The sequence below is a fragment of the Vibrio crassostreae 9ZC13 genome (assembly GCF_000272045.2).
Taxonomy (GTDB): Bacteria; Pseudomonadota; Gammaproteobacteria; order Enterobacterales; family Vibrionaceae; genus Vibrio; species Vibrio crassostreae_C.
In genome coordinates this window covers 241,514-299,184 of sequence record NZ_AJYZ02000037.1, presented here as the reverse complement: position 1 = coordinate 299,184, position 57,671 = coordinate 241,514, and the positions used below count along the sequence as shown (strand labels likewise).

Sequence of the window (57,671 nt, the reverse complement as noted above, 5' to 3'; positions counted from 1 at the left end):
TGTAAGCGAGCCTTGGTTGAAACGGGCATGAAACGTATAGTGATTGCTGGCGGTGTAAGTGCCAACAAACAACTGCGTGTTGAGCTTGAAGCTCTTGCTAAGAAAGTCGGTGGTGAGGTGTACTACCCACGCACAGAATTCTGTACAGATAATGGTGCGATGATCGCTTATGCGGGCATGCAGCGCCTAAAGAATGGCGAAACGGCTGATTTGTCTGTTCATGCCACACCGCGTTGGCCTATTGACCAGCTAGAGCCAATTGCGTAATTGACTATAGTGTTTCGATAAACGGTCGCCTTGTGCGGCCGTTTTTATATCCTAGCTTACCGACCGTATGTCGATAAATAATTGCTGATAGAGATTAGGGAAGAAAATGAACAAGTTCACAGTAGACAATCAATCGATGGCGTACCTAGATGAAGGTCAAGGCCCTGTTGTTGTACTCGGCCACAGCTACCTTTGGGATAGTGCAATGTGGAAGCCGCAGATCGAAGCGTTAAAAACTCAGTATCGCTGTATTGTTCCAGAGCTTTGGTCTCACGGTGAGTCTCAAGCTGCACCCGCTTCGATGCGTAACTTGAAAGATTACGCTCAGCACGTTTTGGCTCTGCTTGATCATTTAGAGATCGAAGAATTCTCAGTGGTTGGTTTATCGGTTGGCGGTATGTGGGGAACAGAGTTAGCGGAACTTGCACCTGCACGTATTAAGTCTTTGGTTCTAATGGATACTTTTGTGGGTTTAGAACCAGAGGTTGCTCACGCTAAGTACTTCAGCATGTTAGATACCATCACTCAAACCAAGACGGTTCCTCAGCCAATTGTTGAAGCGGTTGTTCCACTGTTCTTCGCTAATGATGCTCAAACCAACACGCCAACTTTAGTGGAAGGGTTTACTCAGCAGTTATCAGCTCTTGAGGGTGACAACGCTGAAGAAGTGGCACGAATTGGTCGAATGGTGTTTGGACGTCGTGACATGATTGAATCGGTAGAGAACTTTGCTCTGCCTGTTTTGATTGCTGTAGGACAAGAAGATAAACCACGTCCGGTACTTGAGTCATACCTAATGCACGATTGCATTACGGGCAGTGAATTAGTGGTGATTCCTGGCGCTGGTCATATTAGCTCGTTAGAGCAACCAGAGTTTGTGAACACAATGCTGAAGACGTTTTTAGATAAACATCTGCTGTAAGTTCTTAAATACTGAATAGTGTTGTTCGACTTATACTTACGTCGGTTTAAACGCATCTCGGTTTAAAAATAGTTCGGCTTAGACGTGACAGTTTAAGCCGATTTTTTTTGTCCGAGTTTTGGTTCGCTGCCATCGAGTAGGCGGCGGATATTCTGGTGGTGACGTAACACGATCAAACAGCACAGCATGGCTACTGGCAATGTGTATTGAGGTTTGACTAACCAAGCGTAGAAAGGGGCAAGTAGCACAGTAACCAGTGCCGCTAAAGAAGAGTAACGAAACAAAAACGCGACCACTAACCAAGTTGCCATGATCATTCCGGTTAGATCGAATCCTATTGGGGCGATAGCGCCAAGTGCGGTTGCCACGCCTTTACCACCTTTGAAGTGGAAGAAGATCGGATACATATGGCCAAGACACGCCGCAATTGCCACAACCCCAAGAATGATTGGGTCGATCTTGAGGTAGTAGCCAAGCCAGACAGGGATAGTGCCTTTCAGCATGTCACACAAAAGGACGGCAGCTGCTGCGCCTTTACCGCCAACACGCAGGACATTGGTTGCTCCTGGGTTGTTAGAACCTACTGTTCGAGGATCTGGGAGCCTCAAAACTCGGCATATCAAGACCGCACTAGAGATTGAACCTAGTAAGTAGGCAGCAATGATCATGATAAGTGCCAATGGGGTCATGTCTGTCCTTTAACGGTTATACGCCTAACGATGGGAAAATAATGCTCAATCCAAGAGTAATTGATATCATATCTCGAATTACGCAAATAATACGTTTTTTTCCCCAATTTGGGTATCCGACCTCTAAAAGGACAAGTCATGGCACTGGATAAAGTTTTCATTGAGCAGCTAGAAGTAATTACAACGATCGGTGTTTACGATTGGGAGCAAGAGATCAAACAGAAACTGGTGCTTGATATTGAAATGGCTCATGACAACCGCCCAGCAGGCAAGAGTGATGATGTGGTTGATGCTTTGGATTATTCGAAAGTGAGCACTGCAGTACTTGAGCACATTGCAAATGGCCGTTTTCTACTCGTAGAACGTGTTGCTGAAGAAGTCGCAGAGCTTATTATGACTCAGTTCTCTGTGCCGTGGATTAAAATCCGATTGGCTAAACCTGGCGCAGTGCCACAAGCAAAAGCCGTTGGTGTGATCATCGAACGAGGTCAAGCATGACAGTAGCCTATGTTGGTGTTGGCACGAACATAGACCGCGACAAGCATGCAAGGGTGGCATGGACAGAGCTTCAATCGTTAGGGACTAACCTTAAATGCTCTAAAATCTATCACTGTGAGCCCGTCGGTTTTAATAGCCATCCGTTTTATAACTTTGTGATAGAGCTCGACACGTCACTCTCATTGACTGAATTTTCACAGCAGCTGCGTAAAATTGAGTTTAAATGGGGTCGCTCTCAAGATGCGCACAAACTACAAGATCGAAAACTCGATCTTGATATTGTGCTGTTTGGAGAGGAGGTTTCTGAGTGTGAACCAGAATTACCACGCAGTGATATCTACAAATATCCTTTTGTAACACAGCCGCTTTATGATCTTTGTCCTGCGCGAGTGATCCCGCAAGACGGAAGAACCGTCAGTGAAATATGGCAGAAGATGCAGCAATTAGACTCGCTCTCTGTCGTAGATATAAAACTATAATTTTTAAGGTAAGTAATGAGTTATTTTGAAGCGTTTATATTGGCGTTGGTGCAAGGCTTTACAGAGTTTTTACCTATTTCCAGTTCTGCACACCTAATCCTTCCTTCAGCTGTTTTAGGCTGGGAAGATCAAGGTTTGGCTTTTGATGTCGCTGTCCACGTTGGTACTTTGGCAGCTGTTGTTATCTATTTCCGTAAAGAAGTGGTCTCTCTGTTGAGCGCATTCTTTGGTTCAGTGTTTAAAGGCGATCGTAGTAAAGAAGCGAAGTTAGCGTGGATGATCATTCTCGCGACGATTCCTGCGTGTATCTTTGGCTTGTTGATGAAAGATATTGTTGAGCTTTACTTACGCAGTGCGTGGGTGATCGCGACGACAACGATTATCTTTGGTCTATTGTTATGGTGGGTGGACAAGAACTCAAGCCTGCGCGATGACGAATACCAAGCGGGTTGGAAAAAGGCGCTGTTTATTGGTCTTGCTCAAGCAATGGCGATCATTCCGGGCACGTCTCGTTCTGGCGCAACCATTACCGCGGCGCTTTACCTTGGTTTCACACGTGAAGCGGCGGCTCGATTCTCTTTCTTGATGTCTATCCCAATCATCACTCTGGCTGGTGGTTATTTAGGTCTTAAGTTGGTGACAAGCGGTGATCCAATCCATGTTGGCACTTTGCTAACGGGCGTTGCGGTGTCTTTCATCAGTGCTTACATCTGTATCCACTTCTTCTTGAAGCTTATCTCTCGTATGGGCATGACACCGTTCGTTATCTACCGCCTGATTCTAGGTTGTGGTCTGTTTGCTTTCTTAATGATGCAGTAACAGACACAGGCAACGGTCTCGCTGTAAGAATTGAAACAAAAAGCCCGCTTAACTGCGGGCTTTTTATACGTTTTAGGTAGAGCGGCGACGATTAACTGCTAGCGAGTTCTGATAGGGCATTTTCAATTGCGATGGCTCTGCGTTTCTCTTGTTCTTCTCGAATATCTTTGCCTTTAAAACCATCGGTAATGATCGCTTTTACTTCGACTTGAAGCGCCGCTTGGTAGGCGACTTCAAAGCGCGCTTTTTGAGGATAAGGCTGATCTTCTAATCCTTTTCGGCCTGCGTGGTCGGCCTGGCAGCAAAGTAGTATATCGTCGAGCCTATCTGGCTTACGCCAAACATCGAACTTGTTGAGAACCTTGAGAAAGGTGGTTGGTTTGAGCTCGCCTGCGCGGTGGATATTAGAATGTTGCTCGCACACTAACAACGCAAGGTCTCTGAACTCATTGGGCACTCTCACTCGCTCACACAGTTTCTTGATTATCTTAACACCTGTGTGGCAGTGCATTTTATGGCTTGGCCATTCAGCTTGTGGTGTGACGCCTTTACCTAAGTCATGCACTTGAGCTGCAAAGCGTACCGGTAGCGATGGGCTTAATAGTGCGGCTTGCTGAGCAACCATCAGAGTGTGAATACCCGTGTCGATTTCAGGGTGCCATTTTTCAGGTTGAGGGACGCCAAATAGAGCGTCAATCTCAGGTAATACGACTGCCAATGCACCACACTCTTTCAATACAGAGAGGAACACTTCAGGGTGCGGTGTACTAAGAGACTTATGCCACTCTTGCCAAACTCGCTCTGCAGTAAGGTGTGCCAGCTCACCAGATTGGACGATCTCACTCATCATATCCATGGTTTCAGGTGCAACCGTGAAGTTAAGATGGTGAAGCTTGGCGGCGAAGCGAGCCACACGCAGTACACGAAGAGGGTCTTCAACAAAAGCGTCTGAAACGTGTCTTAAGATACGATCCGATAGATCTTTCTGGCCATGATAAGGATCGTGAAGTTGGCCTTTATCATCCTGAGCTATAGCGTTGATGGTCAGATCTCGACGCATCAGGTCTTCTTCCAAACTCACGTCTGGCGCGAAGTAACATTCGAAGCCTGTGTAACCAGAGCCTGATTTTCTCTCAGTGCGAGCCAGTGCGTGCTCTTCTTTGGTTTTTGGGTGCAAGAATACCGGGAAATCTTTTCCCACAGCAGTAAAGCCAAGGTTTTCCATCTCTTGAGGGGTACTCCCTACCACGACCCAATCTCTATCATAACTATCAATATTGAGCAGCTTATCGCGCACTGCTCCACCGACTAGATAGCGTTGTAGCCCGTTGTCTTTTGGTAGGCTATCGTAAATTTGCAACTTATCACCTCGAAATGTTTTATCACTGCTGGACTTTACTGCAAGCAATGGTACTTTCCATTAATCGTAATTATAGGGCAGCACATGTATAAGGAATATTTTGGCTTCGTTGAGATGCCATTTTCGATTGTACCAAATTCTCGCTACTTGTTTTTGAGTCAGCGCCATCAAGAAGCGATGCAGAACCTACAAGCCGGTTTAGGCGAGGGTGGGGGCTTTGCGATGCTTACTGGTGAGGTTGGTACAGGGAAAACAACGGTCGCTAAGGCGATGTTGTCTTCATTGGATAGTCATACTCAGGCTGGCCTTATACTTAACCCTACGTTTTCAAATACGGATTTACTAGAAGCTATCTGCGATGAGTTTGAGGTCGAGTACCCAGAACAAGCATCGTTGAAACAGCTCAGTCAGGCTATTCATTATTTTCTACTTGATAGCCATGCCGAAGGCATTCAAACCCTATTGGTGATCGATGAAGCCCAACACCTCGCTGCCGATGTGTTGGAGCAGTTACGCCTTCTAACAAACTTGGAAACCGACAATCGTAAGCTGTTAAAAGTACTGTTGGTCGGCCAGCCGGAATTACAACAGCACTTACAAACCACGCAGCTACGTCAGCTAGCACAGCGCATTACTGGTCGTTATCACTTACTGCCTCTTAATACCGAAGAAACGGGCAAGTACATCGCGTTTCGTTTGGAGACGGCGGGTGGCGAGCAGATGTTGTTTTCGAACCGTTCTATCAAGCTGATTGCTCAATATACGCATGGTATTCCAAGGCTCATTAACTTGGTGTGTGATAAAGCACTGCAGTTGGCTTTTCATGACGGTGAGCAGCTACCGAGCAATGAAACGGTTAACCGAGCGTGTCAGCAGGTTATGTCCTTTCAGGCCGATGTGTATCACGTCGAGAAAGCTCTAACTTCTCGTGTCGCGCCTAAGTTATTCCAATACGCAGGGATTGCGACGTTAAGCGTTGGTCTTGCAATAGCGACCTTTAACTTCGCTCCAAGCTATATCAATGCTTGGTTGCCTACGGATGCATCAAATGGAGCAAAGACGGAAGTGTTAGCACGTACTCAGCGTTCTTTGGTATCAGATGTTCCTAAGTTGGTTGCTGAGCCAAAACCTGCCAAGTTTGAATTGCCACAACACATTCAACAACATTTGATGCAGGGGACCAATCGTTCTCTCGCTATCAAAGACTTGTATACGTTGTGGGGATATCAATCTTCACTGCGTGATGGATTGTGCTTAAGTGAGCCACAAAGTGTTTTTGTGTGTGAGCAGCAGCAGGCCAGTTTGGATACCTTGTTAGAACTTGGTGTTCCTGTGGTACTTAATCTCGACATAGACCAAAAACCAGTGTTTGCTGTGCTGTATGGCGTGTCTAAGGATTCTGTCGAGTTGCTGGTTAATGAAAAGCTGTTGGTGATGCCGAAGCAATCCTTAGAGCAAATCTGGCAAGGCGATTACGTCGCTATTTGGAAGCAGCCGCTGCGAGAGACCCTTAAAGAGGGCTATCAAGGTGAAGCGGTTGCTTTGCTTGATCTACTGCTTTCTGAAGTATTAGGAGAGGTTGTTTCCGGTAATGATGTATTTGATTATGAGTTAAAAATGAAAATCGAAGCATTTCAAACGTGGCAAGGTATGTCTGTTGATGGCATTGCAGGTAAGCGCACCTTAGCAAGATTGCAGAGATTAGCTCAACTCGATTCGCCTAAGCTGATGTCACTAGAAGGGGGCGAAAGCTAATGTCACGTATTATGCACGAACTTAAACAGCCGTCTCACAAGCCATCTTCTATTAATCAGCACTCTCTTAGCAAACCAAGCTTCAAAGGCTACCAGAATCATCATGTTCCTAATTCTGCAAAAGGGATGAGCAACAAGCGAGGTTCATCGTTAGCGATGGGGCTACTCTTAATCTTGGTTCCTTCTTTGTTGGTGGGTGGCGTCTTGGCTTATCAATCGTATATCCAACAACAAGAAGCCGTGAACCAAGCTGCCAATGTCGCTCTGCCAGAATTTAAAACTGAATCAGACATTGAGCCTGAAATTGCGGATGCTGATATAGCAAGCATGGATGCCGTGTCTGAGGAAGAAGATGCCTTGTTCACCGTTCGCCCTGCACCGGCGAGCCAACCGTTGAAAGCATTGCCACGCCAAGAGATGTATGCACAGATTGATTCTGGCGCTAATCGTGCAAACACCGCTGGTGGCTCAGCAGTGATCTTCGCTAATGCTGATAACAACACTCAAATGACAGCCAGTTCTGAATCGTCATCCGTTCAGCCAGGCGCGAGTGATGAAACGACTGCTCTGCAATCAAGCACTGATCAGCAATCAAATAGTGACTTACAATCGGACAGTGATCTGCTGCAAGGGCTAGACCTCAGTGAGTTGCCACCTGATTTGGCATTGAAGCTTGAATCCATTATGGGGGAGCAACAAAGCACTCCTGAGCCGATGGACTCTAGACCCGCAGGGCAAAGAGGCTCTCAGGTTATTGAGTTGGAAACGCACACCAATAGCTTATCAGGAGTCCTTCCTAAGTTAGACCTACAAACTCATATGTACTCGAGCAGCGAGACCAAACGTTGGGTAAAAGTGAACGGCCAAGAAGTGGCGCAAGGAGATTGGATTGGACAAGACATTCAATTACTAGAGATTAAGCCACAATCAGTGATCATAGAGTTCAATCAACAGAAGATAGAAATCCCGGCTCTGTACGAGTGGAAAGGTTAGCGATTTCTATACGTATTTAGATAACAGACAAATAAAAAGGAGCACCTCGGTGCTCCTTTTTGATATTCGATACTGAATTTACTGTACCTGATACAAGCGTTAAGTCTACGCCCAACCGTTTGGTGATTTTCTGCGACGAGGCATGATGTGTGGCAGAACAAGGCCTAGAAGTAGACCAATACCCGCAACACCACCACCGTACATGAAGTACTTCAATAGTAGGTCGTCTTTTTGAGTGTCTAGCTTAGCGCGCAGTTCACGGTTCTCTGTTTGAGAACTCGTTAGCTGTTGGCTAATTTCACTGTAGTTCTGTTCTAGTTCAGCAATCTGCTTGTTACGAGAATCTAGAGAGCTTGCTAGGCCAGCTTTTTCGCTGTCAGCACTCTGACGAGCATTCGCTAGCTTGCCTTTAACTTCCGTCAGCTCTTTCTCTAGCTTAGGCATACGCAGTGCCATGCTTTCTTGAGTGCTTACAAACTTGCTTTCAACCCAACCTTTACGGCCACGGTTGTCTTGAATTTGGGTGTAACCCGTACTCTTGTTAGTTTGTAGGAATGTAATCTTTTCACCGGCATCAACACTACCGATGATACGGAATGTGTTGTTTGGGCCAGAATGCATATAAGTAAATAGTTTGTCAGCAATATAACGGTCTTGTGCAAAGGCAGCTGGAGCCGCAAGCATTGCGAACAAAACTAAGCTAATCAGTTTTTTCACAGTAAATCCCTTAACGATTCAAATTGGGTAGGCGTATGAGTCAGCCTCAATCAGCAAATAATATTTAGTTTCTTTATGCGGTGCAACAAAGAAGGGAGGCAAAGCCTCCCTTTCTGTGCGTTTGAGTCAATAATGACATGGTATTTACATATCGTTACTGAAGCTCACACTGTTCTGACGCTAGTATTCACTAACGCAGTCGCGATTACATAGTAAACGCAGCTTGAATTCCGTAGAAGAACACAACAGCAAGTAGAGCACCTGCAGGTAGTGTCACAATCCAAGAAGCCACGATATTACGTACAACGCCTAAGTTTAGTGCTGCGATACCACGAGCAAAACCAACACCTAAAACAGCACCAACGAGTGTTTGTGTAGTAGAGATTGGAAGGCCAGTACCTGAAGCTAGTACAACCGTACATGCAGTTGCAAGTTGTGCAGCAAAGCCACGGCTTGGTGTTAGTTCTGTAATACCAGTACCAACGGTTGCCATTACTTTATGACCCATTGTTGCAAGACCAACAACGATACCGAATCCACCTAGAGGAAGAATCCACCATGCGATAGTACTCTTACCTGTGATTTCACCCATGTGCTCAACGGTTGATACAACAGCAGACAGTGGACCAATCGCGTTCGCAACGTCGTTTGAACCGTGTGCAAATGCCATCGCACAAGCTGTGATAACCATGAGTACAGAGAAGATGCCTTCAACACCTGCAAAGCCGTGGTCTTCTTCGCGGTTAGCGAATTTCTTCTGGATGTATAGGTAACCGCCGATCATTACAAGCGCAGAAACGCCAGCAGCCCAAACCCATGCTTCAGTGTTGCTTAGGTGAAGACCAACGTGCTTAAGGCCTTTCTTGATGGTTACAAGTGCAATTACCATTGTTGTAATGAACATGTATACCGGTACAAAGCGTTTCGCGTTAAATAGCGGGTTCTCTGTATCAAAAATCAGTCGTTGAGCACTTACAAATATGACGTAAGCGAAGAAGCCGGAAATAACCGGTGTGATAATCCAACTGCCCACAATGCCTTGAACGCTGTTCCAGTCTACCGCTTCAGTACCTACAGACACACAAGCGAAGCCGATGATTGCACCGATGATTGAGTGAGTCGTAGAAACCGGCCAGCCCATGTAAGAAGCGAGAAGTAGCCATGTACCCGCAGCAAGAAGTGCTGACATCATGCCGTACACAAGTACATCTGGTTGATGAGCGAATAGAGACGTTTCGATAACACCTTTACGGATCGTGTCTGTTACTTCGCCGCCCGCAAGGTAAGCACCTGCGAATTCAAAGATCATTGCGATAATGATCGCTTGTTTAACGGTTAAAGCTTTAGAGCCTACTGAGGTGCCCATTGCGTTCGCAACGTCATTTGCACCAATACCAATAGCCATCAAGAAACCGAAAGCTGCTGCAACAATAATCAGGACAGTGCCGTAGTTAGCAAGGATATCCATCGTAATACCTAGTTGTTTGATAACAAGCGGAACAAATTTAGACGCAAAAAACCGCTCAGCGAGAGGAATACTCAGCGCATAAGTGGTTTGTTCAAAAAATGCTCTTCGTTATATGGTTAACGTATGATTTAAGATCGAGAAAGCATTACTTCAAGACGAGCGCCTACACGCTGTGCTTGATCTGCAATACCACCAACCCATTCAAGAATTTTGTATAAGAACATGATATCAACTGGATTCAGATCGCCTTCAATTGCCATTAGTTGTTGGCGTAGTTCGATCTGCATCGCATCCGTGTCATCTTCAATTACATCTAATTGATGAATCATTTCGGCAACGAGTGTTACTTCACGGCCTTTAAAGCCAGTCTCAAGTAATTCGTCTAATTCATTGATTACGTTTTGTGCTTGGTTCGCTGCATCTAGACAACGTTTAACGTAAGCGATGAAGTTTTCTTGCATAGGAGCAGGAATGACAAGTTGACGACCATATACACGGCCAGCAATGTCTTTCGCTAGGTTTGCGAGTTTGTCTTGTTGAGTTAATAGCTCCAACATATCGGTGCGATCAACTGGCATAAACAAACCACGAGGAAGTTTAAGGCGAATTTCACGTTTTAGTACGTCAGCTTCTTTCTCAAGGTGAGAAATTTGAGCTCGAATTTCTGATGCTTTTTCCCAGTCACCTTTTGAAGAAACTTCAAAGAAATTAACTAGGTGAGAACAACATTCGTTCACGCATACTACGTGACGCTGCAAAGGTTTAATTGGGGACTTTGCAAATAACCCCATAATTGTATTTACTGGCATGGTCATCCAACCTAATAAATAATAACCTTAAAACAACATACACCATATTCATGGTGAAATGTTAAGCGATGGCTACAAAGTCGCGCATGTTAACCTAATCAATCTCTCATTAAAACTGTTTTAGATCATCATAAGGGCGATATTTCTGACTTGCCGACTTTTCAAATTGGCAATATCCTGTTCCTATCTTCACAGAAAGGTATAACTATGGAAACCGAGATAGAACTGAAGTTTTTTGTTTCTCCTGAATTTTCAGAGACTTTACGCAATAAAATTGCTGAAACTAAAGTACTTCAGCACAGTTGTCGTGAGCTAGGTAACATTTACTTTGACACCGCTGACAACTGGCTACGTAAGCACGATACAGGCTTACGCATTCGACGCTTTGATGACGTATTTGTACAAACCGTAAAGACTGCTGGTCGTGTGGTTGCTGGCCTGCATCAAAGGCCTGAATACAATGCAGAACACGACAGCAACGAACCTAAGCTAGCCCTGCACCCAGAGGATATCTGGCCAGCAGGTAAAGACATCGAAACGTTGCAAGCTGAGCTGACTCCTCTGTTCTCTACCAACTTCACGCGTGAGCAGTGGTTGATTGGTATGCCTGATGGTAGCCAAGTCGAGGTCGCATTCGATCAAGGCTTTGTTGAATCAGGCGACCTGCAAGAACCGATTTGCGAAGTCGAATTGGAACTTAAATCCGGTCAAACGGATGCGCTATTTACATTGTCTCGCCAATTCTGCGAACAAGGTGGCATGCGTTTGGGTAACCTAAGTAAAGCAGCTAAGGGTTACCGTCTTGCTCAAGGTTATCAAGGAGATGAAGTCACTCCTTTGACCTTAGTTGATACTGACAAAAGTGATACCGTTGAATCGTGTTTTATTCAATCTTTAGAGCATGCTCTCGCTCATTGGCACTATCACGAGCAGATTTTCACAGAGCGTCAATCGATTGAAGCTTTGCATGAGATCAGTCACTCGCTGAGTTTTATTCGCCAAACTTTCACTATCTATGGCGGCATTGTTCCAAGACGAGCAAGTGCGATTTTACGTCAAGAGTTAAAGTGGCTTGAGCAAGAGCTTGAGTGGCTAAAAAGCTATGACCACTTCGAAGATTTGCTGGAAGATAAAGGCCATGTGCTGCGTAAACTCGATGCGCGTAAGTTCTTAGTCGCTGAGCTGAAAGAGATGCAAGAGCAACTTCCAGATCGTGAAGAGCTGCTTACCTTGCTGAGTTCGGCTCGTTACACAGGTTTATTGCTAGACCTGAGCCGTTGGATCTTGTCTCGTGGCTGGCAACCTTTCTTAGATGAAAAAGCACGTGAGCAAATGGCTAGTGGTATCGAATGGTTTTCGGTGAAGCAGCTTGATCGCACATGGGCGGACTTGATGGAAGCTTTCCCACCTGAACGTGTGATGACTAGCCAAGCGTATATTGATCAGCAATACCGTTTGATGCGCAATCTATACTCTGGTGTGGGTTTTGCGAGCTTGTATGACGATGAAGAGCGTAACAGCTTCCGTTTGCCATGGGCTGACATGGTACAAGGTATTGATGATTTGCTGGCACTTAAAACATTAGAGCCGTTAACTGAGAAGTTAGAAGGCGATGAGAAGGTTCAGCTAGAGCGCTGGTTGGCTCGTCAAGAAGTGTCCATTCTGCATGCGATGGAACAGACACGCCAAATCAGTGTTGAGGTTGAGCCATACTGGCAAGACTAAACTCGATACCTGTATCAATAGAAGTATGAATTTGAAAATAGGGCTCCGGCCCTATTTTTTTGTTTGTTGCTCAAGTTTTTCGAGTCGCTCTAAGATTTTCTGTTGCTGCTCGATGATCTTCTCAAGGTGTTTCTCTTTGTTTTCCGCTCGTAGATTCTCATGATGAGTTGGGGAGGTGATCAAAGAAGTAATCAAGCCTGAAATCATACCAAACACACCGACACCACAGATGATCACCATTGAAGCCACTAACTGACCGGAAGTTGTCACTGGGTAATGGTCGCCATAACCCACAGTACTGATGGTCACAAACGCCCACCATAAAGCATCATGACCTGTAGTGATGTTGGCGTTCGGATCTTTGTGTTCCAATAGCAGGATCGTGCCAGCACCGATAGTCAGTAAGATCACCAAAAGCAGAATGATGGAAGCGAAAGTGGTCTCTTTCCTATTACGAAATAACTCTCTGAAAATACGTTTACTTGAACGCAGAACTAAGATGACTCGCAGAATTTGAAAAATACGGGCGAAACGAAGAGGCTCGATCATTGGGATACTTGCTAAGAAATCGATCCAGTGTACTTTTAGAAATTCTTTTTTGTTTTGTGATCTAAATAGATCAATTGTGAGCTGAAAAAGAAAAACACTACAGATTATAAAATCGAGGCCGATAAGGACTTGTTTCGATTCTTTATCGATCGGTACGAACAATAAGCCTGAGATCACAAATAACGCTAAGAAAGAGAGAATCAGTGACAATAAGCTCATCGGCTTGGTGGCGTCTTTGGTATTATTCAACATTCATACGAGGCTCAAAATAAATCGCGAACTTTGACTGACATAGCCACCTCGCGGATATAGAAGCCATCAATATATAAGAATTAATGGAGAACTGACAATGACTAAACTGTCATTCAAGCCGTGGGAAAGGATAATCTCTGACGTTCGTCTCGTTCCAAAAATGGTCATGCTGATGATATTCAGCACTATCTTGATCATTTCGAAGCAGCTTTGGGACGCAAGTACGTTTTACGATTCATTGCTTGCTGTAACCAACAATGCGCAAGTGGCACAGCAGCATTACGAGACTTACCTAGTTCAAGTGGCTTGGCAAACAGCCTTGATGATCATTGTGTTTGTGGTTCTTCTATTAGCAGCGGCGCGCGTTATGCTTCGCCAAACTCAGTACCTTAATGACGCCATTAAAACCATGGCTGATAAGAATCTATCAGTGCCGATTGAAATGGACTGTAAAGATGAATACGGCGATGTGGCACGCGAACTTGAAAAAACTCGCGTCCAACTGAACGACATGATCAAAACTCAAGTGGCTTCTTCAGACGAGTTATTTGCTCTTACAGAAGTGATGACCATTAGCATGTCAGAGACCAAAGATTCGGCTCAAGAAGAGTTCAACGAGATCGATCAGCTAGCGACAGCTATGAGCGAAATGACTTCGACCGTACAAACTGTCGCTGAGCATGCACAAAGTGCGTCTTCATTGACTGAACAGGCATCAGGCCAAGCATTGACCGGTCAGAAGTTCGTTCAAGGCTCAGTTTCTAAGATGAGTGAGCTATCTTCAGATATCGCAGCATCTGCAGCAGCGGTAAACCAAGTAGAAGAACGCGTTGATTCGATTGGCAGCGTTGTGGGCACTATCCAAGGCATTTCAGAGCAAACTAACCTACTGGCACTGAACGCAGCGATTGAAGCCGCGCGTGCAGGTGAAGCGGGACGTGGTTTTGCGGTTGTTGCCGATGAGGTTCGTAACCTTGCGCAGCGTACTCAACAAGCGACAGTCGAGATTCAAGACATGATCAGTCACCTACAAAGCAGCGCTAACTCTGCGGTAGAACTGATGGAGAAGAGTGTTGTTGAAGCGGCTGAAGGTGTTGATCTGGTGACTAACGCGGGAAGTGAGCTTGACGGCATTGTAAGCCAAGTCAATCAAATCAATGATATGAACTTCCAGATCGCGACCGCTGCAGGCCAACAGAGCAGTGTTGCTGAAGAGATGAGCATCAACCTGACCAATGTACGCGAGCTTGTTGAAGCTTCAGTTGTGGTGGTTGGTGAACTGCTCGAGACCTCTCAGCTTATGGAAAGTAACGCGCAAGAACTCGACGGTAAGATTAAGCAATTTAAGGTTTAGTCCTCAGCACCCAATCTTCATCCGTCAAAGGCTAATTCCCAGAGACTGTTTCTCGGTTGTAAGCTCAACCAGATAAGTTAATCGATAAAACGCCCACATTGCTAATGTGGGCGTTTTTTATTGGCGTAACTTTGGTATAACTTATCTTTAGTTATGAAAACTCGTTATTGAAGAACTGAATCGATAAACCGATTGTTCGGCGCGCAGCTTATACAAGGAAGAAACATGCCATTGCCTTCTCAACTCATCACTCACTCCCAGTCTGCTTTTGAGCAATTATTAGAGCATCAAAGTGAAGCCATCAATACTTGGTCTGAGCCACTGACTGAAGATCTTAAACGTGTACTCGGTTTAAGCTGTTTTATTGGTGATTGCCTGCAGCGTGATACGGTTTTATGTGGTGACTTACCTAATATGTTGGCATGCGAAGAACGCGCTGAAGGATACCGAGAACGCTTGGCTGAATTACTTTCTAGTTGCACCGATGAAATGAGCGGTCAGCGCGTGCTGCGTCAATTCCGAAATCGAGAAATGACCTACATTGCTTGGCGTGATTTTATGGGTTCGTGGGAGCTAGAGCAGAGCCTAAATCATCTATCGATGTTGGCTGAGGCGATGATCTTCGAAACCTACCAATGGCAGTACGATATTTGTTGTAAAGAGTGGGGCACACCTTGTAATGAACAAGGCGAAGCACAGCCGATGTTGATCATTGGTATGGGCAAGCTAGGGGGCGGTGAGCTTAACTTCTCTTCCGATATCGATCTGATCTTCACCTACCCAGAGAATGGTGAAACCCAAGGTGCAAGACGCAGCATTGCCAATGCGCAGTTCTTTACACGTCTCGGGCAACGTATTATTAAGGCGCTTGATCAGCAAACCTTCGATGGATTCTGTTATCGAGTAGACATGCGCCTGCGTCCATTCGGTGAGAGTGGTCCACTGGTCATGAGTTACGCTGCGCTAGAAGATTACTATCAAGAACAAGGTCGCGATTGGGAACGCTACGCTATGGTCAAAGCGCGTGTGATGGGCAGTGAGATGTACCCTGAGTATCAAGAGCTTCGCCAAATGCTACGCCCGTTTGTGTTCCGCCGTTATATTGATTTTAGTGCGATTCAATCTCTGCGCCGAATGAAGTCTATGATCAGCAGCGAAGTGCGTCGTCGTGGTCTCTCTAACAACATCAAGCTTGGCTCTGGTGGTATTCGTGAAGTTGAGTTTATCGCACAAGTCTTCCAATTGATTCGTGGTGGACGCGAGCCTAGCTTACGCGGTCGAGGGTTACTCGAAACCTTAAGTGCGATTGAATCCCTTCATCTGCTAGAGTCTGAAGAGGTGGGGCACCTACGTGAAGCTTATCTGTTTTTGCGTCGCCTTGAGAACCTGTTACAAGCCATGGCTGATAAGCAAACTCAAACCTTACCTGACGGTGAATTCGAACAACTGCAGCTTGCGGTTGCCATGCAATTTTCCGATTGGGATAGCTTGATTGTGGCAACTCGCGCCCATATGGCGAATGTACATACCGTGTTCGAAGACCTAATTGGCGTTGATGAAGATGACGCTAATCCGATCGCGAGCCACTTTAGCGAGTTGTGGGATATGGCCCATAAACCCGATGTAATTGAGCACGTGTTGGAACACGACATTGCGGTCGCGAGCCCGCCTGATGCGGCGAAAACGATCATTCAGTTTAAAGCCGATTTGGCTAAAAAGACTCTTGGCCCTCGTGGGCGGGAAGTCCTCAATCGACTGATGCCGAAAGTGTTTCAAGCGCTGTACACCGCTAAGGATGCCGAGTTTGGTTTGTCGCGAGTACTGCATCTGCTGCATAAAATCGTTACGCGTACCACTTACCTTGAACTACTAGATGAACACCCTGCCGCGTTGACTCAGCTAGTTCGCCTGTGTACGGCAAGCCCGATGATTTCGGAGCAGTTGGGTCGTTATCCAATTCTGTTAGATGAACTTATCGACCCTCAGCAACTCTACAATCCCGTGCCTTTAGAGTCTTACAAGACCGAGTTGCGTGATTATCTAGCCCGTATCCCTGAAGATGATATGGAGCAACAGATGGAAGGTCTGCGTCAGTTTAAGCAGACCTGTATATTGAGAATTGCAGCCGCGGATATTGCGGGTGCTCTACCTGTCATGAAGGTCAGTGATCACCTGACCTACTTAGCAGAAGCCATTGTGGAGGCGGGGGTCAATCAAGCTTGGTTACAAGTATCCGCCAAGTTTGGTGAACCGACCCATGTTAAAGATCGCGAAGGTCGCGGTTTTGCTGTCGTTGGTTATGGCAAAGTCGGTGGTTGGGAGCTTGGTTATAACTCCGATCTTGATATCGTGTTCATGCACGACTGCCCGGTACACATCTATACTGATGGAAAGAAAGAGATCGATGGACGCCAATTCTACTTAAGATTAGCGCAGCGTATTATTCATATTTTCTCGACCAGAACTGCTTCTGGCATTTTGTACGAAGTCGATACTCGCCTACGCCCTTCTGGTGCATCTGGTCTATTGGTGAGTCCAACCGATGCCTTTGACGAGTATCAGCACAATGACGCGTGGACATGGGAGCACCAGGCCCTCACTCGTGCTCGTATGATTTACGGTGATGACTTATTGGTATCTGCGTTTAACAAAACTAGGCATGAGGTTTTGTGCTTGCCACGAGATGAGGCAACACTCAAAAAGTCAGTTGTGGATATGCGTGAAAAAATGCGTGGCCATTTAGGCGGTAAAAAAGCCGATCGATTCATGCTTAAACAAGATGCGGGCGGTATTACTGATATTGAGTTCTTGGCGCAATACTTAGTGCTGAGATACAGCAACGAGAAACCTAAGCTTACTCGTTGGTGTGACAATGTGAGAATCTTTGAAAGCTTGTTGTCGCAAGGGATAATGGACGAGCAACAAGGTATGGCATTGACCAATGCGTACACCACATTAAGGGATGAAATCCACCACCGTAATCTACTTAACCTTGATGCGGATGTGGCGATTGAAAAGTTCGAAATGGAAAGAGAACATGTTGTTCAGGCATGGAAGCAGTGGATGGAAGCATAATTCAGTCATAGCGTAGCGAGTGCTATGTTTATCTTGATAGGCTTTTACTCATTTATCTGTAGTTTAGCCACTGTAATCAGTGTGCTAGACTCTAGCCAGATTCGATTTTTGGAGCTCAACAATGAAACCAATTCTACCTGACTACAGCCAATCAGGTGTTCTTATTGTCGGTGACGTAATGCTTGATCGTTACTGGTATGGCCCAACTGGCCGTATTTCACCTGAAGCACCTGTGCCCGTTGTTAAAGTAGAAAATAACGAAGAGCGTCCTGGTGGTGCTGCCAACGTAGCAATGAATATTGCGTCTCTCGGTGGGCATGCTCATGTTGTTGGTTTAACTGGCAAAGATGAGCCTGCTGAGGTGTTAAAAAATACCTTAGGCGCACTAAAGGTTAAATGTGATTTCGTTGAGTTAGAAGATTACCCAACCATTACTAAATTGCGTGTAATGAGCCGTGGTCAGCAGCTGATCCGTCTTGATTTTGAAGACAAGTTTGAGAATACAGACCCTGAGCTTATTTTGTCTCGCATGGAGCAAGCGCTTCCAAATGTACGTTCGGTCATTCTTTCTGATTACGCGAAAGGTGCGTTAGAGCATGTGCAAAGTTTTATTCAAAAAGCTCGTGCGGCAAAGGTTCCGGTATTTATCGACCCGAAAGGTGCTGATTTAGAACGCTACCGTGGTGCGACTTTGCTTACGCCAAATATGTCTGAGTTCGAGTTGGTTGCAGGTAAGGTTAAATCGGAAGAAGATCTTATCGAGAAAGGCATCGCCTTAATCGAAAAATACGACTTTGAAGCTCTATTGGTGACTCGTAGTGAGCATGGCATGACCTTACTTCGTAAAGGGCAGGCGCCGTTCCATTTGCCGACTCAAGCGAAAGAAGTGTATGACGTGACCGGTGCGGGCGATACGGTTATCTCAGTATTGGCTGCTTCGGTGGCTGCGGGCAAACCTCTAGATGAAGCGTGTGCACTCGCGAATGCGGCGGCTGGTGTGGTAGTTGGCAAACTTGGTACATCGACACTGTCTACAATTGAGTTAGCGGAAGCGATTCACGGAAGCCAAGATACCGATTACGGCGTGATCTCTGAAGCGGCATTAGTTGAAGCGGTGAAACGTGCTCGTGAGAAAGGTGAGAAAGTGGTTATGACTAATGGTTGCTTTGATATTCTGCATGCCGGACATGTTTCTTACATGAACCATGCCGCTGAGTTGGGTGACCGTTTGATCGTTGCCGTTAATACTGATGAGTCAGTGAAACGCTTGAAAGGCCCAGGTCGCCCAGTGAACCCAACCGATCGTCGTATGGCGGTATTGGCTGGTTTAGGTGCGGTTGATTGGGTTGTTCCGTTTTCTGAAGATACGCCTCAACGTTTGATCTCTGAAGTATTGCCAAGCATTTTGGTGAAAGGTGGGGATTATAAACCTGAAGATATTGCTGGCGGTGCGGAAGTGATTGCGGCTGGTGGCGAAGTTAAAGTACTTAACTTTGAAGATGGTTGCTCTACAACTGAAATTATCAAAGCGATTAAAGGTGGTCGAGGTTAACCCTTCGCCTTCGAGTATAAAACCTTTAGCCTCAAGCTCATAGTCAGATTGTAAATCTAACTTTTGATAGATAATAAAAATGCCGCTCAATGAGCGGCATTTTTGTAACGGTAATCTAGTCGCTTTATTAAAGACTTTGATTAGAGTCTTTAACTAGGATTTAAGAATTACTTGCTTGCTACTTTTAGACCTGCGTTTACATCAACGATGTCTTGTTCGCTTAGTGTACCAACCGCTTGACGAAGCTGAAGAACACTTAGGATGTAGTTGTAACGAGCATCTGAAAGGTTTTTGTTCGCATCATATAGACGGCGAGTCGAATCTAGTACGTCAACGATAGTACGAGTACCCACATCAAAACCAGCTTCTGTTGCTTCTAGAGCAGACTGAGCTGAAACAACAGACTGTTCGTAAGCGCGTAGAGCACCAATAGAAGCTGTGATGTTGTTGTTGAAGGCACGTACGTCTTTTACAACGCTACGGTAAGTTGCTTCTAGATCTTCACTTGCTGCAACGTAGTTGTATTCAGCCTGTTTAGTCAAAGAAGTTGTGCTACCACCCGTATATAGAGGTACCACTAAGTTCAAGCCTAGGTTTAGGTTATCTTGATCATAATCAGTTGAGCTGTTTGATTGATCTGTAAGAGCGTAACTACCATCAAGAGTTAGGCTAGGTAGATGACCAGAGCTTGCTAGAGAGATGTTATCTTTTGCTACGTCTTGAGAGATACGAGCAGCAAGTAGACTAAGGTTCTTTTGCTCTGCTTGTTCAACCAGTGCAATCGCAGACTCAGAAGATTTGCTTGCTGAGAAACGGTCAGTGTCTAGGATGCTTAGGTTAGAGTGTTCTTGACCTGTAATCTCACGTAGACCTTCGTAGTTATTAATCAGAGTGTTCTCTGCTAAAACTTCATCAGCTAAAACAGCATCGTATTGAGCTTGCGCATCATGTACATCGGTGATTGCTGAAAGACCTACTTCAAAGCGCTGTTTTGTTTGCTCTAGTTGGCGAGCAACCGCTGCTTTTTCTGCACGAACGAACTCTAGGTTATCTTGAGCACGCAGTACTTCGAAGTATGCTGTTGCTACACGCAGGATCAAAGCTTGTTGCTCTGCTGCATACGCTGAATCAGCCTGACGAGCGGTTTTCTCTGCTGTATCTAACGAGATCCATGAAGAGCGTTGATAAAGTTCTTGAGTGAAGCCGATCGCTGCTCCCCAAGTGTTATTATCAATACTTGAGCTACCTGAACCAGAAGTATCTCTGTCACCACGGTTAATGTCGTAGTTCGCTGTTAGGTTAATTTGTGGTAGCAAATCACTACGGCTTGACGTTACTGCTTCAAAAGCGGCATCGCGCTGCGCTGCTGAACGAAGAAGTTGTGGATCGTTCTGTTTTGCTTGGTCGTAAACTTCAGCTAGCGTATCAGCGAAAGCTGACGAACTCAGGCTGCCAATTGCTGCACTGATAAATAGTGGAAGCAGTTTTTTCATTTTCCTATTCCTGCCTTTAATAGAATTTTCTCTGAAAGAGTTTAACCCAGTTTGATGGTAATTTACTCGAAACTTTGCACTTTTTTACATTTAACTGTCCACTTGTGCAATATTTATTTTTTAAAACTTAACTTTAATTATAAAATTTATACAAAAAGTTGAACCTTATCCTTGGTAGTTAACTCGGACAATGAGTAAACTATAAAGATCACTTAGTGAGGTACCAAATGCAACAGTATGACAATCAACGACATGAGTTTACTCCGCAAGATGTGGAAATAGTCTCAAAAGAGACGCTGTTTCGTGGTTTTTTCAAAATGGTTAAGTACACATTTAAACATAGACTGTTTGAGGGCGGCTGGAGCCAACCAATAGAGCGTGAGATGTTTGAGCGTGGACATGCTGCCGCTTTGCTACCTTATGATCCTGTGCGTGATGAAGTGGTGATCGTCGAACAGATCCGTGTCGGAGCCCTAGAGCATGAGAACCCATGGCAATACGAAATTGTTGCTGGGATCATTGATACGGACGAATCGCCACAAGACGTCGCTCGTCGTGAAGCAATGGAAGAAGCCGGAGTCGAAGTCGGATCTGTATTGCCTATTACTTCGTATTATCCTTCATCTGGTGGTTGCTCTGAAAAGCTCGACGTCTTTGTTGGCTGTGTTGATGCAACGACAGCCAAAGGGGTACACGGATTGGACTACGAAGGTGAAGACATTCGTGTACAAGTGATGAGTCGCGAAGCTGCTTATCAGTTGGTAAAAGATGGTGTATTTGAAAATGGAGCCACGATCATTGCGCTACAGTGGCTACAATTGAACTACCAAGAATTACAGTCAGAGTGGATAGATTAACGTCATGCCAAATATCGCGGTCAAAAAACCGTATCATGTTGATCTTGCTGAATTGATGCGAGTTTACGAGACTAACTATGCCAAACTGAACGCTTTGTTACCGGTTGGGCATGAGGTTGGTGACGTTCGCTGTTACCAAGCCGTTAATATGGTGTATCAATTGACAGTGAATGAGGTCACAAAATACACCACATTAATAGATATATGTCAGAGTGATGCGATGCCAGTGTTTCCTTTGCCAAAAATGTCTGTCAGGCTATATCACGACGCTCGAGTTGCAGAAGTGTGCGCTAGCGGGGATTTTTCGCGAGTCAAAGCGAAATATGACTACCCCAACACTAAGCTTCTGCAAAAGGACGAGAAATTTCAATTGAATAAATTTCTTGGGGAATGGTTAACGTTTTGTTTAAAAACGGGTATCAGCCGAACCCCAATTGCCTTTTAATTGAGCCTATTTATCAACACTTTTAAAGTCTAAACAGTAACGTATCTGGATTTGTTATTTTGGAATTATCACACACTTCAAAATTTGATGAGAGCACTATTAAGCTTGTGCAGCTAACGGACACGCATTTATTTGCGCCGAGCAATGGCAGCTTATTAAGCATCAACACTCAAGATAGCTTTCGTGCTGTAGTCGATGGCATTGTTAGTCAGGGCTTTGACTATCAAGCGATTTTAGCAACCGGTGATATATCTCAAGATCACAGTGCTGAGTCGTACCAGAAATTTGAGTCAGGGATTCAGCCTTTGGAAAAGCCATGCTATTGGCTGCCAGGGAACCATGACTTTAAGCCTAATATGGGCAGTGTTTTACCATCACCACAAATACAGTGTGTTGAGCATGTCTTGCTAGGCGATAACTGGCAGATGGTGATGCTAGACTCGCAGGTGGTTGGTGTGCCTCATGGTCGCCTCAGCGATCAACAGCTTGACCTATTAGAACAGAAGCTGACGGAGTTCCCTGAACGTAATACCTTGGTTCTATTGCACCACCATCCATTGTTGGTTGGCAGCGTATGGTTAGATCAACATAACCTAAAAGACGCCGATCAATTTTGGGATGTGGTTCAACAGCACACCAATGTTAAAGCCGTACTGTGTGGTCACGTTCATCAAGACATGAACCGAGATCATCATGGTGTACAAGTCATGGCAACACCGTCGACTTGTGTGCAATTCAAACCTAACTCAGATGACTTCGCGGTTGATACTTTGTCTCCGGGTTGGAGAGAGATTGAATTACATCAAGATGGCACAGTAAGCACTCAAGTGCGCCGCTTGCCTAATGGGCAGTTCTTACCTGATTTTGAAGCGGGTGGTTATTGATGTTAGTGATTATTGTTGTAGGAGGCTATTAATGTCCGGTTCTAATCAGCAAGTCGCTAAGCCATCGCTGCTTCTCTATATTCACGGATTTAACAGCTCATCACGTTCTCATAAAGCGAATGTGATGGCAGATTACTGTGCGGAGCATCGCGCTGATATTAAAGTCGTAACCCCTCAACTGCCGAGTTTCCCTCAACAAGCGGCACTTCATTTACAGCAGCTGGTGGAGCAATACAAAGAGCAATATCAAATAGCGTTGGTCGGTAGCTCGCTGGGTGGCTATCTTTCAACATGGCTGAATAGCCACTATGGTTTTAAAGCGGTGGTTGTAAACCCAGCAGTGAAGCCGTATGAGCTTCTTGCTGACTATTTAGGTGAACAAGTAAACCCATACACAGATGAACGATATGTACTGGAAACAAAACATATTGATGAACTGAAGGCGTTAGAGGTTTCGGCTATCGCTAAGCCGAGCGACTTCTGGTTACTTCAGCAAACGGAAGACGAAGTTCTGGATTACCGACAAGCGGTAGAGAAGTACCAAGGTGCAACACAGACAGTAGAAGAGGGCGGGGATCATAGCTTTGTTGATTTTGAACGCTACCCACAACAAATCATCACCTTTCTAAATCTTTAATCTGTTCCACCAACCAAGTGATTTTCTCTTGTTTGCCTGTTATTTCATCTATCAATGGTGAAATATCATAGTTTGATGTCTTAGTTTTTGAACTAGCTTGACATCATTACTCAGCTTCCAGACTATATTCCCCAATACTTCGCTCGTTCGCTCTACTATGACGGTTCATAGTAATGATTCTGCTTTAGTGAAACTGGAGCCAGCGAACTGACGCAAACTTTTTGAGTAAACTCCGTATTATGACTGAACAATATAATGCAAAAGACCTCGAGGTACTTGAAGGTCTCGACCCTGTGCGACACCGCCCGGGAATGTATACCGAGACAGAAAGACCTAACCACCTTGCCCAAGAAGTCATTGATAACTCGGTCGATGAAGCACTAGCGGGACACGCTAAGAAGATCAAAGTGGTACTTCATGCAGACCAATCGTTAGAAGTTACCGATGACGGCCGTGGTATGCCTGTCGATATCCACCCTGAAAAAGGGATCTCAGGTGTTGAGCTGATTTTAACTAAGCTCCACTCTGGCGGTAAATTCTCGAATAACAACTATAAGTTCTCTGGTGGTCTGCACGGTGTAGGTATCTCGGTTGTAAACGCGCTGTCAAAACGTGTTGAAGTGACCGTACGCCGAGAAGGTCAGGTTCACGAGATCGCACTTGAAGGCGGTCATGCAGTAACAGAGCTTACTGTGACGGGCACTTGTGGTCATCGTAACAGTGGTACATCAGTACATTTCTGGCCTGATCCTAAGTACTTCGATAGCCCTAAATTCTCGACACTTCGTCTGATTAACAACCTACGTGCAAAAGCAGTGCTTTGCCCAGGTTTAGAAATTACATTTATCGACAAAGTCGGTGGTGAAGAGCATAAATGGTTCTATGAAGATGGTCTAAAAGACTACCTTGCCGAAGGCGTGAAAGGTTACACCTTGCTGCCTGAAGAACCGTATGTTGGCGAATTCGTTGCTGAAACAGAAATGGCAAACTGGGCGATCATCTGGCAGCCAGAAGGCGGCGACATGATCACCGAAAGTTACGTGAACTTAGTACCGACTAAACAAGGTGGTACACACGTAAACGGTCTTCGCCAAGGTCTGCTTGATGCAATGCGTGAGTTCTGTGAATTCCGTAACCTTCTACCGCGTGGCGTTAAGTTAACGGGCGACGATATCTTCGATCGCTGTTCGTACGTACTGTCGGTGAAGATGCAAGATCCGCAGTTTGCTGGTCAAACAAAAGAGCGCTTGTCTTCACGTCAAACTGCTGCGTTTGTGTCTGGTGTGGTAAAAGATGCGTTTAGCCTGTGGTTGAACGAAAAGCCACAACTGGCAGAACAGCTAGCAGAAGCTTGTATTGCGAATGCCCACCGCCGTATGCGCGCAAGCAAAAAGGTTGTGCGTAAGAAAATCGCTTCAGGCCCAGCACTGCCGGGTAAGCTAACTGACTGTTCAGTTCAAGACTTAAGCCGTACCGAAATCTTCTTCGTGGAAGGGGACTCGGCGGGTGGTTCTGCTAAACAAGCACGTGATCGTGAGTTCCAAGCAGTTATGCCACTTCGCGGTAAGATCCTAAATACATGGGAAGTGTCAGCAGACCAAGTATTGGCTTCGCAAGAAGTGCACGACATCTCGGTGGCTCTAGGCATCGACCCGGACAACGATGATTTATCCGGCCTGCGTTACGGTAAGATCTGTATCCTTGCCGATGCGGACTCGGATGGTCTTCATATCGCGACACTGCTGTGTGCTTTGTTTACTCGCCATTTCCATGCATTAGTTGAAGCGGGTCATATCTATGTGGCAATGCCTCCTCTGTATCGTATCGATTGCGGTAAAGAAGTGTTCTACGCACTCGATGACGCAGAGAAAGACGGTGTGCTTGAGCGACTATCGCAGAAGAAAGCCAAGATCAACGTGCAACGATTCAAAGGTCTGGGTGAAATGAACCCACTTCAGTTGCGTGAAACCACCATGGATCCAAACACTCGTCGCCTTGTGCAGTTAACGATTGATGACAGCGAAGCAACCAACGAGATGATGGACATGCTGCTTGGTAAGAAACGTGCAGATGATCGCCGTACATGGCTACAGACTAACGGTGATATGGCCGAGGTATAATGGATGTCTAACGAAATTACATATGATGGCGTTGAACAGCTGCCAATGCGCAAGTTCACCGAAGATGCCTACTTAAATTACTCAATGTACGTGATCATGGATCGTGCATTGCCGTATATCGGTGATGGCTTGAAGCCAGTACAGCGTCGTATTATCTACGCGATGTCTGAGCTAGGCTTATCGGCTGCATCGAAATACAAAAAATCAGCACGTACCGTTGGTGACGTATTAGGTAAGTATCACCCACATGGTGACTCTGCTTGTTACGAAGCGATGGTATTGATGGCGCAGCCTTTCTCTTACCGCTACCCATTGGTAGATGGTCAAGGTAACTGGGGTGCTCCTGATGATCCGAAATCGTTCGCTGCGATGCGTTATACCGAAGCCAAATTATCTAAGTTTGCTGAGGTTCTTCTAGGTGAACTAGGTCAAGGCACTGTTGACTGGCAACCAAACTTTGATGGCACGATGAAAGAGCCTCAAATGTTGCCTGCTCGCCTACCTCACATCCTACTTAACGGTATTACAGGTATCGCGGTAGGTATGGCGACCGATATTCCACCACACAACGTGCGTGAAGTCGCTAATGCAGCCATTCACCTAATTGATACGCCTAAGTCTGAGCTTTCAGACGTGATGGGTTTCATTCAAGGTCCAGATTACCCGACTGAAGCTGAGATTATCTCCCCGAAATCGGACATCGAAAAGATCTACCGTACTGGACGTGGCAGCATCAAGATGCGCGCGGTTTGGCACAAGGAAGGCTCTGATATTGTTATCACGGCTTTACCTCATCAAGTGTCAGGTGCGAAGTTACTTGAGCAAATCGCTAACCAGATGCGCGCTAAGAAGCTGCCAATGGTTGACGACTTGCGAGATGAATCGGATCACGAGAACCCAACGCGTATCGTTGTCGTTCCTCGTTCGAATCGTATCGACTGTGACCAATTGATGAGTCACCTGTTCGCGTCGACGGATCTAGAGAAAAACTTCCGCGTTAACTTGAACATGATTGGTTTAGATAATCGTCCTCAAGTTAAAGGCTTAGTTCAAATCCTGAAAGAGTGGATCGAGTTCCGTCGCACAACGGTTCGCCGTCGTTTGCAGTACCGTTTAGATAAAGTACTGGCACGCTTGCACATCTTAGAAGGTTTGCTTGCTGCTTATCTTAATATCGATGAAGTGATTGAGATCATTCGTACAGAAGACGAACCATGTCCTGTCCTAATGAGCCGTTTCAACATTTCTGAAATTCAAGCCAATGCGATTCTTGATATTAAACTTCGTAACTTAGCTAAGTTAGAAGAGTTTAAAATCCGAGCGGAACAAGAAGAGCTTGAAGCTGAACGTGAGAAGCTTGAAAAGCTACTCGGTTCAGAGCGTCGCTTGAATACGCTGATCAAGAAAGAAATCCAAGCAGATGCGGATAAATACGGCGATGATCGTCGTTCACCTCTGATTGAGCGCGCTGAAGCGAAAGCGCTAACAGAGCGCGACTTAGTACCAAGCGAACCAATCACGGTTGTGTTGTCTGAGAAAGGTTGGATTCGTCATGCCAAGGGGCATGAAGTTGACGCTGAAGGTTTGAACTACAAATCGGGTGATAAATTCTTAGCGAGTGCTAAGGGTAAGAGTAACCAGCAAGCGGTGTTCCTCGGCAGTGATGGTCGAAGCTACTCCCTTGAGTCACATTCATTACCGTCGGCGCGAAGCCAAGGTGAGCCAATTACAGGCCGCTTGAACGTCAGCCCAGGTACTTCTATTCGCCAAGTGGTGATGGGAGAGAATGAACAATTATGGTTAGTCGGTTCTGATGCAGGTTATGGTTTTGTTTGTAAGGGTAGCGATCTGCTGTCCAAGAATAAGAGCGGTAAAGCCTTGGTTAACTTGCCACAAGCTTCTGAAGTGATGATGCCAAGCCCTATTGCTGACTTGGACAGTAATCAGATTCTGGCGATTACTAACCAAGGTCGTATGTTGTTGTTCCCGATTAAAGATCTCCCTCAGCTGAGCAAAGGTAAAGGCAACAAGATCATCAACATCCCTTCTGCGAAAGCAAAAGAGCGTGAAGAGTTTGTCTCACATCTTATGGCTATCCCAGAGAATGCGACGCTGACTATCTACGCCGGTAAACGTAAGCTTGGTTTGAAACCTGCGGATCTTGAAAACTTCCGTGGTGAACGTGGTCGTCGTGGTGGTCTACTGCCTAGAGGACTACAGCGAGTGACTCGCATCGATATCGCAGAGCAAAGTGAATCGTAGAGATACTTGAAACAATCTTTAGATAAAAGAAAACCCAGCCTATGAGCTGGGTTTTTTGTACTTGTGTATTAGCAGCTTGAATCATTGCTTACAGAGTTTGCTCTACAGGCGAGTATCTTCGGCGATGGTCACCTTTAAGGTTTTGCTTTCACCTTGGCGCAATATACCCACATCGATAACTGTACCAGGTCGCAGGTCGGTAACGATGTCCATTACACTCTGGCGACCATTTACTTGGTTATCGTTGATACTGACAATAATGTCTTGAGCTTCAAAACCCGCATCGGCAGCCGGACCATTAGGGTCTATCCCCAACACAACGATCCCGCCGATATTCTTAGTACCCAACATGCGTGAGGTGACTGAGTTGATGTCTTGTCCATCGATACCAATATAGCCACGAATCACACGACCATCGGCGATGATCTTTTCCATGATTTTATTAGCAAGCGGATAGGGGATAGCGAATGAGATCCCATAGGTTTCCATGTCGGTAGCTTGCTGGAAAGAGGCGGTATTGATACCGACTAGCTCACCTTGTGAGTTCACCAGTGCGCCACCTGAGTTACCTTCATTGATTGCCGCATCGGTCTGGATAAAGGCTTGATGGCCATCGGCACTGATCGAAGAACGGCCGGTTGCAGAGATGATACCAAAGGTTGTTGTTTGACCTAGGTTGTATGGGTTACCGATAGCCAGTACAACATCACCGACATTGGCTTTGTAATTAGGATTGAGTGGGATCACCGGTAGATTATCACCGCTGACTCTAAGTATCGCGATATCGGTGCGTTTGTCTGAACCGACAAGTTGCGCAGCTGCTACTCGGCCATCTTGAAGTGCCACAACTATTTGGTCTGCTTGAGCCACCACATGGAAGTTGGTAATGATGTAGCCTTTCTCGCTAACAATCACCCCAGAGCCCAAACCTTGTGTGAGCAGTTTGTTTCGATCGCTTTCAGCGTATTTACGGCTATAAATGTTAACCACTGCAGGCGCCGCGCGGCGAACTGCTTGGTTAAATGAAATCTGAAGAGAGCCAATATTATCGACTTTAGGGCTAGTGACGTCAGCGACAATCGCTGGTCTTAAGCTCGGGAAGGCGAGAAGAATAAGCGCCGCTGAAACGAGTCCAAGGGAAATAGAACGAAATAGAAAGGACAGCATGTTTCCCTCTTCAACAAGTAAGGTGTGAAGCCTCCATCAATGGATGACTGATTTGATTACAAGTGAAGCATAGCATTTTGATTGATCTAAAGAAAAGGGAGACTGAGTAAGTTTAAAGCAAACTTACTGAGCCTCCCTGTAATTGCGCTGACGTAAGACTATCGAATCACAAGATAGATAGTTCGGTCGCCTCGCTGGATATTAAGCGCCAGTACACCAGGTTGTTTTTCAAGAATCTCTCTAAACTCAGCAAGGTTCTTAACGGGCTGGCGGTTTACTCCGATGATGATGTCATCTTTCAGGAGTTGATAGGCTTCGGCTGGTGAACCTTGAGCAACATTCGATACCTTGACGCCCGTTGCAGAGTCACTCTCTGTTGTGTTGGTTAACTCAGCACCAGCTAGTCCTTCATGGAGCTTCTCAGCTTGTGTTTTATTATTGGTGGATTCACCAAGCGTCACATCAAAGGTTTTGCTCTTACCGTCACGAACCACACCCAGTTCAATCTGCTTACCAGCGCCGAGTGTTGCGACCTTAGCTCTTAACTCGCTGAAGGTATCAATGCGTTTGCCATTAATAGAGACAATAATATCGCCCGCTTTCAGTCCTGCTTTATCGGCTGCGCTGTCAGGGACGATTTGGCTAACAAAGGCGCCCTTGCTTGATTCATAACCGAGTGCTTCTGCCAATTCAGAGGTCACTTCTCCGCCTTGAACGCCAAGCATGCCGCGTTTTACTTCACCGAAGTCGAGAATTTGTTCTGTCAGGTTTGTCATCATATTAGAAGGGATTGCAAAGCCGATACCGACATTACCTCCGTTAGGGCCAAGAATGGCGGTGTTGATACCAATTAGCTCACCGTTAAGGTTCACTAGCGCACCACCAGAGTTGCCGCTGTTGATTGCTGCATCGGTTTGAATGAAGTTTTCAAAGTTTTCTAGATTCAGGCCGCTACGGCCGAGTGCAGAAACAATACCGGATGTCACGGTTTGCCCAAGTCCGAATGGGTTACCGATCGCGACACTAAAATCACCAACTCTTAGTTTGTCTGAGTCTGCGACTTTTATCTGGGTCAGGTTTTTGGCTTCTTCTAATTTTAGCAGTGCGATATCAGACATCTGGTCGCCGCCGATTAGCTCAGCATCGTACTCTCGACCATCATGCAGTTTTACTTTGATATCGTCCGCACCATTAATGACATGGTAATTGGTCACGATATGACCTTTCTCGGCGTCAATGATGACACCAGAGCCTAATCCGCGGAAGGGACGCTCTCGTGTTTGTTCTGGACCAAAAAAGAATTGAAATTGTTCAGGGATTTGCTGACGTTGTACTTGTTTGCCTTCTACGGCAATACTAACCACAGCGGGGGTCACTTGTTCAAGCATAGGAGCAAGGCTCGGTAATTGTTCATTACCCACACTTAATGGCAGTGCGGCTGTTGCTTTAATGGGGGTGATGATTGAACTTAAGCTTAAAGTTAGCACTGATAAAGCAAGCAAAGGTTTTTTCATCATAAACTCCTCTCTAGTTAAGGTCTTAACCCTCTTATACGTTTAATAAGTATGATAAGTTTCAAATGACCTGAGTGAAAGTTATGACTCAAAAACCTTTGTAAAGTTCACAGAAGTGTTAAATGTTTACGATGCTTTTGCTGTAACAACATCGGGAGCATTCATGATTTCTTTCTTCTGCTCTGTAAATAAACCGGTTGCGCCATTAGCGTAATCTTTCGGTTGTTCCTCAAGTGTCGCCTCTTTTACTGAAGGCTTCTCTTGTGGCTTGTCCGAATGGGCAGCGGCTGTTTTCACAAACGGGTTATCTTGCTCTGGCAGGTTAGGAATCAGCTCTGAGCTTGTTTTTTCCATGTGTTGGTACAGTTTTGTGTAGTCTTTACCTAATGTGTCCAACATTTCTGCTGATTTCGCAAAGTGATCAGCCAGCTCTTGTCGCTGCTGCTCAAGGGCAAACTTTGCGCTATCCAATTCTTTCTGTACGTTCTTTTGTTTTTTGTATTCAGGTGTCATGAGACGAGAAATAGCGACCCCTAAAATAACTCCGACTAGTAAACCGGCAACGGCATACATCCAAGGCATAACAGCTCCTTATTATTGTTTTTTAACATGTTTGTTACTGCTTAGTTACACGTGATACGGCTCCATGGTACTATGAGAAAGCCGCAGTATAAAGAGAAATGCGTGTGCGCTAGTTAGCAGTTTGATGCTGCATTATTCACCACATCACGTTATTCCTCGTACTGTTTGGGCTCATTTTTAGTTGTTGTCTGATATTGCTTTCATTGTGGAAATGTCGTCATGAATCCCATTAAAAAATACGAACAAGATATAAAAGAACTTGGATTTCAAAGAGATCCAGCACAAGAGCAAGCCGTAAAATCTTTAGATGAACTTTTTCATCAATTTCAAGATTACATGAATACGCCCATTCCTCAACTGACTCGCTTCCAGAAATTACTAGGCAAAAAGCCAGAACTGCCACAACCACCGAAAGGTCTCTATTTTTGGGGTGGCGTAGGGCGAGGAAAAACGTACCTAATGGATACGTTCTATGATGCCTTACCGACCACTAAAAAAATGCGTGTTCACTTTCACCGCTTTATGTATCGAGTTCATGATGAGCTAAAGGCGCTAGGTAATGTGAGTGATCCATTGCCTTTAGTCGCAGACAAGTTGAAGGAAGAAGCGGACATTATCTGTTTCGACGAATTCTTTGTTTCAGACATCACCGATGCGATGATCCTAGGAACCTTGTTCCAAGAGTTATTCGCTCGAAACGCTATCTTGGTTGCGACCTCTAATATTCCACCTGCGGATCTGTATCGCAACGGGTTACAGCGAGCGCGTTTCTTACCTGCCATCAAGCTCATTCAAGACAACTGTCATATCCTTAATGTCGATAGTGGTATTGACTATCGTCTACGTACCTTAGAACAGGCTGAGATTTACCATTACCCGCTAGATAGCCAAGCGAATATTAATCTCGAAAAGTATTACGCTCAGCTCGTTGGTGAAGATAAAGAGAAGCTTAAGCAGATAGAGGTTAACCACCGTCAATTAGATGTAGTCGAAGCGAGTGATGGCGTACTGCATGGTACTTTTGCTCAGCTTTGTCAGTCGGCTCGTAGCCAGAACGACTATATTGAGTTGTCTCGGGTTTATCACACAGTTCTATTGGCGGATGTATTGCAAATGGGCGCGACTTCAGATGACGCTGCGAGGCGCTTCATTGCATTAGTTGATGAGTTCTACGAGCGCAATGTGAAGCTGATTATTTCAGCGGAAGTGGAGCTAGAAAAGCTATACACCCATGGTCAGCTAGAGTTTGAATTTAAACGTTGTCAGTCGCGTTTAATTGAAATGCAGAGCCATGAATATTTGGCAAAAGAACACTTAAGTTAGCTTTGATTATCTCGAATAAGAAATAGAATTAAAAAAATCGTGATTTTGTTCAAAAAGAGGTGATTTTTTCTTCGCTCTTCTCTATAATCCTGCGACCTACCGTTACTGCGGGCCTCTAGCGATGAGTAAAATCACGTTATGCCAAGAGTTTTCCAACACTCGAAGGGGTGATGAATGGTAACTCTTAGACAGTGGGAATACGCGAGTATTCCTTAAGTGTAAATTTTTTAAATAGGTAATTATTAGCATGAAAACTTTCGTTGCTAAACCAGAAACTGTAAAACGCGACTGGTATGTTGTAGACGCTGAAGGCAAAACTCTTGGCCGTCTAGCAAGTGAAATCGCTTCTCGCCTACGCGGCAAGCACAAAGCAGAATACACTCCTCACGTAGACACTGGTGATTACATCATCGTTGTTAACGCAGAGAAAGTTGCTGTAACTGGTAACAAAGCTAAGGGTAAGGTTTACTACCGTCACTCAGAGTTCCCAGGTGGTCTTAAAACTATCACTTTTGAAAAGCTAATTGCTAAGAAACCAGAAATGGTTCTAGAACTAGCAGTTAAAGGTATGCTTCCACGTGGTCCTCTAGGCCGCGCGATGTACCGTAAGCTTAAAGTGTACGCTGGTACTGAGCACAACCATGTTGCTCAGCAGCCACAAGTACTAGACATCTAAGGGGATTATGAAAATGGCAGAGAATCAATACTACGGCACTGGTCGTCGCAAAAGCTCAGCAGCTCGTGTTTTCATCAAACCAGGCTCTGGTGAGATCGTAATCAACAAGCGTAGCCTTGATGTTTACTTCGGTCGTCCAACTTCTCGTATGGTTGTTAAGCAACCTCTTGAGCTAGTTGAACTAACTGAGAAACTTGACCTTTACATCACTGTTTCTGGTGGTGGTATTTCTGGTCAAGCTGGCGCAATCCGCCACGGTATCACTCGCGCTCTTATGGAGTACGATGAAACTCTACGTCCTGCTCTACGTGCAGCTGGCTACGTTACTCGTGACGCTCGTTGCGTTGAACGTAAGAAAGTTGGTCTACGTAAAGCACGTCGTAAACCTCAATTCTCTAAGCGTTAATTTTTCTTTACGAAAAAGTACACGCCCCCAGTTTTACGACTGGAATTGTGGTTCAAAGCTCGGCTATATGCCGGGCTTTTTGTTTTTATACCCCCTCTAAACGCTTTCCCTTCCTCGTTTTATTTCCAAATTCTTATATTTTGAAAGCTTTTGTAACCCAATGTGCGCTTTGCCTCATGATTGTTACAAAAAGGTAGCTTTATCTTGTCAAAAAGTAGGGTTTTATTTATCATTTGCCGTCAATAAATAGAACTAAATACATATTTTGTTAGCCATGCTCTTTAATCGGAATTATTTCAATCCACAAGGAGCAAATGGGAGAATGTTTGGATGAGCAACGCGCCTTTAAATAACGGTCGCAGGCGTTTCTTAACCGCAACAACAGCCGTTGTTGGTGGTTTAGGAGCAGCTGCTGTAGCCGTGCCTTTTATTAAATCATGGAATCCGAGTGCCAAGGCGAAAGCTGCGGGCGCGCCGGTGGAAGTGGAAGTCAGTAAGTTAGAACCGGGACAAATGGTTCGTGTCGAGTGGCAAGGTAAACCTGTATGGGTTGTACGCCGTGCTGAGTCGGTACTAGAAAACCTAAAATCGATCGGTGGTCAACTTCGTGACCCTCAATCTGAAGCTGAACAACAACCAGAATACGCACAGAACGAGTTCCGTTCAATTAAGCCGGAATTCTTCGTTGCTGTTGGTTTCTGTACGCACTTAGGTTGTTCTCCAACTTACCTGCCGGATTCTTTTGCAGAACAAGTTCAGGGTGTTAAGTCTGGTTTCTTCTGTCCTTGTCATGGTTCAAAGTTTGATATGGCCGGTCGAGTATTCCAAGGCGTACCAGCTCCATTGAATCTTGTTGTACCAAAGCATATGTATTTGAGTGACACTAAGATCATGATCGGTGTGGACGAGGGAGACGCGTAATGCAAGGATTGCTTGATTGGGTAGAGAAACGTCTACCCGCGATGAATGCGTATAAAAAGCATTTATCTGAATACCCAATGCCTAAGAACTTTAACTTTTGGTACCTTTTCGGTTCTTTGGCAATGTTGGTATTGGTTAACCAAATCCTTACGGGTATTTGGCTAACAATGAACTACGTACCGTCAGGTGAGGGTGCATTTGCTTCTGTTGAATACATCATGCGTGATGTGGAATACGGTTGGCTACTACGTTACATGCACTCAACAGGTGCTTCGGCATTCTTCGTTGTTATCTACCTGCACATGTTCCGTGGCCTAATCTATGGTTCTTACCAAAAGCCTCGTGAGCTACTTTGGATCTTCGGTATGTTGATCTTCTTAGTGCTTATGGCTGAGGCTTTCATGGGTTACCTACTACCATGGGGTCAAATGTCTTACTGGGGTGCTCAGGTAATCATTTCTCTGTTTGGTGCGATCCCTGTTATCGGTGATGACTTAACGCTTTGGATCCGTGGTGACTACATCATCTCTGGTGCAACGCTGAACCGTTTCTTCGCACTGCACGTTATCGCTCTACCAATTGTACTTCTGCTGCTTATCGTACTTCACGTACTAGCACTGCACGAAGTGGGTTCGAACAACCCAGACGGTATTGAGACGAAACTTCCTAAAGGCACAATGGGCGACGACTACAAAACGCAGTTCCCATTCCACAAGGATTACACTAAGAAATACGACATCATTGACTCTATTCCTTTCCACCCATACGGGACCGTGAAAGATATGGTTGGTGTGGCCGGTTTCCTATTCTTCTTCTGTTATGTGCTGTTCTTTAACCCAGAGATGGGTGGATTCTTCCTTGAGCCGCCAAACTTTGAAGCTGCTAACCCACTGAAAACACCAGAGCACATCGCTCCGGTATGGTACTTCACGCCGTTTTACGCAATTCTGCGTGCTGTTCCTGATAAGTTGCTAGGTGTTGTAGCAATGGGCGCATCTATTGTTGTGCTATTCCTACTACCATGGTTCGACCGTTGTAAAGTGCGTTCTTACCGTTACCGTAGCAAACTGCATTTGATTAACATCATCCAATTCACAATAAGCTTTATTGCGCTTGGTGTACTTGGTGCGCTTCCAGCAACGCCAACATACACGCTACTGGCTCAAATCTTTAGCTTAGGTTACTTCATGTTCTTCGTTCTACTGTGGTTCTACAGTAAAAATGAAGCGACGAAACCATTACCAGAAAGGGTGACATTCAAATGAAAAAGTGGATTGTAATTTTATTTGCTATGTTGCCGTCACTGGTGATGGCAGCGGGTGCAAACGTACCATTAGACAAAGCGAACAATGATTTAACAGACAAAGCTTCATTGCAAAATGGCGCTAAGATGTTCATGAACTACTGTTTCGCTTGTCACTCAACGCAGTACCAGCGCTATGAACGTGTTGCGAATGATTTAGAGATCCCCGTTGATCTTATGAAGGAAAATCTGATTTTCGACCCTGAAGCGAAAATCGGTGACTTGATGGTTAATGCTATGCCTTCTGATCAAGCGGCAAGTTGGTTTGGTGCTCCGCCACCAGACCTAACATTGGTTGCTCGTGTTCGTGGCGCAGACTGGCTGTACACTTACCTTCGTACTTTCTATGAAGATCCGTCTCGTCCATTTGGCGTGAACAACATTGTTTTCCCAAGCGTTGGTATGCCGCACGTTCTTGAAGAACTGCAAGGTATCCCAACACCAATCTACGATACTCATATGGTAGATGGCGAGGAAGTGACGGTTGTTGTTGGCACTGAGACTGACGGCTCTGGCGAATTAAGTGCTGGTGAATACGACGAAGCAGTTCGTGACCTTGTTAACTTTTTGGTTTACTCGGGCGACCCAGTTCAACTTGAGCGTCACGCTATGGGTTGGTGGGTAATGGCCTTCTTAGTAATCTTCACTATCATCGTGATTTTGCTGAAGAAAGAGTATTGGCGTGATGTGCACTAATTGTGCTATAATACCGTGCTAATTCCCAAATTATGTTAATGTTCAATGGAGGCTTTAGGCCTCCATTGTTTTTATTTAAAGTGTACTGGAGGGCTCCATGGCTGTAGCTGCCAATAAACGTTCTGTAATGACTCTTTTCTCAAGTGCTTCTGATATGTATAGCCATCAGGTGCGCATCGTTCTTGCTGAAAAAGGCGTAAGTGTTGAAGTTGAGTTGGTTGATGAAAAAAATCTACCAGCAGAGCTTGTTGAACTGAACCCGTACAAATCAGTACCTACTCTTGTTGATCGTGAGCTTGCTCTATATGACTCGAAGATCATCATGGAATACCTAGATGAGCGTTTCCCTCATCCACCGTTGATGCCTGTATACCCGGTTGCTCGTGGTAACAGCCGTCTAATGATGTACCGCATTGAGCGTAACTGGTATTCAGTTGCAGAGAAGATCGTTAAAGGCAACGCTGAAGAATCTGAAGCAGCTCGCGTTAAACTGCGCAACGACCTACTGACTCTTGCTCCTATCTTCGCTGAGTATGAATACTTCATGAGCGAAGAGTTTAGCCTAATTGATTGTTACCTAGCTCCGCTATTATGGCGTTTACCTGAGCTTGGTATCGAACTAATTGGTCCTGGTTCTAAAGAGCTTAAGATTTACATGAACCGCGTATTCGAACGTGATTCATTCCTAGCTTCTCTAACTGAAGCTGAGCGTGAGATGCGACTCGTTCGCTAAGCGTTTATGGATATTTCTAATATGACTCCACGCCGACCATACATGCTTCGTGCATTTTATGAATGGCTGGTTGATAACGAACTAACTCCGCACCTTGTTGTTGAAGCAACATTACCGGGTGTGCGAGTTCCAGAAGAGTTTGTTCAAGATGGTCAGATCATTCTGAACATCGCGCCTCGTGCGGTTGGACAACTTGAACTGGGTAACGAAGCTGTGACGTTTAGTGCTCGCTTTAGTGGTCGTCCACACTCTGTGATCGTTCCGCTTTACGCAGTTCAAGCGGTTTATGCTCGTGAAAATGGTGCTGGTACCATGTTTGAACCTGAAGAGGCTTACATGGAAGCGTTTGAAGAAGGGATTGAAGAAAGTCCTTTTGAAGAACCAGAAAAAGGCCCATCTTTGAGCGTAGCAACGGCAGACGTAGATGCTGAAGAGCCAGACTCAGATCCTGAGCCACCTCGTCCAGCTAAAGGTCGCCCAAGCCTTCGTGTTATCAAATAACGTTAGTTATACCAATCACAGTAAGTAAGTGATCAGAAATAGCGCAGGAAAAAAGCTTGAGAGCAAGGCGGAATTTTTTGATAAGTAGTTATTCTACAATCAAAAATTCTAACGCAGTTATCGAAATTTTTAACAAGCTAGAATGATAGATTATTTACTACGATTGGTATTAGATAACGAACCAAATAAAAAAGCAGCGACTCGTCGCTGCTTTTTCTTTTCTGCTATATCGCATTTAGTTGACTGGCTTACGGCTAGTTAACAGCCGTCTCTTCTTCACCGTATTCAAACGCTCGAATAACCTGTTTTACGCCAGATATGTTACGCGCAACTTCTGTCGCGATATCGGCATGCTCTCTAGTCACGAGTCCAAGTAGGAATACTTCTGAATCCTCAGTAATCACTTTTACTTTGATGCCGTTAAGCTCAGCATTCGCAAGCAGAGCTGATTTCACCTTAGTGGTAATCCAGCTGTCTTTACTGATAGCACTTACAGACAAAGGTTCTTTCACTCGAACTTGATTGTGGATGCTCTCAACGCCAGCCACTTCTTTGGCTTGGTTTTCAAAAGCGCGACGTTCTGAATCTGTGGTTGCTTGCCCCATCAACACCACTGAACCTCGGTATGAGCTTGCGGTGACACGTACATTGCCACGGAATGGTTGTTTATTGGTAATCGCTGCAACTTCAAATTCGATGTTGTTGTCGTTCCAAATCTCTTTGGTTGTTCGCGTATCCGTGACTAGGTTTGCAGTAGTTGCAGCACCAGCAATGAAAATGCCAGCACAACCAGACAGAGACAGTGTAAGTAGCGAAACATTAATCAGCTTAAACAGCCTCATAGAGGTTAATGATTTCATTGTGATGCTCCGTATATCACTCTTCGTGGGCAGGGAAGAGTACTTGATCGATTAGGTCACATAGGCAGTGCAGTGTCACCATGTGTACTTCATGAATGCGCGCTGTACGGTGTGACGGGATACGAATCTCTACATCGTGTTCACCAAGCAAACCTGCCATCTCACCACCATCTTTACCGGTAAAGGCGATGATGGTCATGTCGCGAGTTACCGCCGCTTCCATTGCCTTGATGATGTTCTTGCTGTTACCGCTAGTCGAGATAGCCAACAGAATATCGCCAGTTTGACCGAATGCACGCACCTGCTTAGAGAAGATCTCTTCATAGTGGTAGTCGTTAGCCACAGCCGTTAGCGTGGTGTTGTCTGCTGTGAGTGCCATTGCTGGAAGGCTAGGGCGCTCTGTTTCAAACCGGTTGAGTAGGCACGATACAAATTGCTGAGCATTCGACGCCGAACCACCATTACCACAACAAAGAATTTTGTTTCCGTTAAGCAAGGTCGCAACCATTGCTTGAGCGGCATGCGTGATTGCGTCAGGCAGAGCTTCTGCAGCCGCAATTTGGATTTGAATACTTTCTGTGAAACTTTCTTTAATGCTGTCTAGCATGTTTATCCTTGGGTAATCGCGTTTTGAATCCAGTCGATAGTGTCATTCGGCCCTTCAATGGCAACAATATCAAACCTGAAATCTGTAGAGTGCACCGACAATCCTTGCTGCATAAGCCAAACATTGGCTGTTTTGAGCAGTTTCTGTGACTTCTTGGCAGTCACCATTTCAGCGGCATGTCCGTAGCGGGTTTGCTTGCGGTATTTTACCTCAGCAAACACAACCGTATTGTTATGGCGCATTATAAGATCAATCTCGCCACATTTTGCTATGAAGTTTTCTTCTATTAACGATAAACCGTGGTTAATCAGATAAGATTTTGCCACGGCCTCGTATTTATCACCCACTTGTTTGTGGGTGATGGTTGGTTTGGATAGGAACTTTCGGCTAAAAAGCCCCATGCTCTGCCCAGCTGATTTCACGTTGAACCACACAGTTGTTATCGATGGTTAGCACACCCGTTTCACCTGGAATGCTGTAACCTTGCACGGCTTTCATCTGTGGCAGTGCATCCATTAGATAGTATGCATCCATTCCTAGTGCTTGCAGACGCTTTTGGCCGTTTGAGTGCGCAGGCCATAGGTCGTTGAGCTCTTTATTAAGCTCGTTTTTATTCTCAACTAATAGTGGGATATCGCTGTAGAACACACCGGTTAGGTCTTCATACTGCTTATCACCGCTGTTGCTGCGTGAGTTTGAGAACAGAGCGGGTTGGCTCGCATCTGGGTTAATTGCAACTTCAATGAAGGGTTTGATTAGTGTTAGCTCTGAGTTCTTAGCCACAATGTAGACAGAATCGATATCACGACGGCTGCGTGGCTCTGTTTCTAGGTCTAGGTTCAGTAACCCATCCATTTGAGCGATACGTTGTTGGCTCTCTTGCAAGCCAAATACCTGATTCACATTACGTTGCAGTTGGCGTTTGTCAGAGAACAAGCTGATAGCCACATCGTTGCTGCTGTATTTTTTCCACTCTTCTTTAAACGCTTGCTCAACACGCTCACCTAAACGTCCTCTTGGCGCAAGGATAAGCGGATACTTGTAGCCTTGAGCAAATAGGTGTTTCGCTGCCTGAGCAACTTCTTGTTCAGGCGATAGAGCGAGATAGCAAATATTGGTATCAGGTTCTAGTTGCGTTGGAATGTTCAGAGCTAAAGCTGGAATCGAATTCTCGTGGTTTTTCTGCGCTTGCTGAAGCTTAGTAATGTTGCTCTTGATCAGCGGACCCACAATGAAATCAACGTTGTTCTCTTCCAGTGTCGCTTTAATCTCAGCAGCACTTTGCACGTTGGTATCCATTACTGTCAGCGTTGCATCTTCTTCGCGTTCTTTGTCGTTCATCATCGCAAAGATGAAGCCATCACGTACCAGTTGTGCTTGCTTACCGTATTTACCCGTTAGCGGCAGCAACAGTGCAGTGCTGGTTGGCTTGCTGATCTCTAGCGCCAAGATGTCGGTGATCGCCTGAGGTGTGTAAGTAGCAGCTGGGTGCTGAGGATTCTCGGCTAACCAATCCGATAAGGTTTCCTGCAGGTTTGGAAGATTTGAGTTCAGCGTCTTCATGTAGATTGCCAGTTGTAACCAACCTGAAAGCACATCTTCTGTCGGTGATGTTTTCAGTTCTAGAATCTCGTATTGAGAGTAGCTATTCAGGTTTTGCCAAATACGGTCGGCAGTTTGCTGTTGAAGCTCGTCGTCAGCCTCTAGGTACTCTGAATAGAGCACTAACTCACGGCTTGCCTCGAAATACTCACTCTTCATCTCTGAGATGTTCGCGCGTAGCTCGTGATAATCTTTCCACTGCTCGTTCGGAAGCTTCCACCAAGGCTGGAAGTTTAGTTGGCTATAAGCTTGATCTGGCTGTGAGTTATTCACCAGCAGCTGAGCGCGCGCTAATTGCCATTCCGCTTGTTGCGTTTCGCTCAGCTCTTGTTTTGCTAAGCGTTTAATCAGCAGAGTTGCTTGATCGGTTTTTCCTGCTTGCACAGAAGCCTTAAGTGCCATGATTAACCAGTCGTTTTGTAGACTTCCTTTGCTACTATCCGCCTGCATCATGTAACTTTCAGTTGATTGCGCTGGATCTAGTGTAATATCAACGCTCGTTGGTGCTTGAGGACCTGAAGAACAAGCCGCCAATGTAATTGCTAATGCAATTGGAGTTAGTAAGCGTGGTACACTGAGTCTCTTATGGTTCATCGTTGCCATGAGTTCTTTAAATTCCGTATAAATTTGTATCTATATTAATCGTTGAAGTGATGGTAAACAAATGACAGATAACAAAACCTTGCTCACAGAGAGCCCAACTCTCTACATTGTGCCAACCCCAATCGGAAATTTGGGAGATATCACTCAAAGAGCAATTGAAATTTTATCAAGTGTCGATGTTATTGCAGCCGAAGACACACGCCACACGGGTAAGCTGCTTGCTCACTTCAATATATCAACCAGAACGTTCGCTTTACATGATCATAATGAACAAACTAAAGCGCAAGTTCTAGTCGAAAGGTTATTAGAAGGTCAGTCTATCGCATTAGTCTCTGATGCGGGTACACCTTTAATCAGTGACCCAGGTTACCATCTTGTCTCACAATGTCGTCAAGCGGGTGTGAGAGTTGTGCCACTTCCTGGTGCTTGTGCAGTGATTACGGCATTGAGTGCGTCTGGTTTACCGTCTGATCGTTTCAGCTTTGAAGGCTTTTTGCCGCCAAAGAGCAAAGGTCGTAAAGATAAGTTCCTAGAGATCGCGAAAGCAGAGCGCACGTGTATCTTCTACGAATCACCACATCGAATCTCAGATTCTCTACAAGATATGCTTGAGATCTTAGGCCCAGACCGTGAAGTTGTCTTGGCACGTGAGCTGACTAAGACATTCGAAACAATTCAAGGATTGCCACTGGGTGAGTTGATTGAGTGGATTGAAGAAGATTCGAACCGTAAGCGCGGTGAGATGGTGTTACTGATTCATGGTCATCGTGAAGAAGCGAGCACAGAACTGCCAGACGAAGCGACTCGCACACTAGGCATTCTAACCAAAGAGCTGCCTCTTAAAAAAGCGGCGGCAATGACAGCTGAAATCTACAACCTGAAAAAGAACGCGCTGTACAAGTGGGGCCTTGAGCACCTAGATGGTTAACGCTGAATAGATAAATAGCTGCTCAGTGTATAAGTCGCTAGAGTGCTATTTTAAAGCTTGTGAGGAATGAAGGTCGTCCCTTCATTCCTCTTTTTTTGTCTGGATTGTGTGAAATTCATGCGTTTACTTAGCGGTTTGCAGCATATTTGTGATCTCGCTAGACACTGCACTCTAATCTCTATACAATCCGCCCTCGGAGTTGAACGGGTAATCGCTGCTTTGCTGATGTCCTTCGGGAGACTGACGTTGAGGTCCTTCGGGAAACTGACGTTGAAGTCCTTCGGGAGACTGGCAGAGGGGAGGAACGTCCGGGCTCCATAGAGCAGGGTGCCAGATAACGTCTGGGGGGCGCGAGCCCACGACAAGTGCAGCAGAGAGAAGACCGCCGATGGCCTCATTTCTTCGGAAGGGGCACAGGTAAGGCTGAAAGGGTGCGGTAAGAGCGCACCGTGCGACTGGCAACAGTTCGTAGCAAGGTAAACTCCACCCGGAGCAAGATCAAATAGGCCCTCACATTGCGTTGCTCGCGTATGGGGGCGGGTAGATTGCTTGAGCCTGTGAGCGATTGCAGGCCTAGACGAATGGTTACCGCCGCGCAAGCGGAACAGAACCCGGCGTATGTGTCAACTCCACCTATATAAAGAACCCATCATTACTTAACGGTAGTGATGGGTTTTTTGCTTTATATTGACGTAAATTATTTAGATTTCCTTAGAATCCTTCACCCTGATATGAGCTTGGGTCAAAAATTCCCAAAGCCTATACACAATATGGTGGAGATACGGCGTGAAATCAGTACACTAAAACGTTAATAGAACAAATTATTGCCGAACTAATGGCTCAATCCACTCACTGAGAAGACTATGACAGAAGCATTCAAACATATTTCAGTATTGCTTAACGAATCTATTGACGGACTTGCGATCAAACCTGACGGTACCTACATCGATGGTACTTTTGGCCGTGGTGGTCACAGCCGTACAATCCTGTCTAAACTGGGCGAGAATGGACGACTCTTTAGTATTGACCGCGATCCACAAGCGATTGCAGAAGCGCAAAAGATTGATGACCCTCGTTTTACGATTATTCACGGCCCGTTCTCAGGTATGGCTGAATATGCGGAGCGTTATGACTTAGTCGGTCAAGTGGATGGTGTGTTACTGGATCTAGGTGTTTCTTCACCACAGCTAGATGACGCTGAGCGTGGCTTTAGCTTCATGAAAGACGGTCCGCTTGATATGCGTATGGACCCAACAACCGGTATTCCTGTCTCTCAGTGGTTAGTTGAAGCCGATCTTGATGACATCACATGGGTTATTCGTGAGTTCGGTGAAGACAAACACGCTCGTCGTATCGCGAAAGGCATCATTGCTTATCAAGAGAATGAAGAGAACGAACCACTAACGCGCACTGGTCAGTTGGCTAAGCTTATCTCGGATGTAGCTCCAAAAAGCTTCAAAGAGAAAAAGCACCCAGCAACACGTGCTTTCCAAGCCTTCCGTATCTACATCAACAGTGAACTTGAAGAGATCGATACAGCCCTGAAAGGCGCAGCAAGCATTCTTGCTCCTCAAGGCCGTTTGTCTGTTATTAGCTTTCACTCTCTTGAAGACCGCATGGTGAAGCGCTTTATCCGTAAAGAGAGCCAAGGTCCGCAAGTACCACATGGCCTGCCACTAACAGAAGAGCAGATCAAAGCGCTAGGCAGTGCTGATCTTAAGCCTGTTGGTAAAGCGATCAAGCCTTCTAAAGATGAAGTGGATGAGAATACTCGTTCGCGTAGCTCAGTATTACGAATCGCAGAAAAGCTATAGTCAATGAAGACCTCCAAACCTAACTTAGCCAAGATAATATTTTTTGATTTGATCTCCGTGGGTAAAGTCCCATTGGTGCTGCTTATCTGTATCTTCGCGAGCGCGATGGGGGTCGTTCTCACGACACACATGTCACGTCAGGCAATCACGCAAAAAGACATGGCATTGAGTGAGCGTGAACAGCTTGATAATGAATGGCGAAATTTAATGCTTGAAGAGACGGCTCTGGCTGAACATAGCCGCGTTCAAGCATCGGCAAAACGAGAGCTAGACATGAAACGTCCAGACTCCGACAAAGAAGTTGTGATCACACTGAAATGACCGGAAAAAAGGAAAAAGCCCCCGCGAAAGCCGTTAAGAAACCAACGAAAGAGCGAGTGAAGAGCGAAAAGGACTCGGATCCAATTCTGATTAAATGGCGTTTCAACGTCGTTATTGCTTTTGTGTTGGTTGCCTTTTCTGTACTAGTAGGTCGTGTGGCTTACATCCAAGTCATTGAACCAGATAACTTAATTCGTCAGGGCGACCTTCGTTCTGTACGTGTTAAGGCTATTCCTTCTGCCCGCGGTATTATTTCAGACCGCAATGGCGAACCACTTGCCGTCAGTGTGCCTGTTGAGGCGGTATGGGCTGACCCGAAAACCATCTTCGATAAAAATGGCATGGCCCAAATTGATCGTTGGTATGCGCTAGCTGATGTACTTGGCTTAGATCGACAATCGATGATCAACAAGATCTCCAGCGACAAATCTCGTCGTTTTATCTACCTACAAAGACAAGTTAGCCCAGCAATGGCGAAATACATCCGCGACTTAAAGCTGGTGGGTATTGGTCTTAAAGCAGAATCACGTCGTTATTACCCAGCCGGTGAAGTCAGCGCGCATCTTATTGGTGTGACCGGAATTGATGGACACGGCCTAGAAGGTGTCGAGCGCAGCTACGATAAGTGGCTCACGGGTGAAGCAGGTAAACGTACAATCCGTAAAGACCGTTACGGGCGAGTAGTTGAAAACATTGCACTAGAAGAGCGTGAAGAAGGTAAACCACTCGAATTGACCATCGATCAGCGCTTACAAGCCATCGCTTATCGAGCGATTAAACAGGCGGTAGCCGATCACAAGGCGACGTCTGGATCTGCCATCTTATTAGACGTAAAAACGGGTGCGGTTTTGGCCATGGTTAACGCACCGTCTTACAACCCAAACAATCGTGCTGATTTACAAAGCTTTAAGATGCGTAACCGCGTGATCACCGATGCTTTTGAGCCAGGTTCGACGGTTAAGCCGTTTGTTGTTCTTGCCGCTCTCGAAAATGGTACCGCGGATGCTGATACTGTAATTGATACGGGTAACGGCATCATGCAAATCGGTGGTAGCCGTGTACGTGATACTTCCAAAGTTGGTAAGGCAGACTTGGCGTTAATCCTTAAGAAGTCGAGTAACATCGGTGTGGCGAAGTTAGCACTGGATATGCCACTTGAAGCGCTACTGGGCATGTACAGTTCTGTTGGTCTTGGCGAGATGTCTGGGCTGAATCTAGTCGGTGAGACCGCGGGTATTTTCCCGAACCGTCGACGCTGGTCTAAGTTTGAAATCGCTACCTTATCCTTTGGTTATGGTCTAGCGATTACTCCGCTGCAATTGGCTCATGCCTATGCGACGTTAGCGAATCACGGTGTTTACGAACCTATCCATATCGTTAAAAGCAACGACCAAGATTTCTCAAAACAGATCATCAAGCGCGAAAATGCTGAGTTGGTTTTGAACATGCTAGAAGGCGTAACCCAAAAGGGCGGTACAGCGACAAGAGCTGCCGTGCCGGGTTACCGAGTAGCAGCAAAAACAGGTACATCTAGAAAAGCGATTTCCGGTGGTTATGGAGACGAGTACTTCGCCTATACCGCAGGTGTTGCTCCAGTGAGTGACCCAAGAGTCTCTTTGGTTGTGATGATCAATGAACCTCAAGGTGACCTCTACTATGGTGGCTCGGTCGCAGCCCCTGTTTTTTCTGAAATCATGAAGGGCGCACTGCAAATTCTGAATGTCCCTGCTGATGAAAACAAGTTTCAAGAATAGAGCCAATCAGGATTCAATATGAGTAATAGCCTCACGCTGTCATCTTTACTTTCTCCTTGGGGTGACTTTAGTTCACCTGAGCTGGATGCGATTGCCGTTGAACAGTTGGAGTTGGATAGTCGTGCCATCAAAGACGGCGATATTTTTGTTGCTGTAGTTGGGCATGCTGTTGATGGCCGTCGTTTCATTGACAAAGCGGTCTCACAGGGAGCCAATGCCGTTATCGCACAAGCTGATGCTGAAAAGGCCCATGGTCTGATTGAGTGGTTGGATGCTGTTCCGGTTGTTTACATTAAAGACCTTAACTTGGTGTTATCTGAGTTGGCCGGTCGTGTTTACTCGTCTCAGGCGACTAAGCTGATTGGTGTTACCGGCACCAATGGCAAAACCACTATCACCCAATTGATTGCTCAGTGGCTAGATTTAGTCGGCCAACGCTCTGCGGTAATGGGCACCACGGGTAACGGTTTTCTAGACAACCTTAAAACGGCGGCGAATACGACCGGTAGTGCGATTGAAATACAACGTACGCTGAGTGAGTTGGCTGAAGAAAACGCTGTTTATACCGCGATGGAAATCTCGTCTCATGGTTTGGTTCAAGGCCGAGTTAAGGCATTGGATTTTGAGGCTGGTGTATTTACTAACTTGAGCCGTGACCACTTGGATTACCACGGCACGATGCAAGAGTACGCTCTGGCTAAGAAGAGCTTGTTTACTCAGCATAAGTGTAAGCACGCTGTGATTAATGTTGATGATGAAGTCGGTAAAGCTTGGATGGCTGATCTGTCCAATGCAGTAGCTGTGTCATTGCTTCCGTTATCGGGCTACCAGCAGTCAGTATGGGCATCGGATGTTGCTTATGCAGAGACGGGTATCAAACTCGCTTTTGATGGTAGCTGGGGGCAGGGACAACTGTCTGTTCCTTTAATTGGCCAGTTCAACGCATCAAATGTATTGGTTGCTTTCGCGACCCTACTTGTACTAGGCATCGACAAGCAAACCTTGATCGACACAGCACCTCAATTGCAACCTGTGATTGGCCGTATGGAATTGTTCCAAGTACCAAACAAAGCGAAAGTGGTTGTCGACTACGCGCATACACCTGACGCATTAGAGAAAGCATTGGCAGCACTACGTGTACATTGCTCTGGAAAGCTATGGGCAATCTTTGGCTGCGGTGGTGATCGAGATACAGGCAAGCGCCCAATGATGGCGGTTACCGCAGAGCAGTTCGCCGATAACATTATTATTTCAGATGACAACCCTCGCAGTGAAGACCCGGCATTGATTGTTAAAGACATGCTGGCAGGGTTAAGTGAGCCTGAAGTCGCCTTTGTTGAACACGATCGCTACCAAGCGGTTAAGTTCGCGCTTGAACAGGCAGACAGCAATGACATTATTCTTTTGGCTGGTAAAGGCCATGAGGATTACCAAGTATTAAAAGACAAAACGATCCACTATTCGGATCGAGAGTCAGCACTACAACTTTTAGGTATTTCATAATGATTGATGTATCACTCGAGCAGATCTGCTCAGCGGTGAACGGTCAGCTGATAGAGGCTGGCAAATCGAGCAATAGTTTGATCAATGCGGTTTCTACCGATACTCGCACCGTTGAAGAAGGTGCACTGTTTGTTGCTCTCGTAGGCGAACGTTTTGATGCGCATGATTTTTGTGGTCAGGCTGTTGAGGCCAATGCGAGTGCGTTATTAGTTCAACGAAAACTTGACCTAAATATTACTCAAGTTGTTGTTGAAGACACTAAACTTGCTTTAGGTCAGCTAAGTGCTTGGATCCACAAACAATGTAACGTGCCAACCATGGCGATAACAGGAAGCTGTGGCAAAACGACCGTCAAAGAGATGGTCGCGAGTATTCTACAACAACGTGGCAAAGTGCTGTTTACAGCGGGTAACTTCAATAATGATATTGGAGTACCACTAACCTTGCTGCGCAGTGAACCCAATGACGACTATGCCGTGATAGAACTGGGCGCGAACCACATTGGTGAAATTGCCTATACCACGCAGCTTGTGAAACCACAGGTGGCCTTAGTGAATAACGTTGCTGCCGCGCATCTAGAGGGCTTTGGCTCAATTGATGGTGTTAAACAAGCGAAAGGCGAAATTTTTCAGGGGCTTGCTGCTGGTGATACTGCTATTGTTAACCTAGAGAGCAATGGTGGTGACTTCTGGAAAGATGTGCTTGCAGACAAAAACGTACTGACCTTTTCTGAAAGTGATGACACGGCGGATTACTTTTCGACGAATATTCGCATCAACGAGCAGGGTGAAGCTTGCTTTGATATGCAGACCCCGCAAGGTGCTATCGATGTCGAACTTGGCATTATTGGTCAGCACAATGTAGCCAACGCATTAGCCGCAGCAGCACTGAGCATTCAATTCGGTGCCACGCTTGCAGAAATTAAAAGCGGTTTAGCGAATCTCATCTCAGTTAAAGGCCGAGTTGAGGTTCAACAATTAAGTCAGAATATCAAGCTGATAGATGACAGTTACAACGCCAGTGTACCGGCAATGAAGGCTGCAGCTAAATTGTTGTCGAGCTTCAAAGGTCAGCGTTGGTTGATTTTAGGCAATATGGCTGAATTAGGCGATGAAAGCCTTGCACTTCACCGTCAAGTCGGTGAATATGCTGCCCCATTCGCTTTTGAGCATGTACTCACTTACGGTGATGATACCAAGGTGATTAGTGAAGTGTGTAACGGCACTCACTTTGCAACGCATGAAGCGATGATCGCGCACATAGAGCAGCACTTGAGCTTGCCAGAAAACGCGCCACATACCTTGTTGGTAAAAGGCGCCAATAGTGCAGGAATGAGTAAAATAGCCGCTGCTTTAAAGGAGAACTTTTCATGATAATTTGGCTTGCAGAGCTACTACAGCCACACTTTTCTTTTTTCCGTTTGTTCGAATACTTATCGTTTCGTGCAATCGCGAGCATTTTGACGGCTTTATGTCTGTCGCTGTGGATGGGACCTCGTTTAATTGAGCGTCTGCAAATGCTGCAAATTGGCCAAGTTGTTCGTAATGACGGCCCAGAGTCTCACTTCAGTAAGCGTGGTACACCAACCATGGGTGGTGTGATGATCCTTGCTGCGATCATCATTACGGTCTTACTTTGGGCTGACTTATCAAACCCTTACGTTTGGGCCGTACTTGTCGTGCTAGGCGGTTACGGTGCAGTTGGTTTTGTTGATGATTATCGTAAAGTGGTTCGTAAGAACACTGATGGCTTGATTGCGCGTTGGAAGTACTTCTGGCAATCGGCTATTGCATTGGTTGTGGCGTTTGCTCTGTATGCTCATGGGCAAGACACTGCTGCGACACAATTAGTGGTGCCTTTCTTTAAAGATGTGATGCCACAACTTGGCCTGCTGTACATCGTGCTGACTTACTTTGTTATTGTGGGTACTAGTAACGCGGTAAACCTAACTGATGGCCTAGACGGCTTGGCGATTATGCCAACGGTTATGGTTGCAGCTGGTTTTGCTGTTATCGCTTGGGCGACAGGTAACGTTAACTTTGCAGCATACCTACACATTCCATACATCCCATACACCTCTGAACTGGTTGTGGTATGTACTGCTATCGTTGGTGCAGGCCTTGGCTTCCTATGGTTTAACACTTACCCAGCACAAGTATTCATGGGCGATGTTGGCTCTCTAGCACTGGGTGGTGCGTTAGGTGTGATTGCGGTACTCGTTCGTCAAGAGTTGGTACTAGTGATCATGGGTGGTGTGTTTGTAATGGAGACCTTGTCAGTAATCCTGCAGGTGGGCTCTTACAAATTACGTGGTCAGCGTATTTTCCGTATGGCACCGATTCACCACCACTATGAGTTGAAAGGCTGGCCAGAACCGCGTGTTATCGTACGCTTTTGGATCATCTCAATGGTATTGGTACTGATTGGTCTAGCGACACTGAAAGTTCGTTAATCCTATGCGAGCCTCTGTATTAGAGGCTCTTTGAACTATTAAGAGCATCTTGTTTGAATGGAACGTTGGCAAAATATTCAAAATGTAGTGGTTGTGGGGCTCGGTATTACCGGGCTCTCTGTCGTTAAACATCTCGTAAAATATCAGCCCCATACTTGCGTAAAGGTAATTGATACGCGAGAGCTACCACCAGGAAAGGAATCTTTGCCTGAGTCGGTAGAGCTGCATTCTGGAAGCTGGAATAGCCAATGGTTAGCGGAAGCTGATTTGGTGGTAGCTAACCCAGGTATCGCCTTAGCAACCCCTGAAATTCAAGATGTGCTTCAAGCAGGTACGCCTGTTGTCGGTGACATTGAGTTGTTTGGCTGGGCGGTGAATAAACCTGTCGTGGCGATTACTGGTTCAAACGGCAAGAGTACCGTGACGGATTTGACAGGCGTACTTGCTAAAGCGGCTGGCCTTAACGTTGGTGTCGGTGGCAATATTGGTATTCCGGCTTTAGACCTTCTTGAGCTTGATGCAGATTTATATGTGCTTGAGCTTTCAAGCTTCCAGTTAGAAACCAAATCGAACCTAAACCTTGTAGCAGCAGCCTTTTTGAACCTGTCAGAAGATCACATGGATCGCTATCAGGGTATGGCTGATTATCGTGAAGCCAAGTTAAGAATTTTTAATAACGCGCAGTGTGCGATTGTTAACCGCGACGACAAAGAGACGTATCCAGACCACAACATGTCATTAGTAACATTCGGACTCGACGATCAAGAGTTTGGTGTCGCGACAGTTGATGGTACCGAATGGCTAATGGACAACGGTAAACCTGTCCTTGCTACCCAAGATTTAACATTGGTTGGACGTCACAATGTGGCGAATGCGTTAGTCTCACTTGCACTATTGAAGCAAGTTGGTATCGACTACAGCAAAAGTCTTGATGCTTTGAAGGCCTATAACGGTTTGACGCATCGTTGCCAAGTCGTGGCTGACAAGCGCGAAATCAAATGGGTTAATGACTCCAAAGCAACGAATGTAGCCAGCACATTGGCAGCCCTGTCTGGGTTGGAGTATCAAGGTACGTTATATCTTTTGGTTGGCGGCGTTGGTAAAGGTGCTGACTTTAGTGAGCTTGAACCAGTATTGGCGCAACTTGAGCGTGTTCAGCTGTGTTGTTTCGGTGAAGATGCAGATCAATTCATGCCTCTGCACCCATCGGCACAAAAGTTCGATACCATGCAGCAGATAATCGAATCTATCTCGCCACAGCTGGTGGCTGGAGATATGGTGATGCTGTCTCCGGCGTGCGCAAGCTTCGATCAATTTAATAATTTCATGGCAAGAGGTGATGCGTTCACTGAGCTTGCTCATGAGTATGCTTAACGTGTTGAAGGACTAACATTCAGTGCAAAGAGTCAAAGAGATTAATCAATCCATCTGGCAGTGGCTAAACCGTGCTACTCCCGAGGCGCTTTACGATCGTCAATTGGTGTGGATTGCTCTTGGGCTAATGCTGACAGGTTTGGTGATGGTGACGTCTGCTTCGTTCCCCATCAGTGCTCGTTTAACCGATCAGCCGTTTCACTTTATGTTCCGTCATGCCATCTTCCTTGTATTGGCGTTAGGTGTCTCTAGCGTCATATTGCAAATCCCGATGCAACGCTGGTTTCAATACAGTATGTATCTACTGGGCTTGTCCTTCTTCTTGCTGATTGTGGTATTAGCCGTCGGTAAGTCGGTTAACGGCGCATCGCGTTGGATCCCATTAGGGCTATTTAACTTACAACCCGCTGAAGTCGCCAAGTTATCGCTGTTTATCTTTATGGCGGGCTACTTGGTTCGGAAGCAAGATGAAGTGAGAAAAACCTTCTTCGGTGGTTTTGGTAAACCGATCATGGTATTCGGCGCTTTTGCCGTGCTGCTGCTAGGCCAGCCCGATTTAGGTACTGTGGTCGTAATGCTAGTGACCCTGTTCGGCATGCTATTCATTGCTGGTGCCAAGCTTTCACAGTTTATCGCCTTGATGGTGGCAGGTATTGCCGCGGTCGTCGGTTTGATTGTTATAGAACCTTATCGTGTTCGACGTGTTACCTCATTCTGGGAACCTTGGAACGACCCGTTCGGCAGTGGTTACCAGTTAACTCAGTCATTGATGGCGTTTGGCCGTGGTGATTGGATGGGGCAAGGGCTCGGTAACTCAATTCAGAAACTCGAATACTTACCTGAAGCGCACACCGATTTTGTATTTGCTGTGTTGGCAGAAGAATTGGGTTTTGTTGGCGTGACCTTGGTCTTGATACTCATCTTTAGCTTGGTTTTTAAAGCCATTTTTATTGGCAAAAAAGCCTTTGAACACGATCAAGTGTTCAGCGGCTATCTGGCTTTTGGTATTGGTATTTGGTTTGCGTTTCAGACGCTTGTTAACGTAGGTGCTGCATCTGGCATCGTTCCGACCAAAGGTCTAACCCTACCGCTAATCAGTTATGGTGGTTCGAGTTTAATTGTTATGTCTGTGGCGGTATCAATGCTGCTGCGCATTGACCACGAATGCCGAATGCAACAAAAAGAACAAGCTGATAGTCAAAACGAATTAGTAGAATAAGAATCTAACGTGATGAAACAAAACAAAAAACTTTTAGTGATGGCTGGTGGTACTGGCGGTCACGTTTTCCCAGGGTTAGCAGTAGCGAAAAAGCTTCAGCAACAAGGTTGGGAAATTCGCTGGTTAGGCACAGCAGACAGAATGGAAGCGGATTTAGTGCCAAAGCATGGCATTGAAATCGACTTCATCAAAGTGAAAGGCCTGCGTGGTCAAGGCATTAGCAAGTTAATTAAAGCGCCGTTCCAGATTATTAATGCCATACTTCAAGCAAGACAACACATTAAAGCATGGCAGCCTGATGTGGTACTTGGCATGGGTGGTTACGTGAGTGGCCCGGGTGGTATCGCGGCATGGTTGTCTGGCATTCCAGTGGTTCTCCATGAACAAAATGCAGTGGCAGGTTTAACTAACCAATGGCTGTCTAAAATTGCTAAAAAGGTATTCCAAGCTTTCCCTGGTGCGTTTCCTACTGCGGAAGTTGTAGGTAATCCTGTACGTGAAGATGTGGTTGCCTTAGCTGAACCAGAGCAACGCATGGCGGAGCGTGATGGTGACATCCGCATCTTGGTTATGGGCGGCAGTCAGGGCGCAAAAATCCTAAACGATACCTTGCCAGTAACGATGGCGCAGCTTGGTGAAGGCTTCACTGTGATGCACCAAGCGGGTAAGAACAATCAACAACAAGTTATTGAGCAATACAAATCACATTCTGTTGGTAATGTTCAAGTGACTGAATTTATTGATGATGTGGCGCAAGCTTATGAGTGGGCAGATCTATTAGTGTGTCGCTCAGGTGCATTAACCGTATCAGAAGTGTCTGCGGCAGGTGTCGGTTCTATCTTCGTTCCGTTTATGCACAAAGACAGACAACAAGCGTTGAATGCCGACCATTTAGTTGAATGTGGCGCAGCGTTAATGATTGAACAGCCTCAACTAACGGCTGATAAGCTAGCGAACACTATCGCGCAGCTTGATAGAAATGAATTAAAAATGATGGCAACAAAAGCTCGTCAAGCCGCCAAGCTTGATGCTGATGTGACCGTCGCTGAAGCGATTAAAGCTTTAGCAAAATAATGAGATTGAATTGATGACGATTGAACATACCCAAGACTTAGCGCAAATCCGTGCAATGGTGCCAGAGATGCGCCGTGTTAAATCTATCCACTTCATTGGTATTGGTGGTGCCGGAATGAGCGGGATTGCTGAAGTCTTGCTAAATGAAGGCTACCAGATCACGGGTTCTGATATTGCTCAAAACCCAGTGACTGATCGTTTAGTTAGCAAGGGTGCGACCGTTTATATCGGTCACCAAGCGAGTAACGTTGCCGACGCAAGTGTGGTGGTTGTTTCAACCGCTATCAACGAAGAAAACCCAGAAATTATTGCAGCTCGTGAAGCGCGCACACCGATCGTTCGTCGTGCAGAAATGCTGGCTGAGCTGATGCGTTTTCGTCACGGTATTGCTGTGGCAGGTACGCACGGTAAAACAACCACGACTGCGCTAGTGACACAGATTTACTCGGAAGCCGGCCTAGATCCAACCTTCGTAAACGGTGGTTTGGTTAAAAGTGCTGGTACTAACGCACGTTTAGGTTCAAGCCGTATTCTTATCGCTGAAGCCGATGAGAGTGATGCTTCATTTTTACATCTGCAACCTATGGTTAGTATCGTAACTAACATTGAAGCGGATCATATGGATACCTACGGCGGCGATTTTGAAACGCTAAAGCAGACGTTTATTGATTTTTTACACAACCTACCATTCTACGGTCAGGCTGTGATGTGTGTTGATGATCCAGTAGTGCGTGAGCTTATTCCTCAGGTAAGTCGCCAGGTGATTACTTACGGTTTCTCTGAAGATGCGGATATTCGTATTGAGAACTACGTACAAGAAGGCCAGCAAGGCAAATTCACAGTGGTACGTGAAGGTAAAGCTAACCTTGATATCACGTTAAACATTCCAGGTCGTCACAATGCATTGAATGCATCCGCGGCGATTGCTGTTGCAACAGAAGATGACATCAGCGATGAAGCGATTCTCAAAGCGATGGCGGGAACGGAAGGCACGGGTCGCCGTTTCGATCACCTAGGTGAGTATGAAACAGGTAAAGGCGTTGCAATGCTGGTCGATGATTACGGTCATCACCCAACCGAAGTTGACGTGACGATTCAAGCTGCTCGTAGTGGCTGGACTGATAAACGTCTTGTTATGATCTTCCAACCGCACCGTTATAGCCGTACTCGCGATCTGTATGATGATTTCGCGAACGTTCTTGAGCAGGTTGATGTCCTAATTCTGTTAGATGTTTATTCTGCAGGTGAGAAACCTATTGCAGGGGCTGACGGACGTTCATTAAGTCGAACTATTCGTGGGCGTGGTAAGATAGACCCAATCTTTGTTGCCGATATCAACGCACTGCCATCGGCTTTAGCCAACGTAATTCAAGGCGGTGACCTTGTTTTAACGCAGGGTGCAGGCGATGTTGGTCGAGTAGCGAAGCAGTTGGAATCGTTACAGTTAGACATTAATAAAATGCAGAACGCGTAACAGAATACTGTCTACAGACTGTGGTCAATCGCTCACTTCTTGCGATTGACCTAAAATTGACCAAAAATCTTATTATCAACGTTTGATAGTTTGATTTTGCTCAGTATAATTCATAGGTTAAAGTAAGTGCTTTTACCTCTATTACGAATATAGGGAATAGAATTGCGAACCAACGACAGGGAATGCGGGCTTTGGTAGAAAGTACTTTTAGCGAAAACCGCCACCTATTCAGTTTACCGTCGCTCAAGAAACACGCCTTAGGCGGGTCTTTTTTTGTCATGGTATTGCTATTCATTGGGTTTCTTTTCTATACCACACTAACTTGGATGTGGGACGATCAGCGATTGCCTCTCTCCAAAATAGTACTTCAAGGCGACTTAACTTACGTAACCGCTGGTGATGTTCAACATGCCTTTAGCGAGCTAGAGCATATTGGAACCTTCATGTCGCAAGACATCGGTGTGTTGCAAGACAGTTTAGAAGCGTTACCTTGGGTTTCAGTGGTCTCCATTCGTAAGCAGTGGCCAGACACAATAAAAGTATTTTTGACTGAGTACCATGCGGCAGCAATCTGGAACGGTAACATGCTGCTGAATGACGATGGTCAGGTGTTTAATGGTGATATCGGCCTGTTGAAGGGCGATAGAGTTAAGCTTTACGGCCCAGACGGCACCAGCCAAGAAGTGATAGAAAAGTGGCGACAGATAACCCCTTTGATTAACAGTCTAGGGTTAACCGTTACCTCTCTCGTTCTCAATGAGCGTCGCGCTTGGCAAATAATCCTAGATAACGGTATCCGTTTAGAACTAGGTAAAGATTCTTTAGATGAGCGTGTTGAACGCTTCATTTCGCTTTACAACGAACTTGGTAGTAAAGCGAATCAAGTGAGCTACATCGACCTCAGGTATGATACGGGAGCCGCTGTAGGCTGGTTTCCAGAGCAAGAGTTAGAAGAGAGCACAGATGACTAAGACCGCAGATGACAACATAATCGTTGGTCTTGATATAGGCACTGCGACCATATCAGCTCTGGTTGGTGAAATATTGCCTGATGGTCAAATCAATATCATTGGTTCTGGGCAAAGCCCATCCAGAGGTATGGATAAAGGTGGTGTAAACGACCTAGAGTCGGTAGTTAAGTCGGTTCAGCGAGCTATTGATCAAGCAGAGTTGATGGCGGAATGCCAAATCAGCAATGTATTTATCTCGCTATCGGGTAAACATATCGCAAGCCGAATTGAAAAAGGCATGGGCACTATCTCTGATGAAGAGGTGTCTCAAGACGATATGGATCGAGCGATCCATACCGCGAAATCAATTAAAATAGGTGATGAGCAGAGAATTCTGCACGTGATCCCACAAGAATTTACCATTGATTATCAAGAAGGGATTAAGAACCCACTTGGCTTATCTGGTGTTCGAATGGAAGTCAGTGTTCACCTAATTTCTTGCCATAGCGACATGGCGAGAAACATTATTAAAGCTGTTGAACGATGTGGTCTCACAGTAGAACAAATCGTGTTTTCAGGACTTGCCTCAAGCAATGCGGTAATTACTGAAGACGAGAGAGAGCTTGGAGTATGTGTTGTCGATATCGGTGCGGGTACAATGGATATTTCCATTTGGACTGGCGGCGCACTTCGACACACAGAAGTCTTTTCCTACGCAGGAAATGCAGTAACCAGTGATATTGCCTTCGCTTTCGGCACGCCAGTGAGCGATGCTGAAGAGATAAAAGTAAACCATGGTTGCGCTCTGAGTGAACTCGTAAGCAAGGATGACTCTGTTAACGTCCCAAGTGTTGGTGGTCGCCCATCGAGAAGTTTGCAACGACAAACTTTGTCGGAAGTGATTGAACCACGTTACACTGAACTTATGGGTCTCGTTAACCAAACTATTGATACGGTTCAATTACAGCTACGAGATGAAGGTATTAAACACCACCTTGCAGCTGGCGTCGTTCTCACTGGTGGAGCGGCACAAATTGACGGATTGGTAGAGTGTGCGGAACGTGTTTTCCGCAATCAAGTTCGAGTTGGTAAGCCGTTAGAAGTTAGTGGCTTAACTGACTATGTTAAAGAGCCGTATCATTCTACGGCGGTTGGTTTACTTCATTACGCAAGAGATTGTCAGATCAGTGATGAAGGTGATTACAGCGAACCTAAGCGTTCAGCACCTTCTATGTCTGGTTTATTTGGCAAATTGCGTAATTGGATACAAAAAGAGTTTTAACCTGAGTTGCAGGAAAAAACGGAGATAACACATGTTTGAACCGATGATGGAA

At 45.7% G+C, this 57,671-nt stretch carries 53 protein-coding genes and 1 other RNA gene (2 of these 54 running past the window's edge); 40 read left to right on the top strand and 14 right to left on the bottom strand.

The window, feature by feature from the left end:
• Positions 1-267: the end of a tRNA (adenosine(37)-N6)-threonylcarbamoyltransferase complex transferase subunit TsaD gene (gene tsaD, locus A136_RS12075; protein ID WP_017061410.1), read on the top strand. It extends 750 nt beyond the left edge of the window; the window shows 267 of its 1,017 coding nt (coding positions 751-1,017); its start codon lies beyond the left edge, outside the window; its stop codon occupies positions 265-267.
• A 106-nt stretch (positions 268-373) separates the two neighbouring features.
• Entirely contained in the window at positions 374-1,189 is an 816-nt protein-coding gene (locus A136_RS12070) for an alpha/beta fold hydrolase (RefSeq protein WP_017062922.1), read from the top strand.
• A 92-nt stretch (positions 1,190-1,281) separates the two neighbouring features.
• Here the strand turns inward: A136_RS12070 and plsY are convergent, their stop codons facing one another.
• On the bottom strand, positions 1,282-1,878 hold the full coding sequence (gene plsY / locus A136_RS12065; protein WP_009847793.1) for a glycerol-3-phosphate 1-O-acyltransferase PlsY: 597 nt from the start codon (positions 1,876-1,878) through the stop codon (positions 1,282-1,284).
• Positions 1,879-2,016: 138 nt separating this feature from the next.
• On the opposite strand from plsY, the gene folB reads away from it, so the two are divergent.
• The 3 genes from folB to A136_RS12050 are packed head-to-tail and all read left to right on the top strand — an operon-like array spanning position 2,017 to position 3,674.
• Entirely contained in the window at positions 2,017-2,376 is a 360-nt protein-coding gene (gene folB / locus A136_RS12060; protein WP_017061412.1) for a dihydroneopterin aldolase, read from the top strand.
• A complete protein-coding gene (gene folK / locus A136_RS12055) occupies positions 2,373-2,855 on the top strand; it encodes a 2-amino-4-hydroxy-6-hydroxymethyldihydropteridine diphosphokinase (protein WP_017062921.1) in 483 nt (160 codons plus the stop codon). Before folB ends, folK begins: the two co-directional genes overlap by 4 nt.
• A gap of 15 nt (positions 2,856-2,870) precedes the next feature.
• Complete coding sequence (locus tag A136_RS12050) at positions 2,871-3,674, top strand: undecaprenyl-diphosphate phosphatase (RefSeq protein ID WP_010434624.1); 804 nt, start codon at positions 2,871-2,873, stop codon at positions 3,672-3,674.
• 91 nt (positions 3,675-3,765) lie between these two features.
• On the opposite strand, the gene A136_RS12045 is transcribed toward A136_RS12050, so the two are convergent.
• Positions 3,766-5,082 carry a multifunctional CCA addition/repair protein gene (locus A136_RS12045; protein WP_017062920.1) on the bottom strand — a complete coding sequence of 439 codons (1,317 nt, stop codon included), beginning with the start codon at positions 5,080-5,082 and terminating at the stop codon, positions 3,766-3,768.
• Positions 5,083-5,118: 36 nt separating this feature from the next.
• Between A136_RS12045 and A136_RS12040 the strand changes: the two genes are divergently transcribed.
• Positions 5,119-6,789 (top strand): ExeA family protein, encoded by a 1,671-nt coding sequence (locus A136_RS12040; protein WP_198599054.1) that lies wholly within the window; start codon positions 5,119-5,121, stop codon positions 6,787-6,789.
• Positions 6,789-7,781 (top strand): general secretion pathway protein GspB, encoded by a 993-nt coding sequence (locus A136_RS12035; protein WP_017062918.1) that lies wholly within the window; start codon positions 6,789-6,791, stop codon positions 7,779-7,781. The genes A136_RS12040 and A136_RS12035 overlap by 1 nt, the downstream gene beginning before the upstream one ends.
• Before the next feature lie 105 nt (positions 7,782-7,886).
• On the opposite strand, the gene A136_RS12030 is transcribed toward A136_RS12035, so the two are convergent.
• The 3 genes from A136_RS12030 to A136_RS12020 form a co-directional block, all read right to left on the bottom strand.
• Complete coding sequence (locus A136_RS12030; protein ID WP_017062917.1) at positions 7,887-8,498, bottom strand: TIGR04211 family SH3 domain-containing protein; 612 nt, start codon at positions 8,496-8,498, stop codon at positions 7,887-7,889.
• Positions 8,499-8,703: 205 nt separating this feature from the next.
• A complete protein-coding gene (locus A136_RS12025) occupies positions 8,704-9,966 on the bottom strand; it encodes an inorganic phosphate transporter (protein WP_017062916.1) in 1,263 nt (420 codons plus the stop codon).
• A gap of 128 nt (positions 9,967-10,094) precedes the next feature.
• Positions 10,095-10,775 (bottom strand): TIGR00153 family protein, encoded by a 681-nt coding sequence (locus A136_RS12020; protein ID WP_010434644.1) that lies wholly within the window; start codon positions 10,773-10,775, stop codon positions 10,095-10,097.
• A 207-nt stretch (positions 10,776-10,982) separates the two neighbouring features.
• On the opposite strand from A136_RS12020, the gene A136_RS12015 reads away from it, so the two are divergent.
• A complete protein-coding gene (locus A136_RS12015; protein WP_017062915.1) occupies positions 10,983-12,500 on the top strand; it encodes an inorganic triphosphatase in 1,518 nt (505 codons plus the stop codon).
• A gap of 51 nt (positions 12,501-12,551) precedes the next feature.
• Here the strand turns inward: A136_RS12015 and A136_RS12010 are convergent, their stop codons facing one another.
• Entirely contained in the window at positions 12,552-13,301 is a 750-nt protein-coding gene (locus tag A136_RS12010; protein ID WP_017061420.1) for an ion transporter, read from the bottom strand.
• A 97-nt stretch (positions 13,302-13,398) separates the two neighbouring features.
• Here A136_RS12010 and A136_RS12005 point away from each other — a divergent pair, with 97 nt between their 5' ends.
• From A136_RS12005 to hldE, 3 genes are all read left to right on the top strand, one after another.
• The gene (locus tag A136_RS12005) at positions 13,399-14,655 is read left to right on the top strand and encodes a methyl-accepting chemotaxis protein (RefSeq protein ID WP_017062914.1); all 1,257 of its coding nucleotides are present in this window, start codon (positions 13,399-13,401) and stop codon (positions 14,653-14,655) included.
• 225 nt (positions 14,656-14,880) lie between these two features.
• Entirely contained in the window at positions 14,881-17,730 is a 2,850-nt protein-coding gene (gene glnE, locus A136_RS12000; protein ID WP_017062913.1) for a bifunctional [glutamate--ammonia ligase]-adenylyl-L-tyrosine phosphorylase/[glutamate--ammonia-ligase] adenylyltransferase, read from the top strand.
• 121 nt (positions 17,731-17,851) lie between these two features.
• A complete protein-coding gene (gene hldE / locus A136_RS11995) occupies positions 17,852-19,282 on the top strand; it encodes a bifunctional D-glycero-beta-D-manno-heptose-7-phosphate kinase/D-glycero-beta-D-manno-heptose 1-phosphate adenylyltransferase HldE (RefSeq protein ID WP_017062912.1) in 1,431 nt (476 codons plus the stop codon).
• A 167-nt stretch (positions 19,283-19,449) separates the two neighbouring features.
• On the opposite strand, the gene tolC is transcribed toward hldE, so the two are convergent.
• Positions 19,450-20,775 carry an outer membrane channel protein TolC gene (gene tolC / locus A136_RS11990; protein WP_017062911.1) on the bottom strand — a complete coding sequence of 442 codons (1,326 nt, stop codon included), beginning with the start codon at positions 20,773-20,775 and terminating at the stop codon, positions 19,450-19,452.
• 227 nt (positions 20,776-21,002) lie between these two features.
• Here tolC and nudF point away from each other — a divergent pair, with 227 nt between their 5' ends.
• From nudF to parC, 6 genes are all read left to right on the top strand, one after another.
• Positions 21,003-21,632 carry an ADP-ribose diphosphatase gene (gene nudF, locus A136_RS11985; protein WP_017061425.1) on the top strand — a complete coding sequence of 210 codons (630 nt, stop codon included), beginning with the start codon at positions 21,003-21,005 and terminating at the stop codon, positions 21,630-21,632.
• 4 nt (positions 21,633-21,636) lie between these two features.
• A complete protein-coding gene (locus tag A136_RS11980) occupies positions 21,637-22,077 on the top strand; it encodes a DUF1249 family protein (protein ID WP_008222561.1) in 441 nt (146 codons plus the stop codon).
• A gap of 59 nt (positions 22,078-22,136) precedes the next feature.
• Positions 22,137-22,961 carry a 3',5'-cyclic-AMP phosphodiesterase gene (gene cpdA, locus A136_RS11975; protein WP_017062910.1) on the top strand — a complete coding sequence of 275 codons (825 nt, stop codon included), beginning with the start codon at positions 22,137-22,139 and terminating at the stop codon, positions 22,959-22,961.
• A 31-nt stretch (positions 22,962-22,992) separates the two neighbouring features.
• Positions 22,993-23,598 carry an esterase YqiA gene (yqiA, locus tag A136_RS11970; RefSeq protein WP_017062909.1) on the top strand — a complete coding sequence of 202 codons (606 nt, stop codon included), beginning with the start codon at positions 22,993-22,995 and terminating at the stop codon, positions 23,596-23,598.
• 239 nt (positions 23,599-23,837) lie between these two features.
• On the top strand, positions 23,838-25,718 hold the full coding sequence (gene parE, locus A136_RS11965) for a DNA topoisomerase IV subunit B (RefSeq protein WP_017061428.1): 1,881 nt from the start codon (positions 23,838-23,840) through the stop codon (positions 25,716-25,718).
• 3 nt (positions 25,719-25,721) lie between these two features.
• Entirely contained in the window at positions 25,722-27,980 is a 2,259-nt protein-coding gene (parC, locus tag A136_RS11960; RefSeq protein ID WP_017062908.1) for a DNA topoisomerase IV subunit A, read from the top strand.
• A 102-nt stretch (positions 27,981-28,082) separates the two neighbouring features.
• Here parC and degS read toward each other — a convergent pair whose 3' ends face one another.
• From degS to zapG, 3 genes are all read right to left on the bottom strand, one after another.
• Entirely contained in the window at positions 28,083-29,147 is a 1,065-nt protein-coding gene (gene degS / locus A136_RS11955; RefSeq protein ID WP_017061430.1) for an outer membrane-stress sensor serine endopeptidase DegS, read from the bottom strand.
• Positions 29,148-29,305: 158 nt separating this feature from the next.
• Entirely contained in the window at positions 29,306-30,661 is a 1,356-nt protein-coding gene (locus A136_RS11950) for a Do family serine endopeptidase (protein ID WP_017061431.1), read from the bottom strand.
• A gap of 126 nt (positions 30,662-30,787) precedes the next feature.
• Entirely contained in the window at positions 30,788-31,243 is a 456-nt protein-coding gene (zapG, locus tag A136_RS11945; RefSeq protein ID WP_017061432.1) for a Z-ring associated protein ZapG, read from the bottom strand.
• Positions 31,244-31,462: 219 nt separating this feature from the next.
• On the opposite strand from zapG, the gene zapE reads away from it, so the two are divergent.
• The 8 genes from zapE to sspB all read left to right on the top strand — a co-directional run bounded on the left by zapE (position 31,463) and on the right by sspB (position 37,802).
• On the top strand, positions 31,463-32,566 hold the full coding sequence (gene zapE / locus A136_RS11940) for a cell division protein ZapE (protein WP_017062906.1): 1,104 nt from the start codon (positions 31,463-31,465) through the stop codon (positions 32,564-32,566).
• A 247-nt stretch (positions 32,567-32,813) separates the two neighbouring features.
• Positions 32,814-33,242, top strand: coding sequence for a 50S ribosomal protein L13 (rplM, locus tag A136_RS11935; RefSeq protein WP_010434689.1), 429 nt, complete (start codon positions 32,814-32,816; stop codon positions 33,240-33,242).
• Between the two features lie 13 nt (positions 33,243-33,255).
• A complete protein-coding gene (gene rpsI / locus A136_RS11930; RefSeq protein WP_004740758.1) occupies positions 33,256-33,648 on the top strand; it encodes a 30S ribosomal protein S9 in 393 nt (130 codons plus the stop codon).
• A gap of 330 nt (positions 33,649-33,978) precedes the next feature.
• Complete coding sequence (gene petA / locus A136_RS11925; protein ID WP_017061434.1) at positions 33,979-34,569, top strand: ubiquinol-cytochrome c reductase iron-sulfur subunit; 591 nt, start codon at positions 33,979-33,981, stop codon at positions 34,567-34,569.
• Positions 34,569-35,834: a cytochrome b gene (locus tag A136_RS11920; protein WP_017061435.1), complete on the top strand. Its 1,266-nt coding sequence runs from the start codon at positions 34,569-34,571 to the stop codon at positions 35,832-35,834. The genes petA and A136_RS11920 overlap by 1 nt, the downstream gene beginning before the upstream one ends.
• Positions 35,831-36,568 carry a cytochrome c1 gene (locus tag A136_RS11915; RefSeq protein ID WP_017061436.1) on the top strand — a complete coding sequence of 246 codons (738 nt, stop codon included), beginning with the start codon at positions 35,831-35,833 and terminating at the stop codon, positions 36,566-36,568. The genes A136_RS11920 and A136_RS11915 overlap by 4 nt, the downstream gene beginning before the upstream one ends.
• A gap of 97 nt (positions 36,569-36,665) precedes the next feature.
• Positions 36,666-37,301 (top strand): stringent starvation protein SspA, encoded by a 636-nt coding sequence (gene sspA / locus A136_RS11910; protein ID WP_009848943.1) that lies wholly within the window; start codon positions 36,666-36,668, stop codon positions 37,299-37,301.
• A 6-nt stretch (positions 37,302-37,307) separates the two neighbouring features.
• Positions 37,308-37,802: a ClpXP protease specificity-enhancing factor gene (gene sspB, locus A136_RS11905; protein WP_032545786.1), complete on the top strand. Its 495-nt coding sequence runs from the start codon at positions 37,308-37,310 to the stop codon at positions 37,800-37,802.
• A gap of 254 nt (positions 37,803-38,056) precedes the next feature.
• On the opposite strand, the gene A136_RS11900 is transcribed toward sspB, so the two are convergent.
• From A136_RS11900 to A136_RS11885, 4 genes are read right to left on the bottom strand one after another with little or no spacing between them, the layout of a single operon-like run.
• Complete coding sequence (locus A136_RS11900; protein WP_017062905.1) at positions 38,057-38,662, bottom strand: BON domain-containing protein; 606 nt, start codon at positions 38,660-38,662, stop codon at positions 38,057-38,059.
• A gap of 16 nt (positions 38,663-38,678) precedes the next feature.
• On the bottom strand, positions 38,679-39,269 hold the full coding sequence (locus tag A136_RS11895) for a phosphoheptose isomerase (protein ID WP_004729817.1): 591 nt from the start codon (positions 39,267-39,269) through the stop codon (positions 38,679-38,681).
• A gap of 2 nt (positions 39,270-39,271) precedes the next feature.
• Positions 39,272-39,670 carry a YraN family protein gene (locus tag A136_RS11890; protein ID WP_017059277.1) on the bottom strand — a complete coding sequence of 133 codons (399 nt, stop codon included), beginning with the start codon at positions 39,668-39,670 and terminating at the stop codon, positions 39,272-39,274.
• Positions 39,657-41,474 carry a penicillin-binding protein activator gene (locus tag A136_RS11885; protein WP_017062904.1) on the bottom strand — a complete coding sequence of 606 codons (1,818 nt, stop codon included), beginning with the start codon at positions 41,472-41,474 and terminating at the stop codon, positions 39,657-39,659. Before A136_RS11885 ends, A136_RS11890 begins: the two co-directional genes overlap by 14 nt.
• Before the next feature lie 61 nt (positions 41,475-41,535).
• Between A136_RS11885 and rsmI the strand changes: the two genes are divergently transcribed.
• The 15 genes from rsmI to ftsZ all read left to right on the top strand — a co-directional run.
• A complete protein-coding gene (gene rsmI / locus A136_RS11880) occupies positions 41,536-42,402 on the top strand; it encodes a 16S rRNA (cytidine(1402)-2'-O)-methyltransferase (RefSeq protein WP_017062903.1) in 867 nt (288 codons plus the stop codon).
• Between the two features lie 195 nt (positions 42,403-42,597).
• Positions 42,598-43,037: RNase P RNA component class A (gene rnpB, locus A136_RS11875), an RNA gene on the top strand.
• Positions 43,038-43,265: 228 nt separating this feature from the next.
• On the top strand, positions 43,266-44,216 hold the full coding sequence (gene rsmH / locus A136_RS11870) for a 16S rRNA (cytosine(1402)-N(4))-methyltransferase RsmH (RefSeq protein ID WP_017062902.1): 951 nt from the start codon (positions 43,266-43,268) through the stop codon (positions 44,214-44,216).
• 3 nt (positions 44,217-44,219) lie between these two features.
• On the top strand, positions 44,220-44,537 hold the full coding sequence (ftsL, locus tag A136_RS11865) for a cell division protein FtsL (RefSeq protein WP_017062901.1): 318 nt from the start codon (positions 44,220-44,222) through the stop codon (positions 44,535-44,537).
• Positions 44,534-46,291, top strand: coding sequence for a peptidoglycan glycosyltransferase FtsI (locus A136_RS11860; RefSeq protein ID WP_008223684.1), 1,758 nt, complete (start codon positions 44,534-44,536; stop codon positions 46,289-46,291). The genes ftsL and A136_RS11860 overlap by 4 nt, the downstream gene beginning before the upstream one ends.
• An 18-nt stretch (positions 46,292-46,309) precedes the next feature.
• Positions 46,310-47,794 carry a UDP-N-acetylmuramoyl-L-alanyl-D-glutamate--2,6-diaminopimelate ligase gene (gene murE / locus A136_RS11855; protein WP_017062900.1) on the top strand — a complete coding sequence of 495 codons (1,485 nt, stop codon included), beginning with the start codon at positions 46,310-46,312 and terminating at the stop codon, positions 47,792-47,794.
• A complete protein-coding gene (locus A136_RS11850) occupies positions 47,794-49,167 on the top strand; it encodes a UDP-N-acetylmuramoyl-tripeptide--D-alanyl-D-alanine ligase (RefSeq protein ID WP_017059283.1) in 1,374 nt (457 codons plus the stop codon). The genes murE and A136_RS11850 overlap by 1 nt, the downstream gene beginning before the upstream one ends.
• Entirely contained in the window at positions 49,164-50,246 is a 1,083-nt protein-coding gene (gene mraY / locus A136_RS11845; RefSeq protein ID WP_008223690.1) for a phospho-N-acetylmuramoyl-pentapeptide-transferase, read from the top strand. Before A136_RS11850 ends, mraY begins: the two co-directional genes overlap by 4 nt.
• 57 nt (positions 50,247-50,303) lie before the next feature.
• On the top strand, positions 50,304-51,620 hold the full coding sequence (gene murD, locus A136_RS11840) for a UDP-N-acetylmuramoyl-L-alanine--D-glutamate ligase (RefSeq protein WP_029235091.1): 1,317 nt from the start codon (positions 50,304-50,306) through the stop codon (positions 51,618-51,620).
• A gap of 22 nt (positions 51,621-51,642) precedes the next feature.
• Positions 51,643-52,839 (top strand): cell division protein FtsW, encoded by a 1,197-nt coding sequence (gene ftsW, locus A136_RS11835; protein ID WP_017059286.1) that lies wholly within the window; start codon positions 51,643-51,645, stop codon positions 52,837-52,839.
• A 12-nt stretch (positions 52,840-52,851) separates the two neighbouring features.
• Positions 52,852-53,913 carry an undecaprenyldiphospho-muramoylpentapeptide beta-N-acetylglucosaminyltransferase gene (murG, locus tag A136_RS11830; RefSeq protein ID WP_017062898.1) on the top strand — a complete coding sequence of 354 codons (1,062 nt, stop codon included), beginning with the start codon at positions 52,852-52,854 and terminating at the stop codon, positions 53,911-53,913.
• A gap of 13 nt (positions 53,914-53,926) precedes the next feature.
• A complete protein-coding gene (gene murC / locus A136_RS11825; RefSeq protein WP_017059288.1) occupies positions 53,927-55,387 on the top strand; it encodes a UDP-N-acetylmuramate--L-alanine ligase in 1,461 nt (486 codons plus the stop codon).
• Between the two features lie 278 nt (positions 55,388-55,665).
• A complete protein-coding gene (locus A136_RS11815; RefSeq protein ID WP_017059290.1) occupies positions 55,666-56,358 on the top strand; it encodes a cell division protein FtsQ/DivIB in 693 nt (230 codons plus the stop codon).
• Positions 56,351-57,619: a cell division protein FtsA gene (ftsA, locus tag A136_RS11810; RefSeq protein WP_010434747.1), complete on the top strand. Its 1,269-nt coding sequence runs from the start codon at positions 56,351-56,353 to the stop codon at positions 57,617-57,619. The genes A136_RS11815 and ftsA overlap by 8 nt, the downstream gene beginning before the upstream one ends.
• Before the next feature lie 31 nt (positions 57,620-57,650).
• Positions 57,651-57,671, top strand: partial view of a cell division protein FtsZ gene (gene ftsZ / locus A136_RS11805; RefSeq protein WP_017059291.1) — the beginning only. Its footprint extends 1,209 nt past the window's final position; 21 of the gene's 1,230 nt are visible here — the first part of the coding sequence; its start codon is at positions 57,651-57,653; its stop codon lies beyond the right edge, outside the window.

Coding starts and splice junctions, on each gene's coding strand:
- A136_RS12005 (WP_017062914.1), top strand. CDS start 13,399: ATGACTAAACTGTCATTCAAGCCGTGGGAAAGGATAATCTCTGACGTT.
- tolC (WP_017062911.1), bottom strand. CDS start 20,775: ATGAAAAAACTGCTTCCACTATTTATCAGTGCAGCAATTGGCAGCCTG.
- murC (WP_017059288.1), top strand. CDS start 53,927: ATGACGATTGAACATACCCAAGACTTAGCGCAAATCCGTGCAATGGTG.
- rsmH (WP_017062902.1), top strand. CDS start 43,266: ATGACAGAAGCATTCAAACATATTTCAGTATTGCTTAACGAATCTATT.
- glnE (WP_017062913.1), top strand. CDS start 14,881: ATGCCATTGCCTTCTCAACTCATCACTCACTCCCAGTCTGCTTTTGAG.
- rsmI (WP_017062903.1), top strand. CDS start 41,536: ATGACAGATAACAAAACCTTGCTCACAGAGAGCCCAACTCTCTACATT.
- A136_RS11950 (WP_017061431.1), bottom strand. CDS start 30,661: ATGAAAAAACCTTTGCTTGCTTTATCAGTGCTAACTTTAAGCTTAAGT.
- A136_RS12070 (WP_017062922.1), top strand. CDS start 374: ATGAACAAGTTCACAGTAGACAATCAATCGATGGCGTACCTAGATGAA.
- murD (WP_029235091.1), top strand. CDS start 50,304: ATGGAACGTTGGCAAAATATTCAAAATGTAGTGGTTGTGGGGCTCGGT.
- A136_RS12010 (WP_017061420.1), bottom strand. CDS start 13,301: ATGTTGAATAATACCAAAGACGCCACCAAGCCGATGAGCTTATTGTCA.
- yqiA (WP_017062909.1), top strand. CDS start 22,993: ATGTCCGGTTCTAATCAGCAAGTCGCTAAGCCATCGCTGCTTCTCTAT.
- A136_RS11920 (WP_017061435.1), top strand. CDS start 34,569: ATGCAAGGATTGCTTGATTGGGTAGAGAAACGTCTACCCGCGATGAAT.
- mraY (WP_008223690.1), top strand. CDS start 49,164: ATGATAATTTGGCTTGCAGAGCTACTACAGCCACACTTTTCTTTTTTC.
- parE (WP_017061428.1), top strand. CDS start 23,838: ATGACTGAACAATATAATGCAAAAGACCTCGAGGTACTTGAAGGTCTC.
- zapE (WP_017062906.1), top strand. CDS start 31,463: ATGAATCCCATTAAAAAATACGAACAAGATATAAAAGAACTTGGATTT.
- A136_RS12035 (WP_017062918.1), top strand. CDS start 6,789: ATGTCACGTATTATGCACGAACTTAAACAGCCGTCTCACAAGCCATCT.
- A136_RS11815 (WP_017059290.1), top strand. CDS start 55,666: ATGGTATTGCTATTCATTGGGTTTCTTTTCTATACCACACTAACTTGG.
- A136_RS12050 (WP_010434624.1), top strand. CDS start 2,871: ATGAGTTATTTTGAAGCGTTTATATTGGCGTTGGTGCAAGGCTTTACA.
- A136_RS11900 (WP_017062905.1), bottom strand. CDS start 38,662: ATGAAATCATTAACCTCTATGAGGCTGTTTAAGCTGATTAATGTTTCG.
- A136_RS11860 (WP_008223684.1), top strand. CDS start 44,534: ATGACCGGAAAAAAGGAAAAAGCCCCCGCGAAAGCCGTTAAGAAACCA.
- murE (WP_017062900.1), top strand. CDS start 46,310: ATGAGTAATAGCCTCACGCTGTCATCTTTACTTTCTCCTTGGGGTGAC.
- sspB (WP_032545786.1), top strand. CDS start 37,308: ATGGATATTTCTAATATGACTCCACGCCGACCATACATGCTTCGTGCA.
- A136_RS11890 (WP_017059277.1), bottom strand. CDS start 39,670: ATGGGGCTTTTTAGCCGAAAGTTCCTATCCAAACCAACCATCACCCAC.
- petA (WP_017061434.1), top strand. CDS start 33,979: ATGAGCAACGCGCCTTTAAATAACGGTCGCAGGCGTTTCTTAACCGCA.
- A136_RS11915 (WP_017061436.1), top strand. CDS start 35,831: ATGAAAAAGTGGATTGTAATTTTATTTGCTATGTTGCCGTCACTGGTG.
- ftsA (WP_010434747.1), top strand. CDS start 56,351: ATGACTAAGACCGCAGATGACAACATAATCGTTGGTCTTGATATAGGC.
- A136_RS11980 (WP_008222561.1), top strand. CDS start 21,637: ATGCCAAATATCGCGGTCAAAAAACCGTATCATGTTGATCTTGCTGAA.
- folB (WP_017061412.1), top strand. CDS start 2,017: ATGGCACTGGATAAAGTTTTCATTGAGCAGCTAGAAGTAATTACAACG.
- zapG (WP_017061432.1), bottom strand. CDS start 31,243: ATGCCTTGGATGTATGCCGTTGCCGGTTTACTAGTCGGAGTTATTTTA.
- A136_RS12040 (WP_198599054.1), top strand. CDS start 5,119: ATGTATAAGGAATATTTTGGCTTCGTTGAGATGCCATTTTCGATTGTA.
- nudF (WP_017061425.1), top strand. CDS start 21,003: ATGCAACAGTATGACAATCAACGACATGAGTTTACTCCGCAAGATGTG.
- A136_RS12025 (WP_017062916.1), bottom strand. CDS start 9,966: ATGGATATCCTTGCTAACTACGGCACTGTCCTGATTATTGTTGCAGCA.
- A136_RS11850 (WP_017059283.1), top strand. CDS start 47,794: ATGATTGATGTATCACTCGAGCAGATCTGCTCAGCGGTGAACGGTCAG.
- A136_RS11895 (WP_004729817.1), bottom strand. CDS start 39,269: ATGCTAGACAGCATTAAAGAAAGTTTCACAGAAAGTATTCAAATCCAA.
- folK (WP_017062921.1), top strand. CDS start 2,373: ATGACAGTAGCCTATGTTGGTGTTGGCACGAACATAGACCGCGACAAG.
- ftsL (WP_017062901.1), top strand. CDS start 44,220: ATGAAGACCTCCAAACCTAACTTAGCCAAGATAATATTTTTTGATTTG.
- parC (WP_017062908.1), top strand. CDS start 25,722: ATGTCTAACGAAATTACATATGATGGCGTTGAACAGCTGCCAATGCGC.
- plsY (WP_009847793.1), bottom strand. CDS start 1,878: ATGACCCCATTGGCACTTATCATGATCATTGCTGCCTACTTACTAGGT.
- degS (WP_017061430.1), bottom strand. CDS start 29,147: ATGCTGTCCTTTCTATTTCGTTCTATTTCCCTTGGACTCGTTTCAGCG.
- murG (WP_017062898.1), top strand. CDS start 52,852: ATGAAACAAAACAAAAAACTTTTAGTGATGGCTGGTGGTACTGGCGGT.
- A136_RS12020 (WP_010434644.1), bottom strand. CDS start 10,775: ATGCCAGTAAATACAATTATGGGGTTATTTGCAAAGTCCCCAATTAAA.
- rplM (WP_010434689.1), top strand. CDS start 32,814: ATGAAAACTTTCGTTGCTAAACCAGAAACTGTAAAACGCGACTGGTAT.
- rpsI (WP_004740758.1), top strand. CDS start 33,256: ATGGCAGAGAATCAATACTACGGCACTGGTCGTCGCAAAAGCTCAGCA.
- hldE (WP_017062912.1), top strand. CDS start 17,852: ATGAAACCAATTCTACCTGACTACAGCCAATCAGGTGTTCTTATTGTC.
- A136_RS12015 (WP_017062915.1), top strand. CDS start 10,983: ATGGAAACCGAGATAGAACTGAAGTTTTTTGTTTCTCCTGAATTTTCA.
- sspA (WP_009848943.1), top strand. CDS start 36,666: ATGGCTGTAGCTGCCAATAAACGTTCTGTAATGACTCTTTTCTCAAGT.
- A136_RS11885 (WP_017062904.1), bottom strand. CDS start 41,474: ATGGCAACGATGAACCATAAGAGACTCAGTGTACCACGCTTACTAACT.